At 30.5% G+C, this 57,671-nt stretch carries 55 protein-coding genes and 8 tRNA genes (2 of these 63 running past the window's edge); 37 read left to right on the top strand and 26 right to left on the bottom strand.

The genetic code is table 11. The features are described from left to right. Both bshC and H3Z83_RS02650 read right to left on the bottom strand, forming a co-directional pair. A protein-coding gene (gene bshC / locus H3Z83_RS02645; protein ID WP_182123931.1) for a bacillithiol biosynthesis cysteine-adding enzyme BshC crosses the window boundary here: on the bottom strand, positions 1-905 show its 5' portion. Its footprint begins 688 nt before the window's first position; the window shows 905 of its 1,593 coding nt (coding positions 1-905); the start codon lies at positions 903-905; its stop codon lies beyond the left edge, outside the window. Beyond that, positions 906-1,571: a class I SAM-dependent methyltransferase gene (locus H3Z83_RS02650; RefSeq protein ID WP_182123932.1), complete on the bottom strand. Its 666-nt coding sequence runs from the start codon at positions 1,569-1,571 to the stop codon at positions 906-908. 121 nt (positions 1,572-1,692) lie between these two features. On the opposite strand from H3Z83_RS02650, the gene H3Z83_RS02655 reads away from it, so the two are divergent. From H3Z83_RS02655 to H3Z83_RS02675, 5 genes are read left to right on the top strand one after another with little or no spacing between them, the layout of a single operon-like run. Beyond that, positions 1,693-3,627 (top strand): BatA domain-containing protein, encoded by a 1,935-nt coding sequence (locus tag H3Z83_RS02655; protein WP_182123933.1) that lies wholly within the window; start codon positions 1,693-1,695, stop codon positions 3,625-3,627. Further along, complete coding sequence (locus tag H3Z83_RS02660; RefSeq protein ID WP_182123934.1) at positions 3,624-4,883, top strand: dihydroorotase; 1,260 nt, start codon at positions 3,624-3,626, stop codon at positions 4,881-4,883. The genes H3Z83_RS02655 and H3Z83_RS02660 overlap by 4 nt, the downstream gene beginning before the upstream one ends. A gap of 2 nt (positions 4,884-4,885) precedes the next feature. Beyond that, on the top strand, positions 4,886-5,212 hold the full coding sequence (locus H3Z83_RS02665) for a hypothetical protein (protein WP_182123935.1): 327 nt from the start codon (positions 4,886-4,888) through the stop codon (positions 5,210-5,212). Positions 5,213-5,216: 4 nt separating this feature from the next. Next, positions 5,217-5,861 carry an alpha/beta hydrolase gene (locus tag H3Z83_RS02670; protein WP_182123936.1) on the top strand — a complete coding sequence of 215 codons (645 nt, stop codon included), beginning with the start codon at positions 5,217-5,219 and terminating at the stop codon, positions 5,859-5,861. Positions 5,862-5,916: 55 nt separating this feature from the next. Beyond that, the gene (locus H3Z83_RS02675) at positions 5,917-6,852 is read left to right on the top strand and encodes a sterol desaturase family protein (protein ID WP_182123937.1); all 936 of its coding nucleotides are present in this window, start codon (positions 5,917-5,919) and stop codon (positions 6,850-6,852) included. Between the two features lie 33 nt (positions 6,853-6,885). Here H3Z83_RS02675 and bcp read toward each other — a convergent pair whose 3' ends face one another. Then, positions 6,886-7,338 carry a thioredoxin-dependent thiol peroxidase gene (gene bcp, locus H3Z83_RS02680; protein ID WP_182123938.1) on the bottom strand — a complete coding sequence of 151 codons (453 nt, stop codon included), beginning with the start codon at positions 7,336-7,338 and terminating at the stop codon, positions 6,886-6,888. 34 nt (positions 7,339-7,372) lie between these two features. Here bcp and H3Z83_RS02685 point away from each other — a divergent pair, with 34 nt between their 5' ends. Beyond that, a complete protein-coding gene (locus H3Z83_RS02685; protein WP_182123939.1) occupies positions 7,373-8,023 on the top strand; it encodes an endonuclease III domain-containing protein in 651 nt (216 codons plus the stop codon). A gap of 247 nt (positions 8,024-8,270) precedes the next feature. Here the strand turns inward: H3Z83_RS02685 and H3Z83_RS02690 are convergent, their stop codons facing one another. Further along, complete coding sequence (locus H3Z83_RS02690) at positions 8,271-8,855, bottom strand: RNA polymerase sigma factor (protein WP_182124372.1); 585 nt, start codon at positions 8,853-8,855, stop codon at positions 8,271-8,273. A gap of 240 nt (positions 8,856-9,095) precedes the next feature. Between H3Z83_RS02690 and uvrA the strand changes: the two genes are divergently transcribed. Next, complete coding sequence (gene uvrA / locus H3Z83_RS02695) at positions 9,096-11,882, top strand: excinuclease ABC subunit UvrA (RefSeq protein ID WP_182123940.1); 2,787 nt, start codon at positions 9,096-9,098, stop codon at positions 11,880-11,882. Positions 11,883-11,955: 73 nt separating this feature from the next. On the opposite strand, the gene H3Z83_RS02700 is transcribed toward uvrA, so the two are convergent. Genes H3Z83_RS02700 through H3Z83_RS02710 form a run of 3 tightly spaced genes read right to left on the bottom strand, consistent with a single transcriptional unit; the run spans position 11,956 to position 15,130 of the window. Beyond that, a complete protein-coding gene (locus H3Z83_RS02700; RefSeq protein WP_182123941.1) occupies positions 11,956-12,576 on the bottom strand; it encodes an HmuY family protein in 621 nt (206 codons plus the stop codon). A 17-nt stretch (positions 12,577-12,593) separates the two neighbouring features. Continuing rightward, the gene (locus H3Z83_RS02705; RefSeq protein ID WP_182123942.1) at positions 12,594-13,058 is read right to left on the bottom strand and encodes a DoxX family membrane protein; all 465 of its coding nucleotides are present in this window, start codon (positions 13,056-13,058) and stop codon (positions 12,594-12,596) included. Positions 13,059-13,075: 17 nt separating this feature from the next. After that, positions 13,076-15,130: a TonB-dependent receptor plug domain-containing protein gene (locus tag H3Z83_RS02710; protein WP_182123943.1), complete on the bottom strand. Its 2,055-nt coding sequence runs from the start codon at positions 15,128-15,130 to the stop codon at positions 13,076-13,078. Between the two features lie 98 nt (positions 15,131-15,228). On the opposite strand from H3Z83_RS02710, the gene H3Z83_RS02715 reads away from it, so the two are divergent. The 6 genes from H3Z83_RS02715 to H3Z83_RS02740 all read left to right on the top strand — a co-directional run bounded on the left by H3Z83_RS02715 (position 15,229) and on the right by H3Z83_RS02740 (position 21,157). Next, on the top strand, positions 15,229-16,137 hold the full coding sequence (locus H3Z83_RS02715) for a DUF6607 family protein (protein WP_182123944.1): 909 nt from the start codon (positions 15,229-15,231) through the stop codon (positions 16,135-16,137). Between the two features lie 192 nt (positions 16,138-16,329). Beyond that, on the top strand, positions 16,330-16,545 hold the full coding sequence (locus H3Z83_RS02720; RefSeq protein WP_182123945.1) for a hypothetical protein: 216 nt from the start codon (positions 16,330-16,332) through the stop codon (positions 16,543-16,545). A 31-nt stretch (positions 16,546-16,576) separates the two neighbouring features. Continuing rightward, on the top strand, positions 16,577-17,650 hold the full coding sequence (locus H3Z83_RS02725; protein WP_182123946.1) for a hypothetical protein: 1,074 nt from the start codon (positions 16,577-16,579) through the stop codon (positions 17,648-17,650). Positions 17,651-17,725: 75 nt separating this feature from the next. Beyond that, a complete protein-coding gene (locus H3Z83_RS02730; RefSeq protein WP_182123947.1) occupies positions 17,726-19,717 on the top strand; it encodes a sensor histidine kinase in 1,992 nt (663 codons plus the stop codon). A gap of 1 nt (position 19,718) precedes the next feature. Beyond that, positions 19,719-20,468 carry a LytR/AlgR family response regulator transcription factor gene (locus H3Z83_RS02735; RefSeq protein ID WP_182123948.1) on the top strand — a complete coding sequence of 250 codons (750 nt, stop codon included), beginning with the start codon at positions 19,719-19,721 and terminating at the stop codon, positions 20,466-20,468. 131 nt (positions 20,469-20,599) lie between these two features. Beyond that, complete coding sequence (locus H3Z83_RS02740) at positions 20,600-21,157, top strand: YqgE/AlgH family protein (RefSeq protein WP_182123949.1); 558 nt, start codon at positions 20,600-20,602, stop codon at positions 21,155-21,157. Here H3Z83_RS02740 and H3Z83_RS02745 read toward each other — a convergent pair. Together H3Z83_RS02745 and H3Z83_RS02750 are read right to left on the bottom strand one after the other, a co-directional pair. Then, complete coding sequence (locus H3Z83_RS02745; protein ID WP_182123950.1) at positions 21,154-21,984, bottom strand: aminotransferase class IV; 831 nt, start codon at positions 21,982-21,984, stop codon at positions 21,154-21,156. The genes H3Z83_RS02740 and H3Z83_RS02745 overlap by 4 nt on opposite strands. A 96-nt stretch (positions 21,985-22,080) precedes the next feature. Then, a complete protein-coding gene (locus tag H3Z83_RS02750; protein ID WP_182123951.1) occupies positions 22,081-22,464 on the bottom strand; it encodes an START-like domain-containing protein in 384 nt (127 codons plus the stop codon). Positions 22,465-22,568: 104 nt separating this feature from the next. On the opposite strand from H3Z83_RS02750, the gene H3Z83_RS02755 reads away from it, so the two are divergent. Next, positions 22,569-22,642 (top strand) — tRNA-Met (locus tag H3Z83_RS02755). A gap of 37 nt (positions 22,643-22,679) precedes the next feature. On the opposite strand, the gene H3Z83_RS02760 is transcribed toward H3Z83_RS02755, so the two are convergent. Together H3Z83_RS02760 and H3Z83_RS02765 are read right to left on the bottom strand one after the other, a co-directional pair. Further along, positions 22,680-23,111 (bottom strand): GNAT family N-acetyltransferase, encoded by a 432-nt coding sequence (locus tag H3Z83_RS02760; RefSeq protein ID WP_182123952.1) that lies wholly within the window; start codon positions 23,109-23,111, stop codon positions 22,680-22,682. Next, entirely contained in the window at positions 23,108-24,001 is an 894-nt protein-coding gene (locus H3Z83_RS02765; protein WP_182123953.1) for an MBL fold metallo-hydrolase, read from the bottom strand. The genes H3Z83_RS02760 and H3Z83_RS02765 overlap by 4 nt, the downstream gene beginning before the upstream one ends. A 107-nt stretch (positions 24,002-24,108) precedes the next feature. Here H3Z83_RS02765 and H3Z83_RS02770 point away from each other — a divergent pair, with 107 nt between their 5' ends. The 4 genes from H3Z83_RS02770 (at position 24,109) to H3Z83_RS02785 (ending at position 24,959) form a co-directional block, all read left to right on the top strand. Beyond that, positions 24,109-24,555 carry a GNAT family N-acetyltransferase gene (locus tag H3Z83_RS02770; protein ID WP_182123954.1) on the top strand — a complete coding sequence of 149 codons (447 nt, stop codon included), beginning with the start codon at positions 24,109-24,111 and terminating at the stop codon, positions 24,553-24,555. Between the two features lie 100 nt (positions 24,556-24,655). After that, positions 24,656-24,728 (top strand) — tRNA-Gly (locus tag H3Z83_RS02775). 43 nt (positions 24,729-24,771) lie between these two features. After that, positions 24,772-24,844, top strand: a tRNA-Gly gene (locus tag H3Z83_RS02780). Between the two features lie 42 nt (positions 24,845-24,886). Beyond that, positions 24,887-24,959, top strand: a tRNA-Gly gene (locus H3Z83_RS02785). A 42-nt stretch (positions 24,960-25,001) separates the two neighbouring features. On the opposite strand, the gene H3Z83_RS02790 is transcribed toward H3Z83_RS02785, so the two are convergent. Continuing rightward, on the bottom strand, positions 25,002-25,646 hold the full coding sequence (locus tag H3Z83_RS02790) for a rhomboid family intramembrane serine protease (RefSeq protein ID WP_182123955.1): 645 nt from the start codon (positions 25,644-25,646) through the stop codon (positions 25,002-25,004). An 89-nt stretch (positions 25,647-25,735) separates the two neighbouring features. On the opposite strand from H3Z83_RS02790, the gene H3Z83_RS02795 reads away from it, so the two are divergent. Next, the gene (locus tag H3Z83_RS02795) at positions 25,736-26,647 is read left to right on the top strand and encodes a lysophospholipid acyltransferase family protein (protein WP_182123956.1); all 912 of its coding nucleotides are present in this window, start codon (positions 25,736-25,738) and stop codon (positions 26,645-26,647) included. Positions 26,648-26,705: 58 nt separating this feature from the next. Here H3Z83_RS02795 and H3Z83_RS02800 read toward each other — a convergent pair. The 3 genes from H3Z83_RS02800 to H3Z83_RS02810 form a co-directional block, all read right to left on the bottom strand. After that, a tRNA-His gene (locus tag H3Z83_RS02800) sits at positions 26,706-26,781 on the bottom strand. A gap of 55 nt (positions 26,782-26,836) precedes the next feature. Continuing rightward, positions 26,837-27,553, bottom strand: a complete 717-nt coding sequence (gene bshB1 / locus H3Z83_RS02805; protein WP_182123957.1) for a bacillithiol biosynthesis deacetylase BshB1 — start codon at positions 27,551-27,553, stop codon at positions 26,837-26,839. Positions 27,554-27,590: 37 nt separating this feature from the next. Beyond that, positions 27,591-29,000 carry an MATE family efflux transporter gene (locus H3Z83_RS02810; protein WP_182123958.1) on the bottom strand — a complete coding sequence of 470 codons (1,410 nt, stop codon included), beginning with the start codon at positions 28,998-29,000 and terminating at the stop codon, positions 27,591-27,593. Between the two features lie 166 nt (positions 29,001-29,166). Here H3Z83_RS02810 and H3Z83_RS02815 point away from each other — a divergent pair, with 166 nt between their 5' ends. The 3 genes from H3Z83_RS02815 to H3Z83_RS02825 are packed head-to-tail and all read left to right on the top strand — an operon-like array spanning position 29,167 to position 30,901. Beyond that, positions 29,167-29,922, top strand: coding sequence for a Rossmann-like and DUF2520 domain-containing protein (locus H3Z83_RS02815; RefSeq protein ID WP_182124373.1), 756 nt, complete (start codon positions 29,167-29,169; stop codon positions 29,920-29,922). After that, complete coding sequence (locus tag H3Z83_RS02820) at positions 29,906-30,427, top strand: KdsC family phosphatase (protein ID WP_182123959.1); 522 nt, start codon at positions 29,906-29,908, stop codon at positions 30,425-30,427. Before H3Z83_RS02815 ends, H3Z83_RS02820 begins: the two co-directional genes overlap by 17 nt. 48 nt (positions 30,428-30,475) lie before the next feature. Continuing rightward, a complete protein-coding gene (locus H3Z83_RS02825; RefSeq protein ID WP_182123960.1) occupies positions 30,476-30,901 on the top strand; it encodes a DUF2147 domain-containing protein in 426 nt (141 codons plus the stop codon). 465 nt (positions 30,902-31,366) lie between these two features. Here H3Z83_RS02825 and H3Z83_RS02830 read toward each other — a convergent pair whose 3' ends face one another. The 6 genes from H3Z83_RS02830 to H3Z83_RS02855 all read right to left on the bottom strand — a co-directional run bounded on the left by H3Z83_RS02830 (position 31,367) and on the right by H3Z83_RS02855 (position 34,959). Further along, positions 31,367-31,792: a hypothetical protein gene (locus H3Z83_RS02830; RefSeq protein ID WP_182123961.1), complete on the bottom strand. Its 426-nt coding sequence runs from the start codon at positions 31,790-31,792 to the stop codon at positions 31,367-31,369. Between the two features lie 80 nt (positions 31,793-31,872). Further along, a complete protein-coding gene (locus tag H3Z83_RS02835) occupies positions 31,873-32,286 on the bottom strand; it encodes a hypothetical protein (RefSeq protein ID WP_182123962.1) in 414 nt (137 codons plus the stop codon). Positions 32,287-32,531: 245 nt separating this feature from the next. After that, positions 32,532-32,605 (bottom strand) — tRNA-Arg (locus H3Z83_RS02840). A gap of 29 nt (positions 32,606-32,634) precedes the next feature. Beyond that, positions 32,635-32,709 (bottom strand) — tRNA-Pro (locus tag H3Z83_RS02845). A 16-nt stretch (positions 32,710-32,725) separates the two neighbouring features. Continuing rightward, positions 32,726-32,809, bottom strand: a tRNA-Ser gene (locus H3Z83_RS02850). A gap of 98 nt (positions 32,810-32,907) precedes the next feature. Then, positions 32,908-34,959, bottom strand: coding sequence for an HD family phosphohydrolase (locus tag H3Z83_RS02855; protein ID WP_182123963.1), 2,052 nt, complete (start codon positions 34,957-34,959; stop codon positions 32,908-32,910). Between the two features lie 104 nt (positions 34,960-35,063). Here H3Z83_RS02855 and H3Z83_RS02860 point away from each other — a divergent pair, with 104 nt between their 5' ends. Together H3Z83_RS02860 and H3Z83_RS02865 are read left to right on the top strand one after the other, a co-directional pair. Then, on the top strand, positions 35,064-36,239 hold the full coding sequence (locus H3Z83_RS02860; RefSeq protein WP_182123964.1) for an acetyl-CoA C-acyltransferase: 1,176 nt from the start codon (positions 35,064-35,066) through the stop codon (positions 36,237-36,239). Between the two features lie 18 nt (positions 36,240-36,257). Then, positions 36,258-37,028, top strand: a complete 771-nt coding sequence (locus H3Z83_RS02865; protein WP_182123965.1) for a C40 family peptidase — start codon at positions 36,258-36,260, stop codon at positions 37,026-37,028. Between the two features lie 69 nt (positions 37,029-37,097). On the opposite strand, the gene H3Z83_RS02870 is transcribed toward H3Z83_RS02865, so the two are convergent. Beyond that, complete coding sequence (locus H3Z83_RS02870) at positions 37,098-38,330, bottom strand: tetratricopeptide repeat protein (protein WP_182123966.1); 1,233 nt, start codon at positions 38,328-38,330, stop codon at positions 37,098-37,100. Between the two features lie 18 nt (positions 38,331-38,348). Beyond that, positions 38,349-40,850 carry a DNA gyrase subunit A gene (gene gyrA, locus H3Z83_RS02875; RefSeq protein WP_182123967.1) on the bottom strand — a complete coding sequence of 834 codons (2,502 nt, stop codon included), beginning with the start codon at positions 40,848-40,850 and terminating at the stop codon, positions 38,349-38,351. Positions 40,851-41,147: 297 nt separating this feature from the next. Between gyrA and H3Z83_RS02880 the strand changes: the two genes are divergently transcribed. After that, on the top strand, positions 41,148-43,703 hold the full coding sequence (locus H3Z83_RS02880; RefSeq protein WP_182123968.1) for an ATP-dependent Clp protease ATP-binding subunit: 2,556 nt from the start codon (positions 41,148-41,150) through the stop codon (positions 43,701-43,703). A gap of 204 nt (positions 43,704-43,907) precedes the next feature. Then, a complete protein-coding gene (locus tag H3Z83_RS02885) occupies positions 43,908-45,296 on the top strand; it encodes a TlpA family protein disulfide reductase (protein ID WP_182123969.1) in 1,389 nt (462 codons plus the stop codon). Between the two features lie 66 nt (positions 45,297-45,362). Here H3Z83_RS02885 and H3Z83_RS02890 read toward each other — a convergent pair whose 3' ends face one another. Continuing rightward, a complete protein-coding gene (locus H3Z83_RS02890; RefSeq protein WP_182123970.1) occupies positions 45,363-46,163 on the bottom strand; it encodes a TIGR00266 family protein in 801 nt (266 codons plus the stop codon). 42 nt (positions 46,164-46,205) lie between these two features. Beyond that, positions 46,206-46,661 (bottom strand): DUF4442 domain-containing protein, encoded by a 456-nt coding sequence (locus H3Z83_RS02895; protein WP_182123971.1) that lies wholly within the window; start codon positions 46,659-46,661, stop codon positions 46,206-46,208. A 154-nt stretch (positions 46,662-46,815) separates the two neighbouring features. Here H3Z83_RS02895 and H3Z83_RS02900 point away from each other — a divergent pair, with 154 nt between their 5' ends. From H3Z83_RS02900 to H3Z83_RS02950, 11 genes are all read left to right on the top strand, one after another. Then, entirely contained in the window at positions 46,816-47,244 is a 429-nt protein-coding gene (locus H3Z83_RS02900; protein WP_182123972.1) for a DUF4870 domain-containing protein, read from the top strand. A gap of 18 nt (positions 47,245-47,262) precedes the next feature. After that, on the top strand, positions 47,263-47,607 hold the full coding sequence (locus H3Z83_RS02905; RefSeq protein WP_182123973.1) for a PadR family transcriptional regulator: 345 nt from the start codon (positions 47,263-47,265) through the stop codon (positions 47,605-47,607). Then, positions 47,600-49,573: a PspC domain-containing protein gene (locus H3Z83_RS02910; RefSeq protein ID WP_182123974.1), complete on the top strand. Its 1,974-nt coding sequence runs from the start codon at positions 47,600-47,602 to the stop codon at positions 49,571-49,573. The genes H3Z83_RS02905 and H3Z83_RS02910 overlap by 8 nt, the downstream gene beginning before the upstream one ends. 16 nt (positions 49,574-49,589) lie before the next feature. Next, positions 49,590-50,096, top strand: coding sequence for a nuclear transport factor 2 family protein (locus H3Z83_RS02915; protein ID WP_246337450.1), 507 nt, complete (start codon positions 49,590-49,592; stop codon positions 50,094-50,096). A 237-nt stretch (positions 50,097-50,333) separates the two neighbouring features. Further along, positions 50,334-50,585 carry a hypothetical protein gene (locus tag H3Z83_RS02920; protein WP_182123975.1) on the top strand — a complete coding sequence of 84 codons (252 nt, stop codon included), beginning with the start codon at positions 50,334-50,336 and terminating at the stop codon, positions 50,583-50,585. A gap of 162 nt (positions 50,586-50,747) precedes the next feature. Beyond that, the gene (locus H3Z83_RS02925; protein ID WP_182123976.1) at positions 50,748-51,413 is read left to right on the top strand and encodes a M15 family metallopeptidase; all 666 of its coding nucleotides are present in this window, start codon (positions 50,748-50,750) and stop codon (positions 51,411-51,413) included. A gap of 77 nt (positions 51,414-51,490) precedes the next feature. Then, complete coding sequence (locus H3Z83_RS02930) at positions 51,491-52,159, top strand: hypothetical protein (RefSeq protein WP_182123977.1); 669 nt, start codon at positions 51,491-51,493, stop codon at positions 52,157-52,159. Positions 52,160-52,311: 152 nt separating this feature from the next. Then, positions 52,312-53,307: a pyruvate dehydrogenase (acetyl-transferring) E1 component subunit alpha gene (pdhA, locus tag H3Z83_RS02935; RefSeq protein ID WP_182123978.1), complete on the top strand. Its 996-nt coding sequence runs from the start codon at positions 52,312-52,314 to the stop codon at positions 53,305-53,307. A gap of 2 nt (positions 53,308-53,309) precedes the next feature. Next, positions 53,310-54,935, top strand: a complete 1,626-nt coding sequence (locus H3Z83_RS02940) for a pyruvate dehydrogenase complex dihydrolipoamide acetyltransferase (protein WP_182123979.1) — start codon at positions 53,310-53,312, stop codon at positions 54,933-54,935. Positions 54,936-55,045: 110 nt separating this feature from the next. Further along, positions 55,046-55,741, top strand: a complete 696-nt coding sequence (locus H3Z83_RS02945; protein WP_182123980.1) for a hypothetical protein — start codon at positions 55,046-55,048, stop codon at positions 55,739-55,741. A 15-nt stretch (positions 55,742-55,756) separates the two neighbouring features. After that, a complete protein-coding gene (locus tag H3Z83_RS02950; protein WP_182123981.1) occupies positions 55,757-56,617 on the top strand; it encodes a hypothetical protein in 861 nt (286 codons plus the stop codon). 52 nt (positions 56,618-56,669) lie between these two features. Here H3Z83_RS02950 and H3Z83_RS02955 read toward each other — a convergent pair whose 3' ends face one another. Then, a protein-coding gene (locus H3Z83_RS02955) for a nuclear transport factor 2 family protein (RefSeq protein WP_182123982.1) crosses the window boundary here: on the bottom strand, positions 56,670-57,671 show its 3' portion. The gene runs 243 nt beyond the window's last position; only the last 1,002 of its 1,245 coding nucleotides appear in the window; the start codon falls outside the window, past its right edge; the stop codon is at positions 56,670-56,672.

Below are 57,671 nucleotides of genomic sequence, written 5' to 3' on the forward strand. Positions count from 1 at the left end.
TTCGTTTCGTTAACTTTATACAGTCCATCTTCAAAAACTATACGTTCACGAATTTCATCAGTTAAGTAAAATAAGTTGATTTCTCTCGGATTTACTTGAACCTTATAACTCTTTTCTAGCTCCGAAATTGTTTCTGTTACCTTCTGATGAGAAATTTGTTCAGTTAACTCTCTTTCAACATAAGGAACAAACTCTTGCTTTAACGCTGTATCATCAGCATCAATAATTATCAGACCATACTCACCAAATAATTCATTAGCAATATATCGTGTTGCACCAGCTAAAGTATCGTGCTTTAAATACCCGTCTTTAAAAAGCTCACTTAAATACTGTGCATTTTTAGAAGTCCCTAAATGATTTGATAACACTTCTAAAACTTCATTTAAACCTTCAGTAGAAAAACGCCCTACTCCACCCGTTTGGTCAGAATTCCATTGAACTTTCTTCCCTTTAAAATTAAAGTAATTAATCTCTTCAAAATCGTGATCTTCAGTAGCCATCCAATAAATAGGAACAAAATTCTCAGTTGGATTCTGAACTCTTAATTCTTCACACAAATTAATTACCGAAAGTATTTTATATAAAAAATATAACGGACCAGTAAACAAGTTTAATTGATGTCCTGTGGTAATTGTAAACGTGTTGTCTAAACTTAAATCGTTTATATTTTTCTCAGTTTCTTCTGAAGTTTTAACTTGATTGTATTGTTTTTTTAAAACATCAACCAAAGTTTTTCTAGATTCAATTTTAAATGAATCTCTTTTAATTGCTATTTGTTTCTTTAACCCTTCTATAGATGGATAGTTACCATAAAAAGGTATTGTATTTTCATTTTTCTCTAAATAATCAATCATTGTTTTAGAGAAAAAACCTGTTGTTTTAAAAGGGATGTTTGTTACTTTCATTTACTTACTTTTTCTTTGAAACAATGTATAAACATAAGGTCTTTCTCCTCCGTAAGGGTTTATAAAAGTGTGATTAAAATCTTCTTTTAAAACAAAATCATCTCCTAATCTTTCTTGCAACATATCGGTATTATAACGTTGTAATTCTAAACCGCAACATTTTTCAGCTCCATCTAAAGCAAAAACTGCAATAATCACAAACCCATTTGGACTCACTACTTTTTTAACCAAATTAAAGTAAGCATCTTGCTCTTCTTTCTTTAAAAAGAAATGCAATACTGCTCTATCGTTCCAAATTGCAACATTATCTAGTTTTTTTAACTCGGTTGAGCTGGTTAAATCATCTATAAGAAAACTCACTTTAGAAGCCTCCTCTCCTAACCGTTCTCTCAAATCACTTAATGCTTTCTCGGAAAAGTCGTTTGCTATTATATTAGAATATCCTTTTGCTAACAATTCATCAACTAACATTGATGAGCCAACACCAACATTTAAAATCTTAGCGTTTTTATCTATTCCTGTTTTATGTATTAAGTCTAATGTTTCTTTTGAACTTTCTTCATACCACCCTAACTTCTCGGTAGTATTTTTGGTATAAGCGGTATTCCAGTGTGTTTTTAAGTTATTCTCATCTGGAATTTTACAATCACTCTCTTTTGTAGTCATAGCTCAAAAATAGTAAAATTTGATGCTTTGTCGAAAACAAAACAATATTCTAACAGATTTTTAACTTCATTCTTTTTTAAACCATCAAATTGGCTATTTTTACATTTAGTAAAACGAATCTATGCAATTTAAACATCCTGAAATTTTATATTTCTTAGCATTTTTATTGATCCCAATTTTGGTGCATTTATTTCAATTGCAACGATTTGTTAAAGTTCCGTTTACCAATGTTGCTTTTTTACAAAAGTTAGTTTTACAAACCCGAAAAAGTTCTCGTATAAAAAAATGGTTAATCTTAGCTACTCGACTTTTACTTTTAACAGCTATCATATTAGCCTTTTCTCAACCATATTTTAGCAATCATAAAGTTGAAGAAAGACAACATTTTTTTATTTACTTAGATAACTCATTAAGCCTAAATACTAATGGAGAAAAAGGAAATCTACTCCAAGTAGCTTCTCAAGAAATTATTGAAAACTTATCAGACAAAGCAAATTATTCTTTACTAACTAATGATAACTTTTATAAAAACAAAACTGCCTCTGACTTAAAAGACATTTTACTAAAAACTACAATCACAGCAAAGAATTCAAACATCGAAGATATTCTTTTAAAGATTTCAAGCGAAAACAACACTAACCAACCCTCTTCAAAAAACATCTTAATTTCTGATTTTCAAAACATAAAAAAAGAAGATTTAAATAATTTAGATTCAAATACTCAACTAGTAAAACTAAATCCAGAACAGAAAAGTAATATTTCGATAGATAGCGTTTTTATTAAAGAGAATGGTTCTTCTAATTATGAAGTAAATATCTTAATCAAAAATCAAGGAGCTGCAAAAAACAACATTCCTATTGCTATTTACAATCAAAAAAAATTAATAAATAAACAAACGTTTTCTGTCAAGCAAAATCAAACTGAAACTGTTGTTTTTTCAATAGTGAAAACTCCAACATTTCTTGGAAGCGTAGACATCAACATAAACGACACTTTTAGTTTCGACAATTCGTTTTACTTTTCGATAAATACAGCAACAAAAATTAATGTCTTAAGTATTGGCGAATCTTTAAATTTTCTTGAAAGAATTTACACTAAAAAAGAATTTAACTTTATTAATTCAACTCCTAAAAATGTTAACTACAACCAAATTCCTAAACAGAATTTAATTGTTTTAAATGAAATTGAGGACATTCCAGAAACCTTAATTAATAGTTTAGTTGATTATGCTAAAAAAGGAGGTAACATTATTGTTATTCCACATAAAAATGCTGCTATTAAATCTTACAATAGTTTTTTTAAGAAAGCTACTATTGGACGTTTACTTTCTAAGAAAAAAGACAGTTTAAAAATTACTGAGATTAACTATAATCATCCATTATTAAAGAATGTTTTTGATAAAAAGGTTCGTAATTTCCAATATCCTTTTGTAAAAAGCTCTTTCATTACTTCTTTTAATAATGTGAGTACAATTGTTTCTTTTGAAAATAAACAAGGTTTCATCAAACAAAGAAAATTAGCAAATTCATCATTTTATTGGGTAGCCGCTCCTCTAAACAAAGAGAATAGCAACTTTACAAACTCTCCTTTAATTGTACCTATATTTTACAATATTGGAAAACAAAGCTTACAGCTTTCGAAACTTTATTATACTGTTGGTCAGCAAAACACAATTGACATCGATACCCAGATACAAAAAGATGAAATTTTAACTATTACAAATAACGAAACCTCTTTTATTCCTTTACAACAAACATTTCAAAATAAGGTTAGTATCACAACATCCAATCAACCTTTAAAAGCTGGTTTTTATCAAGTAAAACAAGATGATGAAATTTTAAAAAACATCGCTTTTAATTATTCTAAGAATGAAAGCTCATTAAACTTTTTAGATGTTTCTAACCTTGATAACACAAGTATTTCAACATCAGTAAAAAACACTTTAGAAAGTATAAATAACGAAAATAAAATTCAATGGCTTTGGAAATGGTTTTTAGCATTAGCCATTGTATCTTTGCTTTTAGAAATTTTGATTTTAAAATTCTTTAAACCATGATAACGCTTATAAAATCAGCAACAATCATAGACGCTTCAAGTCCTTTTCATCAACAAACCAAAGACATTTTAATTAACGACGGATCAATTACTAAAATTGATGATAATATCTCTAAAAAAGATGGTTATCAAGTTGTAGAGCTTGACAACTTACACGTTTCTACTGGTTGGTTTGATTCTAGTGTTTCTTTTGGTGAACCAGGTTACGAAGAAAGAGAAACAATTAAACATGGTTTAGAAGTTGCAGCTAAAAGTGGATTTACAGCTGTTGCTGTAAACCCGAATACAAATCCTGTAATTGATAACAAATCTTCTGTTGAATTTTTAATTAATAAAGCAAACGGATTTGCAACCAATCTATATCCTATCGGGACTTTAACACAACAAAATAAAGGTATTGAAATGGCTGAATTGTATGATATGCAACAATCTGGCGCTATAGCTTTCGGTGACTATAACAAACCTATAGCAAATGATAATTTGTTAAAAATTGCATTGTTATATACTCAGAATTTTGATGGCTTAGCGTTAAGCTTTCCTAAAAATAATTCAATTGCTGGTGATGGTGTTGCTAACGAAGGAAAAAACAGTACACTTTTAGGCTTAAAAGGCATTCCTGCTTTAGCCGAGGAAATTCAAATTTCTCGTGATTTATTTTTACTAGAGTATACTGGCGGTAAATTGCACATCCCTACAATTACAACCGAAAAATCAGTTAAATTAATTAAAGAAGCTAAAAAGAAAGGTTTAGATGTTACTTGTAGCGTTGCTGTTCATAATTTAGTTTTAACAGATGATGAATTGCATGGTTTTGATGGAAATAAAAAAGTGAATCCTCCTTTAAGAACATCGAAAGACATTAAAGCTTTACTGAAAGGTTTAAAAGATGGAACTATTGATATCATTACATCTGACCATAACCCAATTGATATTGAACATAAAAAAGTAGAATTTTCTACAGCAAAAGACGGTACTATCGGTTTAGAAAGCGCTTTTGGGGCTTTAAATTCTGTTTTAGATATAGAAACAATTGTAAATTGTTTATCCAATAACCCTAAAGAGCGTTTTGGAATAGAGAAAATATCAATTCAAGAAAATCAAAAAGCTGATTTGTCAATTTTCTCTCCAGATGGGGATTACACTTTTTCGGAAGAAAATATTATTTCAACATCGAAAAATAGTATCTTTTTAAATAAAAAGTTAAAAGGAAAAGTGTATGGAATTTACAATAACAATCAACTTATTTTAAACTCTTAATTATGGGGAATCAAACAGTAAATGAAGGAAAAACAAATGCAATAATTTGTCATTTTTGGGTTATTGGACTAATAATTGCTTTTGTATTAAATATGAATAAGAAAAACTCATTTGCAAATTTTTATATTAGACAAATGATCGGTTTAAATATTCTTTCTTTTTTAAACACTTGGGTTGTTTATAAATATCTAGGAAGTTTTGCTGGCTGGATTGTTGGTGTAATTTTATTTGTTCTTTGGGTTATTAGTTTTATGGCTGTTTTGAAAGGAGAAAAAAAACTAGTTCCAATTTTTGGAGAACAATTTCAAGATTGGTTTAAAGGAATTTAAGTACATGAGTTTACATTATATAGTTAGAGAACCGAAGAAAGGAATTACCAACCCACCTTTGTTAATTTTACTACACGGATATGGTAGTAATGAACAAGATTTATTTTCATTCGCTGAAGAATTACCTGATGAATTATTAATAGTTAGCGCACAAGCACCTTACGATATAGGGTATGGTGGTTATGCATGGTACGCTATTAATATTGATGCGAATAATGAAAAATTTTCTGATTTAGTACAAGCAAGAGAATCTATAAATAGTATCGCTTTATTTATTGATGAAATAAAAACTAAGTACAATACAAACCTTGATAGAACATTTTTACTTGGTTTTAGTCAAGGAGCTATTTTAAGTTACGCTTTAAGCTTTTTATATCCTAATAAAGTGAATCACGTAGTTGCTTTAAGTGGATATATAAATGATGAATTATTACCTAAAGAAATTTCAAAAAATATTACTACTGATTATTATATCTCTCACGGAACAGTAGATCAAGTACTGCCCGTTGATTGGGCTAGAAAAGCTTCTCCTTTTTTAGATAAGCATAATTTAGTAAATAAATACTCTGAATATCCTGTAGGACACGGAGTTGCGCCTCAAAATTTTTATAGTTTTAAGAGCTGGATTCTTGAAAGGTTAAAATCTTAAATCATCGAATACCTGTTCTAAATATCAGTTATCTTTGCAGACTAAAAATTAATTAATGGATATTTTTACTCATCAAAACGCATATAAATGGTTCATTCCTGTTTGTGCTCTTGCTATTGGTGTTGAAATGTATTTTAGCTACAAAAGAAAAACTAAAAATTATGAGTTTAAAGATTTTTCTACCAATGCGTATTTTGCTTTAACAAATATTCTTTTAGATACGTTAATGTATGGAATTTCATTTATTGTAATGGATTTCTTCTACGAGTATCGATTTATTAATTGGGAACACACAGGGGTTTTATATTGGTTAATCGCATTTATTGGTCAAGATTTCTTGTATTACATCCATCATTATGTAGATCATCATTCACGATTTTTCTGGGCAGTACACGTAACTCACCACAATTCGGAATATTATAATATTTCTACAGGTTTCCGTTCTCCTGTATTTCAACCTTTATATCGATTTATGTTTTTAGTTCCTTTAATTTTGATAGGAATAGCTCCGCTACATATTATGTTTGCATATGCAATGAATCAAAATTACGGAACATTATGTCATACTAATTTTATTAAAAAGAATACTAAAAAAGGAGTTGCTGGTTTCTTTTTAAATATTTGGGAGTACATTTTTGTAACACCTTCTCATCACAGAGTGCATCATGCTTCTAACACAAAATATTTAGATAAAAACATGGGAATGTTTTTAATTATTTGGGATAGAATGTTTGGTACTTTTCAAGCTGAAGAAACTACCGAAGAATATGAAGAACTGAAATTTGGTTTAACAAAGCCTTTAGAAGATAAGGGACCAATCAATATTTTATTTCATGAATGGAAAGAAATATTTAAAGATTTTTTCGATAGAAAAAAACATCTTCCTTTGGGTACACGTTTAAAATATATTTTTATGCCTCCTGGTTGGTCTCACGATGGGAGTTCACAAACGAGTAAACAACTACAAGAAGAGTTAAAAAAACAGAATTAATAAAAAAAGCCAAGTAATTTACTTGGCTTTTTTTTATCCTAAAATTTGCTCAGCATGTGCTTTTGTTTTCACTTTAGTAATTACATTTTCAATAATACCATTCTCATCAATTACAAAAGTAGTACGATGAATTCCGTCATACTCACGTCCCATAAATTTTTTAGGCCCCCAAACCCCAAAAGCATTAATAACTTCTTTACTCTCATCCGCTAACAAAGGAAAAGGTAATTCGTGTTTATTAATCCAATTTTGTTGACGCTTAGCTGAATCTGCACTCGATCCTAGTACGTTGTATCCCTTTGCTAAAAAAGTTTGATAATTATCTCTTAAATCACATGCTTCAGCCGTACAACCTGGTGTGCTTGCTTTTGGGTAAAAGAATAACACTAGTTTTTTCCCTTTATAATCAGAAAGTTTTATAACATTTCCTTTTTCATCAACAGATTCGAAATTGGGTGCTTTATCTCCTATTTTTAATGTAGTCATAATTTGTATTTTTGTCGATATAAAGATATTGAAAATGACTAAGGCAGACAAAGTACAATTTGTTATAAATACATTAGGAGAATTATATCCGGAAATACCTATCCCATTAGACCATAAGGATCCATACACTCTTTTAATCGCTGTTTTATTATCTGCGCAATGTACCGATGTTCGTGTAAACCAAATTACACCTTTGTTATTTGCTAAAGCTGATAATCCTTATGATATGGTAAAAATGACCGTAGAAGAAATTAAGGAAATTATCAGACCTTGTGGATTATCACCAATGAAATCGAAAGGAATTTATGGTTTATCTAAAATTTTAATTGAAAAACATAACGGAAAAGTTCCTCAGAGCTTTGAATACTTAGAAGAGTTACCTGCTGTAGGACATAAAACTGCAAGTGTTGTAATGAGTCAAGCTTTCGATGTCCCTGCCTTTCCTGTAGATACTCACATCCATCGATTAATGTTTCGTTGGAATTTATCTAACGGAAAAAGTGTGAATCAAACAGAAAAAGATGCAAAACGTTTATTCCCAAGAGAATTGTGGAATGATTTACACTTGCAAATTATTTGGTATGGTAGAGAATATTCTCCTGCTAGAGGATGGAAGTTAGAAAACGATATTATTACTAAAACTATTGGTAGAAAATCTGTTCTTAACGAATATTACAAAAATTAAGTCCATAAAAAAAGCTCCAACATTAGTTGAAGCTTTTTCCACTCTTAATTCAAATTCAATTCAATGAGATAGTTTGATTTGGTTTTAACTACTTTTAGCGATTTAGAAAAATTAATCAAAAATTGAACTGTTTCTTGTTTAGGTTTCATTTTAAAATCCGAAGATCTTTCAGAGTAAAGTTGTATCATATATCCCCTTTTATTAGTTTATTTTCAAGTATTTAACGATACAATTTTACTAATATTGTCTAATTTACTAAAATAATTTTATTTTTTTCAATTATTTTTCTCAAATTAATTAAAGCATAACGCATTCTTCCTAAAGCTGTGTTAATACTAACCCCCGTGTTTTCAGAGATTTCATTAAAACTCATGTCGTTATAAATACGCATTTTTAAAACTTCTTTTTGCTCTTCTGGCAATTCTTCTACTAATTCTTTAACATCAGCTAAAATTTGCTCTTTAATAATTTTATTTTCTGCGTTTAAAGATCCATCACTTAAAACTGAAAAAATATCAAAATCATCAGTATTATTAAATTTTGGCATTCTGTTACTCTTTCTAAAAAAATCAATAATTAAATTATGAGCAATTCTCATAACCCAGGGTAAAAACTTACCTTCTTCATTATAACTTCCTTTTTTTAGTGTGCGAATTACTTTTATAAAAGTATCTTGAAAAATATCTTCTGTAGTATCTCTGTTTTGTACTTTGCTGTAGATAAAGCTGTACAATCTTTGTTGGTGACGTTTAATCAATAATTCTATTGCTAATTCTTTTCCATTCAGATAGTCTTTTACTAAAACACTATCGCTTATAACATCTTTATGCATCATAATTACTTTTTTTTAGAATCCGTTAAGACTCTTTCGTTAAGGGGTATATTTATTAAAAAGTAATTATTTTGCTATAGGCTATTAATTATTGATTAGTAACTAGTTACAAATATTCAATTTTTTATTTACAATTACAAACAATCAATAAAGTTTATCTTAAAAAACTAAAAAAACAATTATATAATCTTTAAAAAGATTTCTAAAAGTGGTATTTTTAGCGTTTATATTTTTGAGTAAATGAAGACAGATATTTCTACCGTTAACCCTAAGGAAAACATTATTATAAAAGGAGCCAAACTGCACAATTTAAAAGACATTGACGTAGTGATTCCTCGAAATAAATTAGTAGTTATTACTGGGCTTTCTGGCTCAGGAAAATCTTCATTAGCATTTGACACGCTGTATGCTGAAGGGCAAAGACGCTATGTTGAAAGTTTATCTTCGTACGCACGTCAGTTTCTTGGAAAGTTACACAAACCAAAAGTTGATTATATTAAAGGGATTGCGCCTGCAATTGCTATCGAACAAAAGGTAAATTCAACAAATCCACGTTCAACAGTAGGTACCTCAACCGAAATTTACGATTATATAAAACTCTTATATGCTCGCATTGGTAAAACCATTTCCCCAATCTCTGGAAATGAAGTGAAAAAACACACCGTTTCTGATGTATTAAACTTTGTAAAAACATTTGAAGAAAGAACCAAATTATTATTACTTGCCCCTATCACTATTAACGAAAACCGTGATATTAAAACTGTTTTACAGGTTTTAACTCAGCAAGGTTACGCTCGTTTAAAATACAACAATAAGGTTTATCGAATTGACGAATTTGATATTAAAGATTATAAAAACGACGAAATATTTTTAGTTATTGATAGAATCGTTATTAAAAACGACGAAGATTTTTATAATAGATTAGGAGACGCCATTCAAACTGCTTTTTTTGAAGGAAAAGGCTTTTGCTATATCGAAAATATAGCAACTTCAACAGTTACTCCTTTTAGTAATAAATTTGAACTAGACGGAATTTCTTTTTTAGAACCAAACACTCATCTATTCAGCTTTAATAATCCATACGGAGCATGTCCTACATGCGAAGGTTATGGTAGTGTTATTGGTATAGATGAAGATTTAGTGATTCCAAATACAGGACTGTCTATTTACGAGAATGCAATTTTTCCTTTTAAAACAGATAGCTACTTACATTATAAAGAAGATTTAATTCTGGGTGCCGAAGCATTCGGCATTCCAATTCACAGACCCTGGTTTGAACTTTCTGATGAACAAAAAGAGCTTGTTTGGAATGGAACTAAAAAATTTAAAGGAATACATCATCTATTTAAAACTTTAGAAGAGAAGAGTTACAAAATTCAAAACCGCGTGATGCTTTCTCGCTATCGTGGAAAAACTACCTGTACAGATTGTAGCGGTAAGCGTTTACGAAAAGAAGCTAATTACGTTCAGGTTTATGGGAAAACTATTTCTGAATTAGTTACCCTTCCGCTAGATGAATTAGCTGTTTTATTCAACAATATTGAATTGAATAAGTATGAAGAAAAAATTGGGAAACGTTTATTGACAGAAATTAATAATCGCTTACAATTTTTAACCGATGTTGGTTTGAATTATTTAACTTTAAATAGAACTTCAAACACTTTATCAGGAGGAGAAAGTCAACGCATAAACTTAGCAACTTCATTGGGTAGCTCTTTAGTAGGCTCTATGTATATTTTAGATGAACCGAGTATTGGTTTGCATCCAAAAGATACTGAACGTTTAATTAAAGTTTTAAAAGATCTTCGTGATTTAGGAAACACCGTTATTGTAGTTGAACATGATGAAGATATTATGAAAGAAGCTGATTATATTATAGATATCGGTCCTGAAGCAGGAACTTATGGTGGTCATGTAGTTGCTGAAGGAACTTTTAATGAAATTTTACAATCAGAATCTTTAACAGCAAAATATTTATCTGAAGAGCTAAAAATTGAAGTTCCTGCTTCTCGTAGAAATTCTAAGAATTCAATTGATATTATTGGAGCACGAGAAAACAATTTAAAAAATATTGATGTTTCTTTTCCGCTAAATAACTTGACGGTTATTACAGGGGTTTCTGGAAGTGGAAAAAGTACCTTGGTTAAAAAAATTCTATATCCAGCAATGCAAAAAAAGCTAGTTGGTTATGGAAACAAAATTGGTCAATACACAGATATTAAAGGAAGTTATGATAATTTAAAACATGTTGAGTTTATCGATCAAAATCCTATAGGTCGTTCTTCAAGGTCTAACCCTGTTACTTATATAAAGGCTTATGATGATATTCGAAAATTATTATCTGAGCAAAAATTATCTAAAATAAGAAACTATCAGCCAAAACATTTTTCATTTAATGTAGAAGGAGGTCGTTGCGAAGTTTGTAAAGGTGAAGGTGAAGTTACTATCGAAATGCAATTTATGGCAGATGTACATTTGCAATGCGATACTTGTAACGGGAAACGCTTTAAGAAAGAAGTTTTAGAAGTAAATTTTGAAGAAAAAACAATTGATGATATTCTAAATCTTACTATTGATGATGCTGTAGCTTTTTTCACAGAGAACAACCAACCTAAAATTGCTAGAAAACTAAAACCTTTACAAGATGTTGGATTAGGATATGTTCAATTAGGGCAATCATCATCTACTCTATCTGGTGGAGAAGCACAACGTATAAAGCTTGCCTCATTTTTAGTAAAAGGAAATACAAAAGATAAAGCCTTATTTATTTTTGATGAACCTACTACAGGCTTACATTTTCATGATATTAAAAAGCTATTAGCTTCTTTTAATGCTTTAATAGAAAAAGGGCATTCTATTGTGGTTATTGAGCACAATATTGAACTTATAAAATGTGCTGACTACATTATTGATTTAGGAACTGAAGGAGGAAAAAATGGAGGAAACCTAATTTTTACTGGTACACCAGAAGAAATGGTTAAGAATAAAAAATCTTACACTGCTAGTTATTTAAAAGACAAAATATAAAACTGCCCAACCTTTTATGGATAGACAGCCTTAACGTAACAAAAACTAACAAAATTCAATAGCCTTTTTTAGCTTACTGAAAACTTTTATCTCCTACTCTTGGGTTGTACACATAATCAAAAGTATAATAACGTGGTTCACTTGAAGTTGTAATTGTGTTAGGGTTATCTTTATAATAACTTTTTATTTCCATTTTAGCGTAATTCCCATCAATAGTTTTAACAACTAAAATAGTCCCTGCATTTGCAGTTACAATTCTATTTCCATAAGTATACCAATCATCTCCTCCATCAGATGTAATTGCGTATACACCGTTTGCATCTTGTTTAAATTTGTCTTCAGTCGGCGTTTCTTTTACATCTTTAAATGGACTTTTTATTACAGCTAAAGATGCATTACCAGTTCTTTCTGGTTCATCTGTTAAACCATATTTATTACCTCCATTAATAATAACTCTAAGTCCTCTAAAAGCAATATCCCAATTATCATCTGTTACTTGTTTTCCTTCTTTAAAACTAAACTTCGTAAACTCTCCTGAAATTGGTTGACCATGACCTGCTTGTTCCTGTGGTGCATGTAAATTTGATATTGTTTTAGCTTCAATAGGCTCTATAACAAGACTATCGTTTTCTGAACACGATATAACGATAAAAGTTAATACTACTAATAATAAAATTGATTTTAAGTTTTTCATTTTTGGTTGATTTATAATTATTTATTTAAAAATTGTAATTGTTCTGGTTGAAATAAAACTGCTTTCATCTTTCGAATTACTACGATTAAAAACCATACGTTTATTAATAATAATCCTAAGGTTTGAAGTAACTCACTGGTTTCATCAAACTCTAAAAACAGGTGAAAGAAAAAGATGTTTACTACTATTGGAAAAGCCATTATTGCTCCTAATAATGTAAATACTTGACTAATTAATAATACACCACATAAAATTTGCATTGCTCCTAAAAACTGCCACATATAACCGGTTTGTTTCATTCCGTTTATGTACAGTATTTTTTGAAGGGTTTCTGTTTTTTCTGGTTGTTGAAATTTTTGAGCTTTCGCTACCACTTGATTTGGAGACGGATTTTCTTTTGAAAATTTTCCTATCCCGCCATAGATTAACATACCACCTAAAACTAAACTTAGTACTAGGTTGATGATTTTTTCTATTGTCATAATTGATTGATTTATAGTTAAAAATTAAATTGAATTCTACTGTAAATTATTCTTCCTAAACGAAGTACACTGTCATTATTCGGAAAATTATTTGAATTTTCTACTCCTTCTTCGTTGAATAAATTATCTACCCCAACTTGAAGTGTAATAAAGTCTTTAAAGCTCTTATCAATAGTTAAATTGATTTGAAGATTATCTGAAACAAACTTGTCGTAATTATCTATAATTCCTTGGCTGTTGTTTGTGTCAAACAATGCATATTTACTTCTATAAATTCCTCTAATATTAGCTGAGAAATTATGCTCAAAATTTTCGTAAAATAATTTTAGATTGGCTGTGTGTTTAGATCTGTTTGCTAAACCGAAATAGTTATTTAGGGTTAACTTTTCTGAAGAAGATGAAGATGTTCTTCTAATAAATATCTCTCCGTTTTTAATTTTTGATTCCTGCTCTTTATCACCAGTATCTAGAAACTGATATCCACCTAGAATTTTTAAATTATGGTTTAGCTTATAACTAACATCTAACTCGACACCTTGGGTATATACTTCAGAAATATTCCTGTAAGAAAACACTCTGGTATTATTTGGCAAATTAAGTTCATTTGGATTCAGTTCTGTATCAAACGTATCTATCAATTCAGATATATCATTTCTAAAGAGATTAATATCTAATTTTAAGTTGTTTATCGGCTTAATTTGAAAACCAAAATTATATCCAATAGATGTTTCTGGTTTTAACTCTCTTTCAATACGTTCTAATCCGGTTGCATTTGGATATAAATCATGAATTGCTTGCGTACCTAAAACGATATATCCTCCTACACCATTTCTAAAGTTTAAGTACAACTGGCGAAAATCTGGAGCTTTAAAACCTGTTCCGACAGAAGTTTTAACAGCTAACCAATTATTTATTTTATATCGAGCTGATAATTTTGGTGAAAAAGCAGATTTATACTTATCAGGATTATCAAACCTTGCACCTAATACTACATTAAGTCTATTAAGCGGATTAAAATCGTATTGAGCAAAAGCATAATAAGCTATAAACTTCTTTTTATCATCAAACTCACTTCTTAGCAGTGCATCAAAATTTACTCCTACTCCTGTTATTAAATTACTATTCTTAAGTTTAAGTTTACTCTTTATTTCTGGTCGATTAAGACTTCTATCGAAAACTGTTACTTCATTATTAAAAACACTTTCGGCTTTATACTGTGTACCGTAAAATGAATAATCTATAGACCAAGAATTATTTATTCTATGATTCCAATTTGTACTAAAATTCCAATCTCTTTGAGTATTATTTCCAAAAGCACTTTTTTGATTTTGAGTATATAAACGTTGAGAAATGTTTCCTTTTAAGTTTTCAGAGAAGTCATATAACACCTTCAAATTTCCTGTAAAATTCTGATGTGGATACGTTGTTATATTTTCTGTTTCTGGAGATAAATCAAAACCTCCACTAGAGTTTAAGTTTACATCGGCAACAACTCCTAATTTATCTTTTTTAGAAGTAATTCCTGCATTAATGTCTAATTCATTCTTAGCTCCAAATCTGGTTAACAATTGAAAATTACCTTTAAGCTGGTTTTCTTTTGGAGTTTCTGTTATAATATTAACTACTCCTCCAATCGCTTCAGATCCGTACAACGAAGAAGACGGACCTTTTACTACTTCAATTTGTTTAATGCTATTTACTGTTAGTCGGTTTAAATCAATATTACCTGAAGTTCTACCTACAATTGGTACTCCATCTATCATAATCAACGTATAATCTGCAGATACACCTTGAAGCTGTAACCCTTCTGAGTTACCAAAATCAGTCACCATTACTATACCTGTTTGTTCTAGTAATATATCTCGTAACCTAACCGAACCTGATTTTTGTAATTGCTTTTTTGTTATTAAGGTTACTGGCATTGGTACTAGAGATAACTGCCTCTTAGTTCTAGTAGCAGTAACTATTACTTCATCTAACTTTTCATCTTTTTTTACTTGTTCTTTTTTTTGTGAAAAAACAATATTAGAAATCATTATTAATGGTAAAAGCCATTTTCTGTTTAGAATCATTCTTAATAATTTTGATGCAAATATATATTTTATTTTTATTCAATCTAAATAAACTTTATATATTTGTCGAAAATTTTTAATTCAAACAAATTCATAAAATGAAGAAAATAATCTTACTAATTACAGCTTTAACCTTAGCATCAAATGGTTGGAGTCAAAAAACAAAAAAGGAACAAGATATTAAAGCTATAAAAGCAATGAGTGGTTGTTTTAATGTTGGTTTTAATTTTACCGAAACCTTTAATTATTCAAAAGACTCAACCTATACTCCTTCTAAAACAAAACATGAAAAAGCTTTAGAATGGGTAGAAGTTGTAACTGATAAATCGAATAAAATTCAGTTACAACACATATTAATTGTTGGTAAAAAAGATAAACCACATATTGTAAAACACTGGAGACAAGATTGGGTTTATGAAAATCAAAATTTATATGAATTCAATAAAAACAAAAACTGGAAATTCACACAATTACCTCAAAACGAAGTAAAAGGGCAATGGGCACAGAAAGTGTATCAAGTAGATGATAGTCCGAGATACGAAGGGAGTGCTACTTGGGTTCATGTTGACGGAAAAAGTTATTGGGAAAATAAAACTGATGCCCCTTTAGCTAGAAGAGAACATACTCAAAGAAAAGATTATAATGTTTTAGTTAGAAGAAATCGTCATGAAATCACTTCTAAAGGTTGGATTCACAATCAAGATAACGACAAAGTAATTAGAAAAGATAACGAAGAAGATTTCTTACTAGCACAAGAAAAAGGATTTAACACTTATGAAAAAGTTGAAGACACTAAATGTGAGGCAGCAATTAAATACTGGAAAGAAAACAAAGGCTTCTGGAAACGAGTTAGAAATAGATGGGAAAATACTTTTAAAAAGGATAAAGATATTTCATTGAAAAAATCAATAGATAATAAGCCTTTATTTATGCACATTTTTAAACTTGGTAAAGATGCTAGTAAAAAAGAAATTGATGAAGTACTAAATAAATTCTTAAAATCTTAATTGTTAGTTTTTGTTGTTTACTAAACCCTTTATTTTCATAATAAGAAAATAAAGGGTTTTCTCTTTTTACAACGAATTCTAATTTATTCCCAACGAATTCTAATTAACTTCAAATTACACTTCACTTCTCCTCTAATTTTGACCATATAAAACCTCTTAAAGGTAATTAGAAAACTAAAAGAACAAACAATTATGTGGTCAAATAACAATTATTCATCAGTATTAAAAATGTACTTAAACAAGTACACGAGTTTAAAACTACAAGTAAATAACAACGGGTTAATCGCTTCTGTAGAAAAAGAAGAAAATGGTTTATGGGTTAACGATAGAAATCTACCAAACATCCTAAATAAACTATCTAATGATTTTAACCTTGAAAAAAATGTAACCATCATTTTACAACAATAACTATAAACAATAACCTTAAAATAAAAAACCTATGAAACAACACATTTTAAAAGTAGGAACAGTAATGGGATTACTGCTACTTATCGGAATCTTTACTAGTTGTGAAGAAACTAAAACGAACAAAACACTAGAAGTGGGAAACATTGCTAAAAAAGAAGAGATCACAGTAAAAACAAATTTAAAACCAAGAAAACCAATTGTGTTTATTGCTGGATACAATAAAAAGGACAGCGATTTTTACGACAGTGCTAGAGTATATTTTAAAGAAAAAAACTATCAAATAATAAATGACACCTACTCTATCGAAGAAATTATTACGTGGATGAATAATAACGCTAGCGAAAACCCTTACGGAGAAATACATATTGTAAATCATAACAATCCGTGGAAAGAAATGAATTTAGAAACTACTGTTAATGGAGAAAAAACAAGTTCAGAAAATTTACTAAAAGCTAATCTTCCTAAAGTAAAAAAAGGAATAAACGCCAACAGTAAAATCATTTTTCATGCAAACGGATTAGGTGATAAAAAAGAGCTTTTAAACAGTTTTAAACAAATTTTTGCTACTGATGAGGTTCCGCAAATAAAAGCTTCTCCATATTTTAATGTTTTTGGTGGTGAATTTACAAAGCACTTTTTAGCAAAACCGTATTATGTATTCTACCCTACAGCACATTCTCCTGGAAAAGTAGATTTATCAAAAGAGATTGCTAAGAAATATCCAGAAGAAAAAGAGATAAGCTGGTTTGATGCTTTAACGAATGAGAAAGAGCGTTATGTTGGTGAGCCATACACAAAACAGTTCACCGTTCCTGTAAAATGGGAATTAGATTATACGAATTCTGATAATGAAATTCCAACGTTTGCAATGCAAGAAGAAATCATGGATTTTATTGCAATTAATGTTGATTTAATGAAAGACATTGATAAAATGGATATTCCAGTAGAAAAATTTAGATGGTCTTATAGAATAAAGAATGAAAAGCTAATTATTAAAGGAAAAGCATCTGTTTTATGCGTATTAAAGCCCATTACAAAACCTTATGGCAACCTAGAACATATAAAACCAGATACCAATAATAAGCGTTTATATGCAATGAAGTAATGGAATGCTATTTGATAATTATAAAAAGTAACTGTTTAATTTGAGCAGTTACTTTTTTACTGTAAGTTTGTTAATATGAAGTTGTTTAAAAATCTCTTTTTAATACCCTTATTACTAGTAGTAATAAATAGCACTGCGCAAAACGGAGGTCTTAAAAATTACACTTTAAAAGATGGTTTACCTAGTTTAAAAATAACAAATATTACACAAGATAAAACAGGGTATTTATGGTTTTCATCCAATAAAGGTATTTCTCGTTTTGATGGAAATGAGTTTGTAAATTTTTCTACAAAAAATGGTTTAATTTCTAATAATGTTTTTGTTAGTTCTAATAAAAAAAATCAATTATTAGTTGGAACCAATAAAGGTATAAGTATAAAAAAGCAAAATAGTTTCACAAACTTTGACGGAAAACAAATCAATTGTATTTTAAATACGAACAATCATCCTTTTCTTGGAACATCTAAAGGAATTTATCGAGTTCGAGAAGATTTCCTATCGCCACTTCGCACAAACTTTCAAATAGATTTAAATACCATTAACGATTTAAAATTTGATGGTAAATTCTACTGGATAGCTACAAATAAAGGGTTATGGAAACTAGATGAATTAATGAATCCTAAAACTTTAAAAAGAATCGCTTTAGGAAACTTTACTTCTATTTTACTAAGCAAAAAAAAGCACCTAACAACAACTTACAATAACGGTTTAAAAGTAATTGAAAATAATACTGTAACTGACATCCTTATAAACGCAAAAAAAGTAACTAGTATTAAATTAATCAACAATCAGTTTTGGATTACTTCTAAAGAAGATGGTATAGAAATTTTAGACACCAATTTTAACTTTATAAAAAGCATTAATAAATACAATACGCTAAAAACAAATCAAATAAACGCTGTTTTTCAAGATCTTCAAAAAAACATTTGGATTGCAACAAATAATAAAGGTTTGTATAAAATTAGAGGAAACAATAATGCTACTTTAAAACCTATTATCACCTTTCAAAATATAGACGTTGTATACAAATCGCTTGATAGTATTAATATTAACAACTACCCTAAAACATTACAGCTTAAACCAAACAAAAATCATTTATCTTTTAGTTTTAAGGCTATAAATATTAACAAACCAAAAGAAGTAGAATATCGCTATAAATTAAACAATGAATTTAGTCCATGGACTAAAAATAACTCAGTAAACTTTGCCAATTTAAATTCTGGAAACTATACTTTTACAGCACAATCTAAAATAGGAAAAATGAAAAGTGACCCTATTCATTTTCAGTTTTTTATTGATAAGCCTATTTATGAAAAAGAATGGTTTAGATGGAGTATTATTGGTGGATTACTTGTTCTACTTGGCGGTGTTACCTACTCATATATAAAAAAAGTAAAAGCTAAAAACAAAGCTAAAATTGAAAAACTACAATTAGAAAATCATTTGTTATCGCTTGAACAAAAAGCGTTGCAATTACAAATGAATCCGCATTTTATTTTTAATGTATTAAACGGAATAAAAGCTTTAGGTAATTCTAGAAATTCAATAGAATTGAATTCAACAATAAGCAAGTTCGCAACCCTTTTACGAGGAATACTTCATAACTCTAGGCAAGAAGAAATTAGTTTAACTGAAGAAATAACAACGCTGAAAAATTATTTAGAGCTAGAACAACAAATGAATTCAAATCCGTTTGAATATCAAGTTAACACAGATTTAAATATTGATCCTGACGAGATTTTAATTCCGCCAATGCTAATTCAACCCTTTATTGAGAACAGTATTAAACATGGTATTAAATCGATTAAAGATGGAAAGATTGTCATTAATTTTTCTATTAAAAACGATTTTCTACAATGTAGTATTACAGACAATGGTATAGGGTTAAACCAATCTAAACTCAATAAAAAAGCTAGCGATCATAATTCAATAGCTGTAGAAGTTACTAAGGAGCGTATTAAAAGCTTATCAAATAAAAATCTATTTACAATAAACGAAATCATTGAAAACAAAACTGTAATTGGCACAAAAGTATTTTTTAGAATCCCTTTAAAAACTGATTTTTAACATGAACAAACTAACAGCGATTATTGTTGAGGATATGCCTTCTGCTTTAGAAATGTTATATAACGACTTAACTACATTTCATTCAGAAATTGAAGTTATAGGTACTGCTAAAAGTGTTGTTGAAGCTTCCAAATTTTTAAGAAAACAACAGCCCGATATTTTATTTTTAGATATCATGTTAGGAGATGGTACTGGTTTTGATGTTTTAGAAATCTACCCAGATTTACAATCGAAAGTAATTTTTGTAACAGCTAGCGACGAATTCGCAATAAAGGCTTTTAAGTTTGCTGCTATCGATTATGTTTTAAAACCATATTCAAACAAAGATTTAACGAATGCTATAAACAAAGCTAAAAGTCAAATTAAACCAGATAAAGAACAATTAACGGTATTACAACAGTCAATTAATAGCCCAAATCAGCGCCCAAAGAAGATTTCTTTAAATACTTCTGATAAAATTGTTGTGGTTAATTTAGACGATATCGTCAGGTGTAAATCAGATAATAATTACACTGAATTTTTCATGAATGACGGACAAAAAATATTAGTAGGTAAAACGCTGAAATATTTTGCTGACATGTTAAAAGAGCTTGAATTCACAAGAGTTCATCAAAGTCATTTAGTTAATTTACAATACATTAAAGAATTTGTTAAATCTGATGGTGGTTATTTAGTTTTAAAAAATAAAACAACAATACCTGTTTCTGTTCGTAAAAAAAATGAAGTTCTTCAATTATTAGAAAAATTTTAATCACACTTTTAAATTCATTAAAAACTCCTGAAAAAAGTAAAGGTTTTTTCCTATTTATCTTATTATTACACTTCTTTTGTTAAATATTTACTAAAATTTTTACTACCTTAGTATTTACTAACAAGATTTTTATGGTTGCACTAAAACCTGAAAAAGGGAGATTATTAATCGCAGAACCTGCAATTTTAAATGACAACTCATTTAAGAGAGCTATTATTTTGCTTACTGAACATTCTAAAAGAAGTTCGGTTGGATTTATATTGAATCGCCCTTTAAAACATGTTTTAAGCGATTTAATTCCTGAAATCGATTGTGACTTTACAGTTTACCAAGGAGGGCCTGTAGAACAGGATAATTTGTATTTTGTTCATAAAGTGCCACATCTAATTCCTAACAGTATAGAAGTTGCTAATGGTATTTATTGGGGAGGTAATTTTGAGTTGCTAAAGAACCTATTAAATAACGGAAAACTTAAACCTACTGACATTCGGTTTTTCTTAGGATATTCTGGATGGGAAACCAATCAACTAGAAGATGAATTACACACTAGCTCTTGGTTTGTTTCTGAAAATGATTATGAGAATATCTTTTTAACAAATGATGAAACTTTCTGGAAAGATAAGCTGCTACAAAAAGGTGGTAAGTACAAGATTTGGGCTAATGCTCCAAGTGATATTCAAATGAATTAGCTTGTTACCATTAAGATATTCAAATTACTTTTTATTTTTTTCGTTATCTCAGAAGTAAACGTTTTTTTACGATAGTTTGTTACTGACTGAATTCCAATAATTGCATTGGTAATAAACACCTCATCTGCTTTTTGAATTTCGAAAGGAGAAATAACAGTCTCTTCGATAGTATAATCAGGATTCTTCTCTAAAATTTCTATTACCTTTTTTCTAACAACTCCTTTAATACAACCTTCGGTTAAAGCTGGAGTTTTAACTACATTATCTTTAATAATAAAAATGTTTCCATTTGTAGCCTCCACTACTCCTTTTCTTTCATTTAACAATACACAGTTATCTAAATCGTTCTCTTCTGCAAAAATTGCTGACAAGGTATTCAGCATTCTATTGTTTGTTTTTACAGTAGACAATAATCCTGAGTAATTATAAAAGTCTTTAAACAAATCAATCTTGTAAGTAGATTTTTCTTGATACTCTAATGATGAAACTTCAATTAAATAATCGATATCGTTAGATTTTGGATTATATAATCCGCCATCTTTTCTGTATACATTTAAACGAGCTCTAAAACTTCCTGAATCAGAAATAGATTTGGTAGTTTTTAAAATTTCTTCTTGTAAAAATTCCAATGTAAACTCCATCGGGATTTTCATACGAAGCATTCTCATAGATGCCATTAATCTAAAATAATGGTCTTCAAAAAAAACCACTTTTCCATTTACAACCTTTATGGTTTCAAAAATAGCATCACCGTATTTGAATGCTCTATTTTCGTTTGACAATTGTAACTCTTGGTTAGAAATTATTGCTCCGTTAAAATTTATCATTTATCAAAAAATTTGATTGCAAAATTACAATTTAGGTAATTAGTAGCCATAAAAAAACTCGACTAAATGTCGAGTTTTATTTTATCTTTATAAGTCTTAAGCACCTATATTATGCTTTAGCTGTTCTATTTGGTTTTCCCATAACATTTTTGCTTCTTCTACCTCATCTTCATCATCAGCAAAATCGGTAACCATTATAGATACATCTTTGGTTAATGAATCTACTTCTATTCTAAATTCAAAATAGCTTTCATCTCCCTCGCTTTCAGTCCATTTAAACTTTATACGTTCGTTTGTTTTTTTAGCAACTATTTTTGCTTCTTCATCAGAGTCGTCCCAAGTAAAAGTCATTACTTTTCCACGAGAATTAACTTTATCTGCAAACCACTCTTGTAAACCAGAAGGAGTTGCTAAATACTGATATAACATATTTGGTGAAGCATGCACCGGAAACTCTAATTCGTACTTAACTTTAGTCATTTCATTTTTTGTTGAGTTGCAATATATATATTTATTTTTTCAAAAAAAAATTCAAAAATTTCATTGTAAAAAAACAAAAAGTTTCTATATTTGCACCCGCATTCGGCGAGGTAGCTCAGTTGGTTAGAGCGCAGGATTCATAACCCTGAGGTCGGCAGTTCAAATCTGCTCTTCGCTACAAAACTCAAACTCAATAAGTTTGAGTTTTTTTTTGCTTAAATCTTAGTATACATTTTATAATGTGGACCAACTTTTTCAACAATAAATTCAGCTCCTATTTTAGCAAAACTTAGTTTTTCGTAGAATAAAACAGCTTCCTTTCGTGCATTACACCACAAAAAATCAATTTGTTTTTCTTTTAAAATAGCAACTGCCTTATTAATTATATGTTTTCCTAATCCTTTTCCTCTTGCTTTTGTTGTAGTAGCCATTCCCCTTAATTGATATTGGCTCCCCTTTAAAGATTCAATATCATTTTTCATAAATGTTGCAATACCAACTAATTCTTCTTCATAATAACCCCCTAAATGAAAAGTTTCTTTATCAAAATCTCCATCAAATTTATAAGGTAAATCAATATTCTTTCGCAATACCTCTAGCCTTATTTTGTAAGTATCTGCTGCGGTTATCTCTTTTACTGTTATCACTCTTTACTTTTTAAACTCTTATAAATAGTTGTTCTCATTTCTTTTGCCGAAATAAACCAACCTCCATATTCTTTTTTATACTCTTTTGTTATACTGCTATCGTTAGTAACCTCTTCTAAAGTTTTTCCAGCATCTATAGCTTTTTGAACTCTATCTCGTAAAGTAACTAACATTTTTTTATAAACCTTTAGCTCTTCTTTATTAGATAAACTTCTATGCCCTGGTATAATTTTAGTTTCATTGTCAGCAATCATTAAAACTTTATCTATCGATGCTATATACCCATCGATACTACCTCCACTATCTAAATCAATAAATGGAAATTTTCCTTGAAAATAAGTATCCCCCATATGTATCACATTACTTTTTGTAAAATAAATATGTGAATCTCCATCAGTATGTGCATTATGAACGTGTGAAACTAAAACATCTTCATTATTTATATGAAACATCATATCGTCTGTAAAAGTTATTACTGGCAAAGCTTCTTTCGATGAAGCTTTCTTTTTTCTTCCTCTTACAACTTGATTTGTACTCATTCTTTTACGAACGTTTTCATGAGATATAATTAAAAAACCTTCTTTTTTCATATTCTCATTTCCTCCTGTATGGTCTCCGTGCCAATGTGTATTAATCAAATAACTTAAAGGTTTATCTGTAATCTCTTTAATCTTATCGATTATCTTTTTGCTTAATGGAGCAAATTGATCATCAATCATAAAAACTCCATCATCACCTACAAACACCCCTATATTTCCTCCTTGACCTTGAAGCATATATATATTATCCGCTACTTTTTGAGATCTAATTTTAACTTCTCTATTTTGAGCTTCCATAATTAAATTAGTTACAAAGAATAAACTTATCGTTAGTAATATTTTAATTTTCATGATATTAGTTTTAAGTTTTGTTCGTCGATTTTCACACTATAAAATTACACTTTGTAAGTTACTATTTTACAATTTCAATTTTATATCTTTATGCTAAAATATTTTAAATGAGCATTAATTTTAGAGCAATAAATAAAGACGAAATACTCTCTATTCTTCCACTCTTACATAAAGCCAACACTACAACACCTCATGACATATTAAAAGAAAGAGTTTTAGAAATGGCTACTTATAACAATTATGAATGTGTTGGCGTATTTGATAATGATAAATTAATTGGTATTTCAGGGCTTTGGTATAGCGTTCGGCATTATTCTGGAAGAAGCGTAGAACCAGATCATGTAATTATTGACGATGCATATCGTGGTAAAAACATTGGAAAACAGTTTTTTAGCTGGATTTATGAATACACCAAATCTAAAGGTTATGAAGCAATTGAATTAAACACTTATACAGGCAACAGAAAGTCTCATAAATTTTATTATAATGAAGGATTTGAAATCTATGGTTTTCATTTTGTGAAAGTTATAAGAGATGATCAAAAATTTTATTAATTTTATTGCAAATTCTATTGCAAATTCTATAAACTATTTTATATTTGCAACCGCTTTAAATAAGAGTTAACACCTTAATTATAGCAAAAATCTTTACCATGCGAGAGTAGCTCAGTTGGTAGAGCGTCAGCCTTCCAAGCTGAATGTCGCCAGTTCGAACCTGGTCTCTCGCTCAAGTCTTTAGAAGATAGACTTTAAAAATCTTTATTTACCAATGCGAGAGTAGCTCAGTTGGTAGAGCGTCAGCCTTCCAAGCTGAATGTCGCCAGTTCGAACCTGGTCTCTCGCTCAAGTCTTTAGAAGATAGACTTTAAAATCTTTATTTACCAATGCGAGAGTAGCTCAGTTGGTAGAGCGTCAGCCTTCCAAGCTGAATGTCGCCAGTTCGAACCTGGTCTCTCGCTCAAAAAAAACCGAAACATTTGTTTCGGTTTTTTTTATTTCTATTAATTAAGTTTCAATTTATCTCCAAAGAAAAATAAACCTACAATTATCGCTCCTATAATTCCTATCATTAAAGAATTATTACTAATAACACTTGGTCTTAATAGCAAGGTTAATACATACCCTCCAATTGCTCCACCTAAATGAGCTGAATGACCAACATTACCTAACTGCTTTTTCATTCCATAAATAGAATACAATAAATACCCAATTCCGAAAATATATCCTGGTAAAGGAATTGGAATCGGTAACATTATTAATTCCATATCTGGATATAACATAATTGCCGAAAAAACAATTCCAGAAACCGCACCTGAGGCACCTACAGCACTATAATACGCTTCTCTTTTATGCTGATATAGAGAATACATACTTCCTGCAATCAAACTTCCGAAATAGATTAATATAAAATTGACTGTCCCAAAACTTGACACTACTACTTTACCAAACAAATACAATGCATACATATTGAACCCTAAATGAATCCAATCTACATGCAAAAAACCTGAAGTTAACATTCGTAATTTATCTCCATTCAATATTCTTTGGACCTGAAATTTATAGCGATCAAAAAAAACAACATCGTTAAAACCTTTGTAAGAAACTAAAACATTGGCCACTATAATTATTAAAATAATCTGACTCATAACTTTTTAAATATCCACAAACATAAACAAAAGTTAATAAAGTAAATCATTGATAATTTAATACGATATTTGCATTTTAAATTTAAAATATGAAGTTTTTAACTTTCGCAATTGTTTATCCTATTATTTGGTTAATCTCAAGATTACCAATGAGAGTTTTATATATTTTTTCTGATTTTTTCTTCTTTATCCTCTATTATATTGTTGGTTATAGAAAAAAAGTAGTTGAGAAAAACTTGACGATGGTTTTTCCAGAAAAGAACAGTCAAGAAATTAAAAAATTACAGAAAAAATTCTTCAAGCATTTTGTTGACTTAATTTTTGAAAGTATTAAATCTTTTACCATTTCAGAAAAAGAAATACTTAAGCGTTATACCTATAAAAACCCTGAACTAATAAACAATCTTTCTAAACAAGGAAAAAGCATAGCTTTAGTTGGTGCACACCAAGCAAACTGGGAATGGTCAATCACCCTACCTCTTGTTTTAGATATTCCGGTTTTTGGTGCTTACACTAAACTAAAAAATAAGTATTTTGAAAAGAAAGTAAAAGAGTCAAGAACAAAATTTGGAGTTATTGGCTATAAAACTACCGAAACTGTAAAAGGTATTCACAAAAACTACATAAACAAAATACAAGGCTTATACATCTTATTAAGCGACCAATCTCCAAGATTAGGAAAAACACATTATTGGTCTAAATTTTTAGGTGTTAAAGTCCCTATACACACTGGAGCCGAAATGTTAGCTAAAAAATACGATTTAGCTGTTGTTAACTATGCCGTAAAGAAAATTAAAAGAGGTTATTTTGAAACTGAATTTGAATTAATAACCGACAGCCCTAAAGAATTTGATAATTATCTAATAACTGATAAATACCTAGAAATAACAGAAAGAAATATTAAAGCACAACCTGAATGTTATTTATGGACTCATAACCGCTTTAAGCATAGAAATAAATACGACCAATGGTTGGAGATGAGAAAAAATTCTCGAAAATAAAATTGATAATTATTTATACAAAAAAAGCTTTCTCAAATTGAGAAAGCTTTTTGCTTTTGGGTGAATGATGGGATTCGAACCCACGACCCTCGGTACCACAAACCGATGCTCTAACCAACTGAGCTACAATCACCATTTTAATTGCGAGTGCAAATATAAGATAGATTTTAATATTTGCAAAATATTTTTTTAAATTAATTTACTTAAATTTTCAACTGCCACATAACGTTCTGAGGTAAAGCCTTCTGCAAAATCAACATTTATTAACCTTCCTAAGTCTCTTGCTCTATACTCTATGCTATCGGTAAAATTTTTACTTGTAATTGGTGTTTCTGGCTCGTTACTCTTAGGATCAAAAAACTGCGAAGAGTATGCAAAAACCGAAGCTATTTTTTTATCCATAAAACCAGTTACATCAACCACAAAATCTGGTTCAATATTTTTCCATTGAATATAATGATATACTTGCTTAGGTCTCCATTTTTCTTGTTGAATTCCATCTAATTCAGTCTCAATTTTCATTAAACCACTTAAAAAACAAGCATTAGATACCACATTACTCCCTTTTGGATGATCAATATGTCGATCGTCAATCGCATTACACAACACAATTTCTGGTTGGTATTTACGTATCATTTTTATGATTTCTAATTGATGTTCTTTATCATTCACAAAGAACCCGTCAGCAAAACCTAAATTTTCTCGAACCGAAACTCCTAAAATTTCGGCAGCCTTTGCCGCTTCTTTATCTCTTAATTCAGCAGAACCTCGCGTACCAAGTTCTCCACGAGTTAAATCAACAATACCTACTTTTTTTCCTAAGGAAATTTCTTTTGCAATGGTAGCTGCACAACCTAATTCAACATCATCTGGATGCGCACCAAAAGCTAATATATCTAGTTTCATAAATCGTATATAATAACAGCTAATTTACTAATTCTATTTAGACCTTAACTGTTTTCCATTTTCCTTTTTTAAACAACCAAATCCCAATAACAGCAATTAATATTTCTGCTAATGTAATAGCCGAAAATACTCCTACAGGACCATAATCTAAAGTTATTGCCATTATATAAGCAAACGGCAACTGAAACAACCAAAAACAAATAAAATTAATATATGTTGGTGTTTTGGTGTCTCCTGAACCATTAAACGATTGTATTACTACCATTCCGTATGCATAAGCAATATAACCTGCTGCTATAATTTGTAAACACAATGCTCCGTTTTTAACCACTTCTGTATTTTCTGAAAACCAGTTTAAAAATGTTGGCGCTAAAAAAAGATAAACTACAGAAACTAACCCCATAAAATAAGCACAATACTTACTTGTAATCCATACAGATTTTTCAGCTCTATCTGGTTGATTTGCTCCTAAATTCTGCCCTACTAAAGTAGCTGCAGCATTACTCATACCCCATGCTGGCATTAAGGTAAACATCATAATACGAATAGCAATGGTATACCCAGCTAACACTTCACTACCAAATTCTGACATGATACGCATTAAAAATACCCAACTGGATGTACCAATTAAAAACTGACCAATACCACCTAAAGAAACTTTAATTAGATTAATCATTACAGATACTTTAATTACTAAATCTTTAACTGCTATTTTTATTTTTCCTGCGCCAAAAAACAACACTAATAATTGCAATACTACTGCAGTACCTCTACCAATTGTAGTTGCTATAGCAGCTCCTTCTACTCCATACGCAGGAATTGGTCCTAAACCGAAGATAAAAATTGGATCTAAAACAATATTCAAACCGTTTGATAAAATCAACGTCCACATAGCAATTGAAGCATTTCCTGCTCCTCTAAAAATTGCATTGATTAAGAATAATAACATTACAGTTATATTCCCTCCCAATAACACTCTTGTATATCCATAACCCTCAGCAATTAAATCTGGCTCTCCACCCATTAATTGCAATATTTCTTTCGGGTATAAAATTCCCACTATACTTATTAAAATAGAAATAAATACACCTAGAAATATAACTTGTACCGCAGTTTCATTGGCTCCTTTTGCATCTTTTTCTCCTGTTCTACGAGCCACTAAAGCAGTTGCCGCCATACTTAATCCGATAGCTACAGCATACACTAACGTTAGTACAGATTCTGTTAAACCTACAGTAGCTACAGCATTTACACTTACTCTAGATACATAAATAATATCCACCAGAGCGAATATTGATTCCATTAACATTTCTAAAATCATAGGAATTGCTAACATAAAAACAGCTTTATGTATGCTACCTTGTGTAAAATCTTGTTGTTTACCTAAAACGGCGTCTTTAAAAAGGGAAAATATATTTTGTTTTGAAGTTTGATTATTTTCAGTCATTATAAATTATTTAATACAATAAATTACCCGAGAAAAATCTCAGGCTAATTGGGAGTTGCAAAGAGTACAACTAATATGGAAGTGGACTTAAACAATCATAAGATTACAAATATGCAAAAAATATTTTTAATGAATTTCTATGACAGAAAATCAATATCTTCGTACTATGATTAAGATTGCCATTATTGGAGGCGGCAATGTAGCTAGCCATTTAACTAAAACTTTTCATGAAACTAAAGAAGTTTCATTAGTGCAGGTATACGCTAGAAACATTGCACAGATTGAGCATTTAAAACATCATACTTCTATTACCAATAGTCTAGAACTATTAATAGATGCTGATGTATATATTTTGGCTGTTTCTGATGATGCAATTCCTGAAGTTTCCTCTAAAATTAATGGAAACCATTTGGTAGTTCATACTTCTGGGAGTGCTTCTTTAGAATCTCTTCAAAACAAAGGACGAAAAGGAGTATTTTATTTACTCCAGAGTTTCTCAAAAGGTAAAACTGTAAATTTTAACGAAATCCCTTTTTGTTTAGAAGCTGAAAATAAAAAGGATCTTAAATTATTAGAAACTTTAGCAAAATCAATTGGATCAAAAATATACCATATCGATTCTAAACAACGAAAAAGTTTACACGCAGCTGCTGTTTTTGTAAACAACTTCACGAATCATATGTATAAAATTGGTGCTGACATTTGCAAAGAACACCAAGTTCCTTTTGAAGTATTGCAACCTTTAATTCAAGAAACTGCATTAAAAATAAAAGAACTCACACCAGAAGCTGCACAAACAGGTCCTGCAAAAAGAAATGATCAAGAAACAATCCAAAATCATTTAAAACTGCTTAACAAAAAGCAACAAGAAATTTACCTACTTATTACAAAATCAATCCAAAACAATGGAGAAAAGTTATAAAGAAATACTACCTCAAATAGATACTTTTATTTTTGATGTAGACGGAGTTTTAACCAACGGAATTGTAACCGTTTTTCCTGATGGTCAACTGGTACGTCAAATGAATATTAAGGACAGCTATGCTTTAAGAGCTGCAGTAAAAGCTGGGTTTAGAATATGTATTATATCTGGTGGTAAAAACGAAGGTGTTCGTACGCGTTTAAGCAACCTCGGTATTGACGACATTTATTTAGGTGCTCACGATAAAATTAAACAATATAACGAGTTCGTTGAAAAATACAATCTTAATCCAGAAAATATCGCATATATGGGTGATGATATTCCTGACTACCCTGTAATGAAACTAGTTGGAATGCCTTGCTGCCCTAATGATGCTGCTAGAGAAATACAACAAGTATCTATATATATTTCTGATAAAACTGGTGGTAATGGTTGCGCTCGTGATATTTTAGAGCAAGTATTGCGCGTACAAGGAAAATGGGACAGCAACTTTGATGCACAATAAGATTAATTGGAATAATTTTTGAACCTCAATTTTATTAAACTCTAAACAATGAAAAAAATATTTTACACCCTTTTATTAATTATCATATCAACCTCTATCAATGCACAAACTATTTTTGGAAAATGGGAAAACCGCGATGAAGAAACCAATAAAGTTGATTCTGTAATTGAAGTTTACCAAAAAGAAGGTAAAGCTTACGCTAAAATTATTGAAATTACTGATAAAAACAGACAAGATGCCTTATGTGATAAGTGTAGCGGAAAACGCAAAAACAACCCTATTTTAGGGATGAATATTTTAACGGGATTAAAAAAAGATGGTGATGAATGGTCTGGTGGAAAAATTTTAGACCCCAAAAACGGAAAAGAATACAAGTGTTATATTAAACTTGACAATAGCAACAAGTTAAAAATTCGAGGATATATTGGTTTTGCTGCCTTTGGTAGAACTGCTTATTGGTATAGAAAGAAATAACTTTTTATTCCTCATTCATATTTAAACTCGGCTTTTTAGTCGAGTTTTTTTTATTCTGTTAAGTGCTATTACAAATAACACACGTATTTTATGATTATTCATAATTATTATTTTTAAATTAATTCTAATAAAAAACTACCTCACAAATTAATGTAAAGTAGTCTACTTTATTTTTATTTAATACCCACTCCTTTGTTCTCTAATTCTGGATCAACAGAAATGAAATATTACATAAATTTAGTGTGCCCCTAATTTATTCACTCTAATTTTTTAATTAAAAAACTTAATATAATCGTAAATAGTACTGGAATCCCTACTATTAAAGGAGTTTTATGCCAGCGTATATCTAAATTTAAAAAACCTTCTGAACACCCTTTTAAAAATAGAGTTAAAGCAAAAATACATAGATAAAGTAAAAATAGAATATAAATATAATTAATTATTGAATGAAGTATTTTTTTCATTTTACAAATACTGCTTTATTAAATCACTAGGTACACAATGACTAGGGTTAGCAAATTTATATTTCCATCTTTTATTAGGTACATAATCTTCAAGGTCTATTTCATCAAAATAACTAACAAAAAGATTAGAATCAAAATCAATATAAAATAAGAAAACATCTTCTAAATTGTATTTCTCTATATCACCCTTTTTTAACTCTATCAAATCAACTTTAATAGCATTTAAAAAATCTTCTATATTAGATTTATCTACATTAAGAATATTATCTCTAAATACAGATTCCCATTCATTTGGGTCATAAATAGGATCATATTTTTTATGGTTTAATATCCAATAAGCAATAGGCATTAAATAAAAATTGAGCTTATCATTAAATTTAATACAACCAAACAAATAATCTTGTTCTATTTTCTTTTCTATATCCATATTAATTATTCTCTTTTTAGGTACATTATAAACTTACTTAGCACCAGATAAAAACTACCAGAAACAGTGAAACAAATACACTACCAAGGTATTTTATCCCAATAACAATTAGTACAACTATACAAACTATCTGGTACAGGTTTATTTATTAACAATTTATTATACCAAGAATATTCAGTGTTAAATTCAACTAAAAAACACCTTCCAAAAAATTCTTTTTCAAAATATTCTTCATTTTTCTTAGCAAGAAAACCAGACAAACTATGCCCACCTTCTTTGATCTCTCCTTTTTTATTAACATATTCATACATAAGTTTATTAGAAGTCTTAAAGCCATTGTGGTAACTTAGTATTCTTCCTATTGTATATAGTTTTTTTTTGACCTTATCTTCTTCAATTTCTTTTCTGATTAAAAACCTATTAAAAAAAAAGGTTATAGCTAAAAAAATTAACACTAATAAAATAACAGTTGTTCTATCTATTTTAATTCTCATTAATATAAAAGTATTTTATTTTTACAATAAGCACCAATAATGAAATACATATTTAATGAATATAATTTACATTTCAAAAATTGATACCTCTAAGTAAAAAGTGATACCTTTTAATACTCCTAAAAGGCATATTTTTATTAAATCATAATGACAAATTGTAATATAAAGAGCAATTAAAACAAGTTATAAACCTTACGAAATATAAGAAAACAAAAAAGCCTCACTAATTAAAGTGAAGCTTTAAGTGAGCCCTGGAGGATTCGAACCTCCGACCGCCTCCTTAGAAGGGAGGTGCTCTATCCAGCTGAGCTAAGAGCCCGTAGTTTTTATGTTTCTACGAAAACAGTGTCGGGGTGGCAGGATTCGAACCTGCGACCTCCGCGTCCCAAACGCGGCGCGATAACCGGGCTACGCTACACCCCGAATGGTTATCTTATTGCGGAGAGACAGGGACTCGAACCCTGGCGACAGTTACCCGTCGACAGATTAGCAATCTGCTCCATTACCACTCTGGCACCTCTCCTTGCAAACAAAAACTCATCAAACAATGAATTAAAAATTGCGAGTGCAAATCTATAACTATTTATATGTTTTCACAAGCTTTTTTTATAAAATTTTTAGCTAATCTGGGTACTCTACTCGTAAGTGATAGATATTCATCAACTTACTTTTAATAATTTTTTTAATTTTTTCTATTTCTCTAAAAGTTATATCCGAATTTCGGAACTGATTATCGCTTTTTTGCTTTTCTACTATTCGATCTATCAACTCATCAATTGATTGCGCTGTTGGGTTTTTTAAACTCTTTGAAGCAGCTTCTGCGGCATCACACATCATTAAAATAGCTGTTTCTTTTGAAAAAGGAATAGGTCCTTGATATTGAAACTTCTTTTTATCAACTTCTTCCCCTTCTACACTATTCTCTTTTTCTTTTTTATAAAAATAATACGTTACACTTGTTCCGTGGTGCGTTCTAATAAAATCAATAATTCTATCTGGCAACTTGTGCTTCTTCGCTATTTCAATACCATTAATTACATGATCTAAAATTATTCGAGCGCTATCTTGAGGTAATAAATCATTATGAGGGTTTACTCCTGTAGATTGATTTTCGGTAAAATACATTGGATTCACCATTTTACCTATATCATGATACAACGCTCCTGTACGAACCAACATAGAGTTTGCCCCTATCTCATTAGCTGCAGCCTCTGCTAAATTTGCTACTTGCATGGAATGCTGAAAAGTCCCTGGTGCTTTTTCATTTAAATCTCTTAATAATTTAGAGTTAGTGTTTGACAATTCTAACAAAGTTACATCAGACACTAACCCGAAAATCTTCTCATAGAAATAAATAAAGAATACCGATAAGAAAGATAACATTCCGTTAGCTGCGAATAGCCCAAAATATAACCAGTTAATTTTATCCGCATTCCCCTCTTTTAAAATAGAAAATGCAAAATAGGTTATCATATAAATCAACGTAATTTGACCAATTGACATGAATAAACTAGCTCGTTTATATAATTCTGACACTGTTAATATTGTTACTATTCCTGCAATAATATTTAAGTAGATAAATTCAAAACTATTTGGAACAATAAAACCTAATAACAAAACTGTTAATACATGCGTAAACAATCCTAAGCGAGCATCGAAAAAAGCTTTCAAAACAATCGGCAAAATACTTAATGGCACAACATATAAGTACTCAGAATTATACTTAACAACCATTGTTTGCACAAAAATCATTAAGAAAATATTGAAAAATATAAAAGTTACCTTGTTATTATCATTAAAGATTTCAAATCTATATTTCTCCAAGAAAAGCAGCAGCATTAATAAGGCCAAGGCTACCAAAATAGTGTACCCGAAAATAATCCAATTTCTATTTGACTTTGTCCAGGTTTGAGAGCTAGATGCAACTTCGTAAGATTTTAAAACATTTAATTTTTTCCCTTCAACAATATCTCCTTTAGAAATGATTAATTCACCTTTAGAAACTTTACCTTTTGCATAAGAAATAGCCTTTAAAACCTCATTAAGTTCTTTCTCGCTATATTTAATATCGTAAGTTACATTTGGTTTTAAAGTTTCAGACAAACCACTTAAAACTATACGTTGTTGATCAGAAGTAAGATCTTCAACTTTTTTATTTACAAAATTTAAGATTTGATTAGATTGGATTAATCTTGAGAAAGAAACATCATTAATCGAATTTCCTTTTCGTAAGATTACAACATCAGTTTTATTTGCTTTAAAGATACTGGCATCATCAATAAATCCGAATCTATATATATCATTAATAATATTATCTCCTTGACTTTTTAAAAATTTAATATTTGTCGCTGATAAAGAATCTAAAGCTTCAATTTTAGTATTAAAATCTGTTAGCACCTGATTTTTAATCGCTGTATCTACAACAAAATACTTTTTTATATTAGCTTCAACTTCTGCTTTCTCTTCAGCTACTTCTTCTTCAGTTTTTTGAACAGCAAAATCAAATGGTGCATATAAATTATCATATTGCCATGGTTTTCCTTGACCAAAATCATATTTAAACTGCCCTCCTTTAGGGAATAAGTACACAATTGAAACAACAGTTATTAGGAACAATAATACTTTGTAGATTATTGCATTATTTTTATACAATTTATTAATAAAATCGTTCATTTTTCACATTTAAAAATGTAAATATAACCTTTATCTATTATTTGAGTACTTGTTATAAAATGGTTATTTTCGCAATACAAATTTTAATACAATACACTCAATATATGAAAGAAGTAGTTATAGTATCGGTTGCAAGAACTCCAATAGGTAGTTTTTTAGGAACTTTATCAACTACACCTGCACCAAAATTAGGTGCTGTAGCAATTAAAGGAGCCTTAGATAAAATTAACTTAAAACCAGAAATGGTTGAAGAAGTTTATATGGGAAATGTAGTTTCTGCTGGTTTAGGTCAAGCACCTGCTCGTCAAGCAGCTATTTTCGCTGGAATTCCTGATACTGTACCTTGCACTACTGTAAATAAAGTATGTTCATCGGGTATGAAATCTATCATGCTAGCTGCTCAGGCAATTGCTTTAGGAGATGCTGAAATTGTTGTAGCTGGAGGTATGGAAAATATGAGTATGATTCCTCATTATCAACATGCGAGATCTGCGACTAAGTTTGGTCCTGTTAAAATGGAGGATGGAATGCAAAGAGATGGATTAGTTGATGCTTACGAAAAAGTAGCTATGGGTGTTTGTGCTGATGAATGTGCCACTGAATATGAGTTTTCTAGAGAAGATCAAGATGCTTTTGCTATCGAATCTTACAATCGTTCTGCTAAAGCTTGGAGCGAAGGTAAATTTGCAGATGAAGTTGTTCCTGTTGAGATACCTCAACGTCGTGGAGAACCAATTATTTTTTCTGAAGATGAAGAATATAAAAATGTAAAAATGGAAAAGATTCCTGCTTTACGTGCTGCTTTTACAAAAGAAGGAACTGTTACCGCTGCAAATGCTTCAACGATTAATGATGGTGGAGCTGCTTTGGTATTAATGTCTGCTGACAAAGCTGCTGAATTAGGAATTACTCCATTAGCAAAAATCAAAGGATATGCTGATGCTGCTCATGAGCCAAAATGGTTCACTACAGCGCCAGCTAAAGCTTTACCTAAAGCATTAGCCAAAGCGGGAGTATCAATTGACGATGTTGACTATTTTGAACTAAATGAAGCATTTTCTGTTGTAGGTTTAGCAAACATGAAAATATTAGGGTTATCTCCTGAAAATGTAAATGTAAATGGGGGTGCTGTTTCTTTAGGACACCCATTAGGGGTTTCTGGAGCAAGAATCATTATTGCTTTAACATCAATATTAAAACAAAATAACGCTAAAATTGGAGCTGCTGGTATTTGTAACGGTGGTGGTGGTGCTAGCGCAATGGTAATTGAAAGAGTTTAATCTTTAATAAATCTATCAATGCCTTTCGGAATTTGTAATCTAAGTATTGTTCCTTTACGACTTGAACCAACTGATACATCAGAGATGGTCAATCAGGTTGTTTTTGGTGAGCATTTTGAAGTTTTAGAAAAGACTAAAAAATGGAGTAAAATTCGTTTAGCTTTCGATAACTACGAAGGTTTTATCGACAATAAACAGTACGAGGATATTTCTGAGAAAGATTATCAAGGTTTATCACTAGAAACTAAAAATTATGCTGGTGAGTTAATTGATTTTATTACTGACAATAATAACAACTTAACTACAATTCCTTTAGGAGCTAAACTTCCTTTTTTGAAAGGAAATAGTATTCAGATTAACAATACTTCGTATTTATATGAAGGAAAAGTATGTAATCAACAATTACCTAAATCAACAATTGTAGAAACAGCTTTTCTATTTTTAAATGTTCCTTATTTATGGGGAGGTAAATCTCCTTTTGGCATTGATTGTTCTGGATTTACACAAACCGTATATAAATTATGTGGCTACAATCTTTTACGCGATGCAAAAGAACAAGCTACTCAAGGTGAAGTGTTAAGTTTTATTGAAGAAAGTGAACCTGGTGATTTAGCTTTTTTTGATAATGAAGAAGGAGTAATTACCCATGTAGGTATTATTATGAATGACTATAATATTATCCATGCACATGGAAAAGTTCGTATAGACAAACTAGATCATAGCGGTATTTACAATGTTGACACAAATCAACACTCTCATAAACTTAGAGTAATTAAACGATTTATTTAACTAAAATAAACGCAAAGCATAAAAAAAACCGAAACAAATGTTTCGGTTTTTTTATAACTAAACTAAAGACTATTTCATCGACTTATACAAATCTCTATATTCTTTAGCTTTATCTTCCATTTCTAAAACTTCATATAGATTCATTAAAGTTTTAACAGTATCAATATTCCTATTTAAACCATCTGCTTTTTCTAAAAATGGTAAAGCTTCTTTATAAACTTCTTTTTGCTTTAAAGCCAATTCATCATACTTTTTAAAGTTAGATAAATTCTTATTCATTTCCTCTACAATTGCTTTATCCTTATCTAAAACAACCACTGCTAAATTCATATAAGCATCTCCATAATCTGGTTTTAATTCAGTTGCTTTTTGATAATATTTTTTAGCATCCTCCATTCTCCCTTGATTAAAGTTAACCACTCCTAAATTATAGTATAAAGTAGGATTCTCTGGATCTAATGCGATTGCTTCACTCATTAACTCACCAAATTTATCCATTTTCTCAAGCTTAATATACATATCAGCTTCATTTAATAATAGATTTAAATCTTTAGGATTCGCTTTTCTTGCTTCAGCTAAAGCAGCAATAGCTTCATCAGTTTTTCCCTGCTCTTTTAATATTAAAGCTATATTCTTAACAATTGTAGCTGTCTTAGATTCTGATGATTTAGTTTCAGGCTTTAAATAATTACCAGTTTTAACCATTAAATCTCGTTGTTGTTTTGACCCAAGATTCTCAACCTTACCTGTAGCTTTATTCGTTGCCACATATTGAGTTTCAACACCTGTATAACCAATTCTTCTTAATTCTTTATAATATTTGATTGCAGCATCATACTCTTTTGCTTGAGTTGCAGCAATAGCAGCATTATATGCAAAAGAGGTATCCTTAGGACTTAACATATATGTCAAATAAAAGTTATCAGCAGCATTTTTATAATCTTTTTTATTATTATATAAATCAACTGCTTTATTTGACACTTCTTGTATCATTTGATTCAAAATAGGAGCAGCCTCTCCTGAATACTTCTTTTCTTTCATTGCCAATAAAGCATTCAAAGCTTCCGCTGCATTCTTATAGTCTTTTTTAGCTGATAAAGCTTTTCCTTTTAAAAAGTAAAATTTTGATTTGTATTTATCATCACCCATCATCACAGCACCTTCAACAGAATTTAAAGTGTTAATAGCTGAAGTAAAATCTTGCTTCTTTATTGCTTTTTCTGCTGTTTTTAATTCCGATTTTTGAGCCATTAATCCTAATGACACAAATCCTAATGAAAGAGCTAATATTTGTTTTTTCATTTTTAGTATGATTTTTATTTATTGTTGTTCTTGATTTTCGTTAGTACCATTTTCAATTTCCGTGCCATTTTCATTTTCTTCTTCTTCATGCATTACTTTTGCTACAGCAGCAATACTATCGCTATCCTTAATATTAATCAATCGAACACCTTGTGTAGCACGTCCCATTACACGCAAATCTTCAACTGCCATACGAATTGTTAATCCTGATTTATTTATAATCATTAAATCATTTGAATCGTCAACATTTTTAATAGCTACTAACTTTCCTGTTTTTTCTGAAATATTTAAAGTCTTAACCCCTTTTCCTCCACGGTTCGTTACACGATAATCTTCTAATTTAGAACGCTTACCATATCCTTTCTCAGACACCACTAAAATATTGCTATCCATATCATTAACAGCAACCATACCAACTACTTCGTCCTTGTCATGTGAAAGAGTAATACCTCTAACTCCTGATGCAGTTCTACCCATAGGACGAGTTTTAGCTTCTTCAAAACGAATAGATTTACCAGACTTTAATGCTAGCATCACTTGGCTATCTCCAGTAGTTAATTTTGCCTCTAAAAGCTCATCCCCTTCTTTGATAGTAATCGCGTTAATTCCGTTTGTTCTTGGACGAGAATATTGTTCTAAAGAAGTTTTTTTAACCTGACCTTTTTTAGTAGCCATGATTACATAATGACTATTGATATAATCTTCGTCTTTTAAATCTTGAGTAACTAAGAATGCTTTTACTTTATCATCTGGTTCGATATTGATTAAGTTTTGCATTGCTCTACCTTTCGTATTCTTACCTCCTTCTGGAATTTCATATACACGCATCCAAAATACTTTTCCTTTTTGTGTAAAGAACATCATATATTGGTGGTTTGTACCAATAAATAAATGCTCTAAGAAATCTTCGTTACGAGTAGTTGCTCCTTTTTGACCACGTCCTCCTCTATTCTGAACTTTATATTCATCTAAATTAGTACGTTTTACATATCCTGCATGAGAAATAGTAACTACTACTTTATGATTTGGAATCATATCTTCGATTCTCATATCTCCACCTGCATATTCAATATCAGAACGGCGCTCATCACCATATCTATCTCTAATATGAATTAACTCATCAGTAATAATTTGATAACGCCTTGATTCGTTAGATAAAATATCTTTTAAATCAGCAATCGTTTTCATTATCTCATCAAACTCAGCACGTAACTTATCTTGCTCTAATCCTGTTAACTGACGTAAACGCATTTCAACGATCGCTTTTGCTTGAATTTCAGTTAATTCAAAACGCTCAATTAATTTCTCTCTTGCCTCATCTGCATTATTTGAACCACGGATAATTGCAATTACTTCATCAATATTATCTGATGCAATAATTAGCCCTTCTAAAATATGCGCTCTCGCTTCTGCTTTCTTTAATTCAAATTCTGTTCTACGAACAACAACTTCATGTCTATGCTCAACGAAATAGTGAATTAATTGCTTTAAGTTTAATTGCTCTGGACGTCCATTTACTAATGCAATATTATTTACACTAAAAGACGTTTGAAGCTGTGTATACTTAAATAACTTATTTAAAACAATATTAGGAATAGCGTCACGCTTTAAAACGTATACAATACGCATTCCTTTTCTATCGGACTCATCACGAATATTCGCAATCCCTTCTAACTTTTTATCATTTACTAACTCTGCAGTTTTCTTAATCATTTCTGCTTTGTTAACCTGATAAGGAATTTCAGTTACGATAATACATTCACGTCCCTTAACTTCTTCAATAGTAGCTTTAGCACGCATCACAATACGTCCACGCCCCGTATGGAAAGCGTCACGCACACCATCGTATCCATAAATCGTACCTCCAGTAGGGAAATCAGGTGCTTTAATGTGTTGCATTAACTCATCAATCTCAATATCTCTATTTTCGATATAAGCAATAGTACCATTTACAACTTCTGTTAAGTTGTGAGGCGCCATATTTGTTGCCATACCTACTGCAATACCAGATGCTCCGTTTACTAATAAATTAGGAATACGAGTTGGTAAAACTGTTGGCTCTTGTAAAGTATCATCAAAGTTTAATTTATGATCTACAGTATCTTTTTCTATATCAGCTAACATATCTTCTGATATCTTCTGCATTCTAACCTCCGTATAACGCATTGCTGCTGGAGAATCACCATCAACAGAACCAAAGTTACCTTGACCATCTACCATCATATAACGCACACTCCAATCTTGAGCCATACGAACCATAGAGTCATAAACCGAAGTATCTCCATGTGGGTGATACTTACCTAATACTTCTCCAACAATTCTTGCTGACTTTTTATATGCTCCTGTAGCTTTAATACCTAACTCATGCATTCCAAATAAAACCCTTCTGTGTACTGGTTTTAAACCATCTCTCACATCTGGTAATGCTCTTGATACAATTACCGACATCGAATAATCGATGTACGCGGATTTCATTTGCTCTTCAATGTTGATAGGAATCAACTTTTCGCCATCTGCCATATATATTTTTTTAAAATATTAGTACTCATTTTCGTCAAAAAAGTGAATTTTACACACGATAAAACTCACTTTTAAAATGCGCTTAAAAAAGCCGCATTTTCTAAAACATTGCAAGATACTATAATACCTATTTATACACAAAAAATATCCACACTCTTTTACCTCTACTTATTAACAATTTCAATGCTTTTTTAAACATTATTTCATCGTCAGAATGTCAGTTAAAAACTATTGGCATCTTTTTTGTAATTTTTAAGAAAAAAACTTACTAACTTTACACATATACAAATTTATTTTATGGACGATAATTTTTCACCACAAGTTAGAGATGTAATCACTTTTAGTAAAGAAGAAGCCCTACGTTTAGGTCACGACTTTATTGGAACTGAACATCTACTGTTAGGTTTGATACGTAAAGGAGACGGAAAAGCCATCGAGATATTAACTACTTTTGATGTAGATTTAGATTTGGTGCGCAATAAATTAGAAAAATTAAATCCGACAACTCCCTCAATAGCAAGCGTAGAAAAAAAGAGCTTGCACCTTACAAGACAAGCAGAGAAAGCTATAAAAACAACGTTTTTAGAAGCTAAACTATATCAGAGTGACTCGATAGATACTGCTCATTTACTATTATGCATTTTGCGTAATGAAAATGACCCTACAACTAAGTTACTCCAAAAATATGATGTAGATTATGAGCAAGCTAAAGCATTGTATAAACAACTTCATATAGAAGACAACTATAATTCTCCAACTGCTGAAACTCCATCAGAAGGTGAATTTCCTGAAGAAAAGTCAAATCCTTACGGGCAACAAAACCCTAAAGGAAAACAAGCTAAAAAATCTAAGACACCTGTTTTAGATAATTTTGGTCGTGATTTAACTGCTTTAGCAGAATCAGGAAAGTTAGATCCAGTTGTTGGACGAATTAAAGAGATTGAACGTGTTTCTCAGATTCTAAGTAGAAGAAAGAAAAACAATCCAATGTTAATTGGAGAACCAGGTGTTGGTAAATCTGCCATCGCAGAAGGTTTAGCATTACGAATTGTTAACAGAAAAGTTTCAAGAATTTTATTTGACAAACGCATCGTTTCTCTTGATTTGGCAAGTTTAGTTGCTGGAACAAAATACCGTGGACAATTCGAAGAAAGAATGAAGGCGTTAATGAATGAACTTGAAAAGAATGAAGATATCATTTTGTTTATCGATGAAATTCATACCATAGTTGGTGCCGGAGGAGCAACAGGCTCTTTAGATGCATCAAACATGTTAAAACCAGCTTTAGCTAGAGGAGAAATTCAATGCATTGGAGCCACAACACTAGATGAGTACAGAACAAATATCGAAAAAGATGGAGCACTAGAACGTCGTTTTCAGAAAGTAATTGTTGACCCAACAACAGTAGAAGAAACAATTCAAATCTTACACAATATTAAAGGTAAATACGAAGCACACCACCATGTTACTTTTACCGATGAAGCTATTGAATCATGTGTAAAACTAACGAATCGCTATATGACGGATCGTTTTTTACCAGACAAAGCTATTGACGCTTTAGATGAAGCTGGCTCACGTATACACATAACAAACATTGTGGTACCTCAACAAATTTTAGAATTAGAGGCTAAATTAGAAGAAATACGCGAACACAAAACAAGAGCTGTAAGCGGTCAAAAATACGAGGAGGCTGCAAAGCTTCGTGATGATGAAAAAAACATTGAAACAGCATTAGAATCAGCTCAAAACCAATGGGAGGAAGATTCTAAATTACACAGAGAAATTGTTACCGAAGACAATGTAGCTGAAGTCGTTTCTATGATGACAGGAATTCCTGTAAACAGAGTTGCAGAAGCTGAAAGTAATCGTTTAGCTGATCTTCCTAAGTTAATTAAAGGAAAAGTTATTGGTCAAGATGAAGCTGTCACTAAAGTTGTTAAAGCAATTCAACGTAATCGTGTAGGATTAAAAGACCCTAACAAACCAATTGGTTCCTTTATATTTTTAGGATCAACAGGAGTTGGAAAAACGCAATTAGCAAAAGTACTGGCTCGTGAATTATTTGACTCTGACGATTCTTTGATCAGAATTGACATGAGTGAGTATATGGAGAAGTTTGCCATCTCTCGTTTGATTGGTGCGCCTCCAGGATATGTTGGATACGAAGAAGGTGGACAATTAACTGAAAAAGTTAGAAGAAAACCATACTCTGTAATACTTTTAGATGAGATTGAAAAAGCACATCCTGATGTATTTAATATGATGTTGCAAATTTTAGATGACGGACATATTACTGATAGTCTTGGTCGTAAAATTGATTTTAGAAATTCTATTATTATAATGACATCAAACATTGGTGCTCGAAAAGTAAAAGAATTTGGAGCTGGTGTTGGTTTTGGAACTTCTTCTAAGAAAGATCAAGAAGATGCACATGCTAAGAGTATTATTGAAGGTGCCTTAAAAAAGTCATTTGCTCCTGAGTTTTTAAATCGTATTGACGATGTGATTATCTTTAATTCATTAGAACGTGAGGACATTCATAAAATTATCGATATTGAACTAGATAAACTGTTAAATCGTATTGCTGACTTAGGCTATAAACTAAATTTAAGCGAAAAAGCAAAGGATTATATTGCTGACAAAGGTTTTGATAAACAGTACGGAGCTAGACCTTTAAAAAGAGCTATTCAGAAATATATTGAAGATGCCTTAGCTGAAGAAATCGTTAACTCTAAGCTAGACGAAGGAGACACTATCTTTATGGATTTAGATGAGAAAACTAAAAAACTTCTCATAAAGATTGAAAAAGGAGAAAAACCTGAAGAAACAAGAACAGAAATAGATGACCAATAAAACAAAATCCTAAGCTGAGTAGCTTAGGATTTTTTATTCTCTTCTCATACTTATTTTATTAATTATTCAAACATCTCAATCAGTTAATTATTTCAGTTATTGTGATTTAAAAAACACCAATAATCATTTTTTCTGTTAAAATCTTTGATAAAAAAGCTAAAAAAGCTAACTTCGGCGCTTTAAACACCTTAAATTTTTGAAAGAATGAAAAGACTAATACTTTTAGCCCTCATAGGAGTTACTATAGTTTCATGTAATAAAGAAAAGCCTGTAAAAGATTATTTAATCTTATCTGGTAAAATTGACAACTTCAAAAAAAGAGACATTACTTTAACTGGTTTTAATTTTGACAAAAAAATTAAATTCGATAGAAAAACAGGATCATTCAAAGACACTATTAGAATAGATGGTAGTGGTGGATATTACACCTTAAAAGTAAATAAAAAACAAATAAATCTATACCTTTCTGATACGGTAAACACTGGTTTAGTTTTCGATTATAAAAAACCAGAGCTTATCAATTTTGAAGGAACAAATGCTAACATCAATAGTTATTTTCTTAAAAAGCAAAAAAGCTGGAAAAAGCACATAACAAGTGCCAACAAGTTTTTCTCTTTCGAAGAAGAAGAGTTTTTAGATAAATTAGAAGCTTACAAAGATGATTTAACTGAATTATCAATATCTAATAATTTACCTACTAACTTTTTAAAAGCTGAAGTTAAAAATATAGATTATGAATACTTAAGAAATATTTCAAACTACGAAAAGTTTCACAGTATCTTAACTGGAAATAATGATTTTAAAACATCTGAAGATTTTCCTGATGCTTTTGAAAACTTCAATTTTAGTAACGGAGAAGATTATGTAAATTCTTTTTCTTACCGTACAATGCTAAATGAGCAATTAGATAGAATTGCTAGAGAAAAAAATAAAGACGGGGAAGATTTTTATCTTACTTACTTAGAAACTATCCAAACAGAAGTTAACGATACTTTGGCTAAAAATGATTTATTACACAAGAGCGCTGTTAAGAGTATTACTTATACGGATAACTTAAAAGAGTTCTACAATAAATTCAAAGCATACTCTACCAATAAAGAGCACAAAGAAGAAATTGCTAAAAGCTATAATGTTTTAAAAACAGTAGCTAAAGGACAACCAGCACCAAAGTTTGTTGATTTTGAAAATTATAACGGAGGTACTACTTCATTAGATGATTTATTAAACAAAGGAAAGTACTTATACATTGATGTATGGGCTACATGGTGTGGTTTCTGTAAAAAAGAAATTCCTTTATTAAAAAGATTAGAAGAGGAATATCACGGAAAAAACATTGAGTTTGTAAGTATTAGTGTTGATGATAAAAATCAACATGATAAATGGAAACAAACGATTATAGATAGAGAAATGACCGGAATCCAATTATTTAGTGGTAAAAAGCAAGCTGAGTTAGAATGGGCTCAGAAATTCTTAATAAAAGGATTACCTAAGTTTATCATTATCGATCCTCAAGGAAATATTGTAAATCCTAATGCACCTGCTCCATCTCAAGGAGAAAGATTAATTAGTATTTTTGATGAATTAGGAGTTTAAAAAACATTCTATATAAAATAAAAAAAACCGCTGATTAGCGGTTTTTTTTATTTTATATAAGATTTATTAGAATCTATTATCTCCATCCAAGATATCACCTAAACCACCTAAAACACTTCCTTCACCTCTACTCCCTCCTCCTGTTTGTGGAGCCATAGCTAATACTCTACCTGCTAATCTACTAAATGGTAACGATTGTACATACACAGTACCCGGACCTTGTAATTTTGCAAAAAACAAACCTTCCCCACCAAAAACAGTATTCTTAATTCCACCAACAAATTCAATATCGTAATCAACATCTTTAGTAAAACCAACAATACACCCAGTATCTACCTTTAAAACCTCACCTGGTTGCAACACTTTTTTTGCCATTGTACCACCTGCATGAATAAAACCAATACCATCTCCTTCCATCTTCTGCATAATAAAACCTTCTCCGCCAAATAAACCTCTTCCTAATCGCTTAGAAAACTCTATTCCAATAGACACTCCTTTAGCCGCACATAAAAAAGCATCTTTCTGGCAAATAAATTTCCCTCCAAACTCAGATAAATCTATTGGCACAATTTTCCCTGGATATGGAGAAGCAAACGATACTTGCTTTTTTCCTTGTCCTGCATTAGTAAAAACAGTCATAAACAAACTCTCTCCTGTAAGAATTCTTTTACCAGCTGAGAAAATTTTTCCTAACAAACCTTTTTCTTGATTTGAGCCATCTCCGAAAATAGTATTCATTTTTATTTCTGAGTTCATCATCATAAAACTCCCTGACTCTGCTACTACTCCTTCTTGTGGATCTAATTCAATCTCAACATATTGCATTTCTTCGCCAAAAATGCGATAATCTATTTCGTGTGCATTCATAATAATTAGTTTTTATTATTGGACTCTATTAACAAGGTTTTGTTACAATTTCACCTTCAAACTCCACTCAAACTCAAATTTAGATACCGAAACACCCTCTTCATTTATTCCTTCTGAAGTAACTAAAACTGTTTGCCCTTCTCCTGTTACAACCGATTTTTGAATTGCGTCTTTTATCGCCAATCCATCATTACATTTAAATTGAATTCCTCCTGTTGCCTTTTTAGTAAAGGTGGCATTCATGTTTGTAACCAACATCGAAACCTTTCTTTCAGATTTATCTATAGCTTGCATTACCAAAATTCCTGTTGACAATTCTGCTGCCATACCCTGAACTGCCCAAAACATACTTTTAAAGGGGTTTTGATTTATCCATTTATGCTTCACTTTTACTAAGGATTTTTCATCAGAAATCGATTTTACCCGTATTCCACAGAAATATGCAGATGGTAATTTAAATAAGGTGAAAAAATTAATTTTTCGAGGTGTAAACTTCATTTATTCAGTATTTACAGGCAATTTACAGCTTTTTATTGAATAATTACTTCAATTTACAAATGTTAAAAAGTGTTAAATTTAGTACTATGTATTGCATAATACCTTTTTAAAGACATATATTTGCATAGTCAAGTATTATATAATTCATATTATTATGCAACAAAACAACGAAAACACCAATGCTTTTTTAATACACATATCAGCATTTGCAGGATATTTATTTCCACTAGGAAGTATTATTACACCATTAATATTATGGCAAACTTTAAAAGAAAGAAGTTTGTTTTTAGACGATCACGGAAAAGAAGCTGTAAACTTTAACATCAGTTTTGGATTGTATATTTTTATACTAAGCGCATCTTTCTTTTCATTTTTCTTTGGGAATTTTATTGATGTTTTTAACGGTGTAAATATTGATTTTGGTGAACATCACTCATTCAATGGCTTATTCGGATTCTTAGGAATCGCCTCATTTGTAAGTGTCGTATCACTAATAAAAATTGCCTTAATTATTATAGCAGCAATGAAAGCCAATAAAGGAGAGGTATATAAATATCCTTTTACAATTAATTTTATAAAATAACCTTATAAACCGCATTACATGAAGATAGAAAACACAAAAGCACAGATGCGTAAAGGTGTTTTAGAATATTGCATCTTATCAATTTTACAAAATGGTGATGCATACACTTCTGAAATACTTTCAACATTAAAAAGTGCAGAAATGATTGTGGTTGAAGGAACTATTTATCCGTTACTTACCCGTTTAAAAAACGCAGGATTGTTAACGTATAGATGGGAAGAATCAACCTCTGGACCACCAAGAAAATACTATGTATTAACTGAAAACGGTGGAATGTTTTTGAAAGAATTAGACAAAACATGGAATAATTTAGTAAACGCAGTAAACCAAGTAACAAGCACAAAATCAACTAAAGATGAATAAGACAATAAATATAAACTTAGGCGGATTCTTCTTCCATATAGATGAAATTGCTTATCAAAAACTAAAACGTTATTTAGACGCCATATCGCGTTCTTTAAGCGATGATCCGCAGGGAAAAAACGAAATAATTTCTGATATAGAATCTCGTATTAGCGAATTATTATCGGAAAGAATTACAGATGCTCGTCAAGTAATAAACGAAAACGACATTGAAGAGGTAATTGCTATTATGGGGCAACCAGAAGATTATGCAGAAGCTGAAGAAGGTTATGCTAGTAGTGGCTCACACACCAGCTACAGAAACAATAACGCTAAAAAATTATTTAGAGATCGTGATGATCGCTTTTTAGCAGGTGTCGCTTCAGGATTAGGTCATTATTTTAATATAGATGTAATCTGGGTTCGATTAGCTTTCTTAATCTTGACTTTAGCAGGATTCGGGTTTGGAGTTATAGGATATATTATCATGTGGATTCTACTTCCTGAAGCGAGAACTACCTCAGAAAAATTACAGATGGAAGGTGAAGCTGTAAATATTGACAACATCGAAAAAAAAATTCGTAACGAGTTTGACAATATCTCAACAAAGGTAAAGGAAGGCGCCCATGAATTATCAGATAAAATATCTAGTGCAGATTACCAGAAATTACGTAACCAAACTAAATCTGGAGCACAAGATTTTGCAGATACTTTAGGAAAAATTTTACTAACCGTTTTTAAGGTATTCGGTAAATTCATGGGCGTACTTTTAATTTTTATTGCCGGTATTACACTTGTATCCTTATTATTAGGAATATTTTCTATAGGAAGTTTAGAGTTTTTAAATGTAGATAATGATCTTGTACATTATCCACCTTTTTTCTACGATGCTACACTACCTAAATGGTTATTATCTATTTTCCTTTTTATTTTAATCGGAATACCATTTGTAGTCTTATTTATTTTAGGATTAAGAATTTTATCTCCTAATGTAAAAAAACTAGGTACTACAGCTATTTTAACCTTGTTAGGAGTTTGGTTAGTTTCATTATTGGCTATTGGTTTTTCAGGGATTGAATATGCAACATCTCATGCCTATAACGGAGCAAATGTAAGTAAACACAGCATTACATATGCTAAAGAAGAACCTCTAAAAATTAGAGTTATTAATGATGATAATATTTATTACAACCATAATTTACGCAACAGAAACAACTCGATAAATGTAGCTATTGATGATACTGAAATGAAGTATTCTAATGATGTAAATATTGATGTTCGTAAAAGCGAAACAGAAAATGCATACATCGAAATCAAAAAAACATCAGAAGGTAGAGGTCGAAAAAGAGCTAACGATAATGCTGAAGCTATAAAGTACAATTTCAAATCTGCTAATAACACCATAGTTTTCGATGCTTTCTTTTTAAGTGAATACAAGAATATGTGGAAAGATGAAGAAATTAAAGCTACTTTATTTATTCCAGAAGGTACTACTGTTTATTTTGAAGGTTCAACACGAAGATTTTTAAATGATGTTAAAAACACTCAAGATATTTACGATCGTGATATGGCGAATCATCATTTTAAAATGACATCAAAAGGTTTTGAATGTACAGATTGTGATGAAAATGAAGAAGATAACAACAAAGAGAATGAATGGAATTCTAATAACGATGAAGACGTAAGTTTTTTATTCGATAGTACTATTAATGATTTAAAAGCTGAGTTTATTATTAGTAAAAAAACCACAAAAAACGAATTAGAAAAATTAGTAAAGTGGTTTAAAAACAAAAAGAATATTGATATTGAAATTTCGAATGCTAAATACAATATAGATAAAGAAATCGAAAAAGTCTTATTAAAAATAAATTGTAACGACGGTTATACTGGCGAGTTAAAAATTTCTAACAACACCTTAAATAACATATCTAAAGGGTTTAGAAGAATTTACAATGAAGATGACAAACTAGCTTTTAAAATCTGGTAATTAAAACAGAAAAACTATGAACTCAATTTTCGATTTCTTTTTTAAAGGAAACTTCTTTATAAAAGTACTAACATTTTTATACACCCTATTGCTATCATGGGTTATGAACGGACAAGTACAAGAAATCCCTAATTACAAAGCTGCTGACATTGATTTATACAATCAAATTGTAAAAATGGATAGTATTTACTTTACCGCATATAACACTTGCGATATGAAAACTCAAGCAGATATCTTTCACGAAGATATAGAGTTTTTTCACGACAAAGGAGGTTTAACCACTTCTAAAAAAGAGTTGTTAGAATCTTTAGAAAAAAATATTTGTGGTAAAGTTACCCGTACTTTAATAAAAGGGAGTATTGAAGTATATCCGATTAAAAATTATGGAGCTGTTGAAATTGGTTATCATAAATTTTATAACAATCGAGAACCCGAAGCGAAGTCAACTCCAAGTAAATTTATAGCTATTTGGAAACAAGAAAACAACCAATGGAAAATGACAAAAGTTATTAGCCTACATTAAAATATAGTTTACACTAAAAACATTAGTTCATTAGTTAGCTAACTCTAATGACACTAATACTTGGTTTTATTAGTTTACAAGCCAAAGCTACATGCTTTGGCTTGTTTCTTTTGATAAAAATTTAGTTTTATTCTTAACCTAAATTCTGCTACCTTTCGCTTACGTTAGATATAAATTACTAAAACGAATTCATATCCTTAAAAAAGCTGTGTATAATCAAAAAGACCTAAAAGATCAATGTATTTGAAAGGATATAACATTAAGTATGGAAATGATAATGAACAAACCCAGACCGTACCCAAGTGGGATTTTGGAGGGGACAAACCATGGACAAATAGTATCTGGAATAAAATAATAAAATCTTTGGAAGAACTAGATCATTCTAACTATCCGTTAATTATTTCAGATTTAGATAATGTGAACGAAAAAGAATTAATATTGGAAAATAAAAATGAATTGGAAGAATGGATGAAAAACGCTTTTAAATAACTGAATAAATAAACTACACGCAACAATGGCTATAAGTAATTGTCTGTTCTTGCGGAATTTCCAGCTTAGCATGTATTTATAAAGTTAAGTGTTAACCCAAGCAACTACTCATAACCTAGACCGTTAGCGAAATATTAAAATCCAATTCATTATTTTTACCCAATGAAATGGATTCTTTATTTACTCTTACTTTTTTCTTTTACGATACAATCTCAAACCTTACCTAAAGGTTTTTCGTACGTAAATGCTATTGAACCAACCATACAAAAAGAGCTTCGTTATTGTACAAATAATAACTTTATTGGTACTTCAATAAACGGTTACGAGGAAAGTAAGCTTATTACAACTACTCAAACTGCAAAAGCTTTAAAAAAAGTACAAAACGAGTTACTAAAAAAAGGATTCAGTCTTAAGATATTTGATGCTTACCGACCGCAAACAGCAGTAAATCATTTTGTAAAATGGGCACGAGTTATTAATGACACTTTAATGAAACAACAATACTATCCTAATGTAAATAAACGAAACCTATTTAAAGAAGGATATATTGCTTCTAAATCAGGACATTCGAGAGGTAGCACTGTAGATTTAACGATTATCGATTTAAAAACTAACAAAGAATTAGACATGGGAAGTCCTTACGATTTCTTCGGAACACCCTCTCATATTACTTATCAAAACATAACCAAACAACAAAAAGAAAATAGACAACTATTACAAAACACAATGCTAAAACATGGCTTTAGACCCTACCCTAACGAATGGTGGCATTTTACTTTAAGAAACGAACCTTTTCCTAAAACTTATTTCGATTTCCCTGTTAAATAACTAAAAAGGTAAGTTTTAACTCTTTGTTTAGACAAACAAAGAATATCGGCATTATATTTGCTCAGATGTATTTTGAAATGAAGAAAACTACAAGACACTTTTTATTAATTCTTACATGCTTCTTAAGCTCTGTTACTTTTGCTCAGCTAGATGGTTCATTGGGCGGAGACAAAGAAGGAGCTTCTACTTTAGGTAAAATTTCAGCTCCAGCAACTGAAGTAAAAAAACCTAAAAGTCTTGATTTTAAAAACAATGACGGTTTTAAAAAAGCTTACGATAAACAACAAAAAGAATACAAAAAGAAGTTAGCTGAAAAAAAACTAGAAAACAAAGGTATTATTACCCCAGCTTTAAGAAGGAAAATGACTTTGCAAAAGAAAGCAGAACAATACAATATCGGTATACCGATGATTGATAAAGAACTTGGAAGCTTCAAAACAAAATCAAACAATTTAAAAATTAGAGCATTCGATTTCGGAACTGTAGATGGTGATGTTATAAGCGTTTATAAAAATGGCACTTTGGTTATAGATGGTTATAAGTTGTCTGGAAACGCAAGAGTATTAACAGTTCCGCTAGATTTAGGGTTTAACCAAATAGAAATAGTAGCTGTTAACGAAGGATATTACAGACCTAATACAGGTTCTTTTACTTTATTCGACGACAACGATGATGTTGTAATTTCTGACATGTGGAACCTTGCCAAGGGAGCCAAAGTTAAAGCCATGGTTATTAAAGAAAAGTAATAACAAAATTCACCTTCTATTCTTTCAAAAAAAGGTTATAGTAACTTTTATCAAGAACCTTTTTTAAATTACCAAAAACTACTTATTTTTGCGTTTACGTTTATATGTATTTTATAAACCAACAAACAATAAAAATAAACAACTAGTATATAATGAATAAAATCACCAAAGAAACCTATATCAACTGGTATAGAGACATGCTATTTTGGAGAAAGTTTGAAGATAAATTGGCAGCAGTTTATATTCAACAAAAAGTAAGAGGTTTTTTACACTTATATAACGGTCAAGAGGCTGTTTTAGCGGGTTCATTACACGCAATGGATTTGACTAAAGATAAAATGATTACTGCCTACCGTAACCACGTACAACCAATTGGTATGGGTGAAGATCCTAAACGTGTTATGGCTGAATTATATGGTAAAGTAACCGGTACTTCTAATGGTATGGGTGGTTCTATGCATATTTTTTCTAAAGAGCACCGTTTTTATGGTGGTCATGGTATCGTTGGTGGTCAAATTCCTTTAGGTGCTGGATTAGCTTTTGGTGATAAATACAAAGGTAACGATGCAGTTACACTTTGTTATTTTGGTGATGGAGCTGCACGTCAAGGTTCATTACACGAAACTTTTAACATGGCTATGAACTGGAAGTTACCTGTAATTTTCATCGTTGAAAATAACGGATATGCTATGGGTACTTCTGTTGAAAGAACTGCAAACCATACAGATATTTGGAAGCTTGGATTAGGATATGAAATGCCTTGTGGACCAGTTGATGGAATGAACCCTATTAAAGTTGCCGAAGCGGTTGATGAAGCGATTCAAAGAGCACGTCGTGGTGAAGGACCAACTTTCTTAGAAATGAAAACATATCGTTATAGAGGTCACTCAATGTCTGATGCACAACATTACCGTACGAAAGATGAAGTTGAAGAGTACAGAAAAATAGACCCTATTACGCAAGTTTTAGATATCATCAAAGAAAACAACTACGCTACTGATGAAGAAATTGAAGCTATTAATAAAGAAGTAAAAGCTTCTGTAAAAGAATGTGAGCAATTTGCTGAAGATTCTCCATATCCAGAAACGAATCAGTTATTCGATATGGTATACGAACAAGAAGATTATCCATTTATAAAATCTAAGTAACAATGGCTACAATTATAAACATGCCTCGCTTAAGCGATACGATGGAAGAAGGAGTGGTAGCTTCTTGGTTAAAAAATGTTGGAGACAAAGTTGAAGAAGGAGATATTTTAGCTGAAATTGAAACAGATAAAGCTACTATGGAGTTTGAATCTTTTCATGAAGGTGTTTTATTACACATCGGTGTTCAAGAAGGAGAAACTTCTCCTGTTGATACTCTTTTAGCTATTATTGGTGAAGAAGGAGAAGATATTTCTGCTTTATTAAATGGCGACACTTCTAATGCTAGCACAGAAGTTAAAGAAGAAACTAAAACTGAAGTTATTTCTAACGAACAAGCTTCAGAAGTAGCAATGCCAGAAGGTGCTATTGTAGTTACTATGCCTAGACTTAGTGATACAATGGAAGAAGGTACTGTAGCATCTTGGTTAAAAAATGTAGGAGATAAAGTTGAAGAAGGAGATATTTTAGCTGAAATTGAAACAGATAAAGCTACCATGGAATTTGAATCTTTTAACGAAGGTACTTTATTACATATAGGAGTAGAAGAAGGTAAAACTGCACCAGTAGATAGCTTATTAGCGATTATTGGTATAGAAGGAACTGATGTAGCTGCTGTACTTGCAGCACAAGCTTCAGGAAATACCAGTTCTTCTCCAAAAACAGAGGAAAAGAAAGAAACTTCTAAAGTTGAAGAAAAAACAGTTGAAACAATTTCAACTGCAGAAGCTACAACAAAATCTAACGGAGGAAGAATTTTTGCTTCTCCATTAGCTAAAAAAATAGCAAAAGACAAAGGTTTTAATCTTGCAGATATTAAAGGGTCTGGAGAAAACGGACGTATTGTTAAAAAAGATGTAGAAAACTATACTCCAGCTGCTAAGGTTGAAGTAGCTACTTCTACAAGCTCTACTCCAGCTGCAGTAACTAACTTTGCAATTGCAGGAGAAGAAAACACATCAGAAGTTAAGAACTCTCAAATGCGTAAAGCAATTGCTAAAGCATTAGGAAACTCTAAATTCTCAGCTCCTCATTTCTACTTAAATATCGAAGTAGATATGGACAATGCAATGGCTTCTCGTAAAACCATAAACGCAATTCCTGACACTAAAATATCTTTTAACGATATGGTTGTGAAGGCTTGTGCTATGGCTTTAAAAAAGCATCCAAACGTAAATACTAGCTGGACAGATAATACAACATTATTCCACAGTCATATTCATGTTGGAGTTGCTGTAGCTGTTGATGAAGGTTTAGTTGTACCAGTTGTAAAACATACCGATGCCTTAAGCTTAACACAAATCGGAGCTTCTGTTCGCGATTTAGCAGGTAAAGCTAGAAATAAGAAAATTACTCCTGCGGAAATGCAAGGAAGTACATTTACGGTTTCTAACTTAGGGATGTTTGGTATTGAAAGTTTTACCTCAATTATCAACCAACCAAATTCAGCAATTTTATCTGTTGGAGCAATTGTACAAAAACCAGTTGTTAAAAACGGAGAGATCGTAGTTGGCAACACAATGAAGTTAACTTTAGCGTGTGACCACAGAACTGTTGATGGTGCTGTAGGAGCTCAGTTTTTACAAACTCTAAAAACTTATATTGAAAACCCTGTTACTATGTTAGCATAAGGTTTTAATATAAAATCATAAAATAAGAAACTCACCGTTGGTGAGTTTTTTTTTGTTTTAAACAGTAATGTTTTATTTTCTTTTCGACCAACAAACAATAAATTAAAAATATGAAACAAATTACTACTTTCTTTAAACTACTACTCTTTGTTTGTGTTTTACAAAGCTGTGTTGAAAATGACATTATTAATGATACTGTAGATGAATCATTGTCGATTAATAATCCTATCGAAAAACTAACCATAAATGAAACTTATCAATACACAACAAAATACACTGACAATGTAGGCACAACACAAACACCTACTATTATCTGGTCAAGTTCAAATCAAAATATTATTTCAGTAACCAATACTGGTTTAATAGAAGCAATCGCTACTGGAGAAGCAATTATTACTGCTAAAACAACATCTGCTACAGGTAAAGAAATAAAAGTTGAAAATAAAGTAATTACAACCACAGAAATTGTTGACAACAATGGTCCTTTAGAAAAATCTGGTACAATAAGAACAACAAGTAGTTACGCTTTAAACGGTACTTTTACTTTAAAAGAGATTCCAAACACTAACGATCTGGAACTAAGCATTAATGCCGACTACAATGCTTCAACAGCTTTACCTGGTTTATACTTATACTTAACCAACAACCCAAGTACAAATGGCGGAGCCAAAGAAATACAAAAAGTAGCTGTTTTTAACGGAGCTCATAAATACATTATTACAGACACTGGTATAAATGAATTCAAATACCTTTTGTACTGGTGTAAACCATTTAGTGTTAAAGTAGGTGAAGGAGAAATTAAATAAATACTTAAAATAGAAATGAAAAAATATATAATAATATTAATTATTGGTTTAACTTGTTCTAATAGTTTATTTGCTCAATGGTCTAAAGGAAAAGGAAAAGGATACTATAAATTATCTGCTTGGTATTTAAAGTCTGACCAACATTATACAAATACAGGAGCTACAGATCCAAATGTAACAAGAACTCAATTCAACACTAACATATATGCTGAATATGGAATTTCTAATAAGTTCGATATAATAGCTTATACTCCATTCTTCGCTAGAACAGCTCAAAACAACCAAATATCTGGCACTAATAATAGTACTATACAAGAAGGAGAATCTTTTAATTCATTTGGAGACATTGATCTAGGAGCTCGTTACGCTTTTTACAAAAAAGGAAAATGGGCAGCAGACGTAAAACTTTTATTAGGATTACCAACTGGAGATGCTAATGGAGGAGGTGATGGAAGTTTTCAAACTGGAGATGGTGAATTCAACCAATATTTATCTACTTCTTTGGGCTATTCAACTTCTATTAATGACCTACCTTTTTATACTAAATCTCATATTGGGTATAACAATAGATCTAAAGGTTTTTCTGATGAATTTAGAGGAGGTTTAGAAGCTGGAATAAATTTATTTAATAATAAGTTTTGGTTAATAAGTAGATTAAATCTTGTAAAATCATTTAAAAACGGATCATTATCAGCTACAAACAATAATGGAAGTATTTTTGCAAACAATGTAGAATACACCAGCTTTGGATTTGAAGGAGCGTATTATATAACAAAAAAACTAGGAGTCTCTGCTAGTTTTGATTCTGCCTTTTCTGGAAAAGTAATAGCTGCCAACCCTTCTTTTTCTGGAGGAATATTTTTAGATATAAAATAAATAACACTCAAGAAAAAGATTAGCCTGAAAATATTTTCAGGCTGATCTTTTTTTATTTCTTCTCTAAAATTTCAATAATTTTTAATGACACTGGTTTTGATGATTGATAATTTTGCCCCGTAACTAAACGACCATCAGTTTCTACAATAAACTTTCCTCGCTCCGTGAAATTAAAATCCCCTCCACGCTCTTCAATTGTTTTTTTAATTAAGAATGGAAATGTTTTAAAATATGGCTTGTTTGGATTTTCATAATCATCAGGATAACCACTTACTCTTTTTCCATCGACTAAATACTTCCCTTTACTAATTTTTAAATTCACAATTCCAGCAGTACCATGACAAACTGAAGAGATTACTCCATTCTGTTTTTCATAAATACTCATCGCTATATTTTGAATTTCTTTGTTTTCAGGAACGCCAAACATAGCAGCTCCTCCTCCAATAAACTGAATAGCTCCATAATTAGATGTAACCACCTCGGATGGTTTTAGCGTATTTTTAAGCTTGTTCATAAAACTAACATCATATAAATAACCTTTAATTTCTTTATCTGATGTATTAATATACGCTAATGAAATAGCTCCTCCTTTAGGACTTACAAAATCTACAGTATATCCTGCTTTCTTAAAAACATCGTACGCATTAACAATTTCTGAAAAACTGTTTCCTGTAGGTAACTTTGTCTTTCCATAAAAATGAGCATTCGATACGACAAACAGTATATCTTTCTTTTTAGGATTATCTACTCGTGTCGCTGTCTTACTAATTATCTTCCAATCATTATTTGTTTTCTTTAATAAAAACAGATCAATATATACCCATTTTCTATTAGGTCCAGCAATTTCAACTTTTGCAGTTGCTATATCTTTAACTATCTCAATAGATAATATTTTTGCTAAACGTCCATTAAACTGCCCTTTTTTTCCATTTTTAAAGAAACCCGCGTACTCTTCCGGCGTATAAACTTTAAAACCATTTTTCCCAGTAAGATAAAGAGTTGCATTGTTTGTAAATGCACTTTTAATTAATTCTTGTTTATTATACGAACTTCC

The organism is Tenacibaculum pelagium, from assembly GCF_014062345.1.
Lineage (GTDB): Bacteria > Bacteroidota > Bacteroidia > Flavobacteriales > Flavobacteriaceae > Polaribacter > Polaribacter pelagius.

What these genes read in the sequence shown, in the direction of transcription:
- H3Z83_RS02650 (WP_182123932.1), bottom strand. Translation starts at nt 1,571, where the DNA reads ATGACTACAAAAGAGAGTGATTGTAAAATTCCAGATGAGAATAACTTA.
- H3Z83_RS02655 (WP_182123933.1), top strand. Translation starts at nt 1,693, where the DNA reads ATGCAATTTAAACATCCTGAAATTTTATATTTCTTAGCATTTTTATTG.
- H3Z83_RS02660 (WP_182123934.1), top strand. Translation starts at nt 3,624, where the DNA reads ATGATAACGCTTATAAAATCAGCAACAATCATAGACGCTTCAAGTCCT.
- H3Z83_RS02665 (WP_182123935.1), top strand. Translation starts at nt 4,886, where the DNA reads ATGGGGAATCAAACAGTAAATGAAGGAAAAACAAATGCAATAATTTGT.
- H3Z83_RS02670 (WP_182123936.1), top strand. Translation starts at nt 5,217, where the DNA reads ATGAGTTTACATTATATAGTTAGAGAACCGAAGAAAGGAATTACCAAC.
- H3Z83_RS02675 (WP_182123937.1), top strand. Translation starts at nt 5,917, where the DNA reads ATGGATATTTTTACTCATCAAAACGCATATAAATGGTTCATTCCTGTT.
- bcp (WP_182123938.1), bottom strand. Translation starts at nt 7,338, where the DNA reads ATGACTACATTAAAAATAGGAGATAAAGCACCCAATTTCGAATCTGTT.
- H3Z83_RS02685 (WP_182123939.1), top strand. Translation starts at nt 7,373, where the DNA reads ATGACTAAGGCAGACAAAGTACAATTTGTTATAAATACATTAGGAGAA.
- H3Z83_RS02690 (WP_182124372.1), bottom strand. Translation starts at nt 8,855, where the DNA reads ATGCATAAAGATGTTATAAGCGATAGTGTTTTAGTAAAAGACTATCTG.
- uvrA (WP_182123940.1), top strand. Translation starts at nt 9,096, where the DNA reads ATGAAGACAGATATTTCTACCGTTAACCCTAAGGAAAACATTATTATA.
- H3Z83_RS02700 (WP_182123941.1), bottom strand. Translation starts at nt 12,576, where the DNA reads ATGAAAAACTTAAAATCAATTTTATTATTAGTAGTATTAACTTTTATC.
- H3Z83_RS02705 (WP_182123942.1), bottom strand. Translation starts at nt 13,058, where the DNA reads ATGACAATAGAAAAAATCATCAACCTAGTACTAAGTTTAGTTTTAGGT.
- H3Z83_RS02710 (WP_182123943.1), bottom strand. Translation starts at nt 15,130, where the DNA reads ATGATTCTAAACAGAAAATGGCTTTTACCATTAATAATGATTTCTAAT.
- H3Z83_RS02715 (WP_182123944.1), top strand. Translation starts at nt 15,229, where the DNA reads ATGAAGAAAATAATCTTACTAATTACAGCTTTAACCTTAGCATCAAAT.
- H3Z83_RS02720 (WP_182123945.1), top strand. Translation starts at nt 16,330, where the DNA reads ATGTGGTCAAATAACAATTATTCATCAGTATTAAAAATGTACTTAAAC.
- H3Z83_RS02725 (WP_182123946.1), top strand. Translation starts at nt 16,577, where the DNA reads ATGAAACAACACATTTTAAAAGTAGGAACAGTAATGGGATTACTGCTA.
- H3Z83_RS02730 (WP_182123947.1), top strand. Translation starts at nt 17,726, where the DNA reads ATGAAGTTGTTTAAAAATCTCTTTTTAATACCCTTATTACTAGTAGTA.
- H3Z83_RS02735 (WP_182123948.1), top strand. Translation starts at nt 19,719, where the DNA reads ATGAACAAACTAACAGCGATTATTGTTGAGGATATGCCTTCTGCTTTA.
- H3Z83_RS02740 (WP_182123949.1), top strand. Translation starts at nt 20,600, where the DNA reads ATGGTTGCACTAAAACCTGAAAAAGGGAGATTATTAATCGCAGAACCT.
- H3Z83_RS02745 (WP_182123950.1), bottom strand. Translation starts at nt 21,984, where the DNA reads ATGATAAATTTTAACGGAGCAATAATTTCTAACCAAGAGTTACAATTG.
- H3Z83_RS02750 (WP_182123951.1), bottom strand. Translation starts at nt 22,464, where the DNA reads ATGACTAAAGTTAAGTACGAATTAGAGTTTCCGGTGCATGCTTCACCA.
- H3Z83_RS02765 (WP_182123953.1), bottom strand. Translation starts at nt 24,001, where the DNA reads ATGAAAATTAAAATATTACTAACGATAAGTTTATTCTTTGTAACTAAT.
- H3Z83_RS02770 (WP_182123954.1), top strand. Translation starts at nt 24,109, where the DNA reads ATGAGCATTAATTTTAGAGCAATAAATAAAGACGAAATACTCTCTATT.
- H3Z83_RS02790 (WP_182123955.1), bottom strand. Translation starts at nt 25,646, where the DNA reads ATGAGTCAGATTATTTTAATAATTATAGTGGCCAATGTTTTAGTTTCT.
- H3Z83_RS02795 (WP_182123956.1), top strand. Translation starts at nt 25,736, where the DNA reads ATGAAGTTTTTAACTTTCGCAATTGTTTATCCTATTATTTGGTTAATC.
- bshB1 (WP_182123957.1), bottom strand. Translation starts at nt 27,553, where the DNA reads ATGAAACTAGATATATTAGCTTTTGGTGCGCATCCAGATGATGTTGAA.
- H3Z83_RS02810 (WP_182123958.1), bottom strand. Translation starts at nt 29,000, where the DNA reads ATGACTGAAAATAATCAAACTTCAAAACAAAATATATTTTCCCTTTTT.
- H3Z83_RS02815 (WP_182124373.1), top strand. Translation starts at nt 29,167, where the DNA reads ATGATTAAGATTGCCATTATTGGAGGCGGCAATGTAGCTAGCCATTTA.
- H3Z83_RS02820 (WP_182123959.1), top strand. Translation starts at nt 29,906, where the DNA reads ATGGAGAAAAGTTATAAAGAAATACTACCTCAAATAGATACTTTTATT.
- H3Z83_RS02825 (WP_182123960.1), top strand. Translation starts at nt 30,476, where the DNA reads ATGAAAAAAATATTTTACACCCTTTTATTAATTATCATATCAACCTCT.
- H3Z83_RS02830 (WP_182123961.1), bottom strand. Translation starts at nt 31,792, where the DNA reads ATGGATATAGAAAAGAAAATAGAACAAGATTATTTGTTTGGTTGTATT.
- H3Z83_RS02835 (WP_182123962.1), bottom strand. Translation starts at nt 32,286, where the DNA reads ATGAGAATTAAAATAGATAGAACAACTGTTATTTTATTAGTGTTAATT.
- H3Z83_RS02855 (WP_182123963.1), bottom strand. Translation starts at nt 34,959, where the DNA reads ATGAACGATTTTATTAATAAATTGTATAAAAATAATGCAATAATCTAC.
- H3Z83_RS02860 (WP_182123964.1), top strand. Translation starts at nt 35,064, where the DNA reads ATGAAAGAAGTAGTTATAGTATCGGTTGCAAGAACTCCAATAGGTAGT.
- H3Z83_RS02865 (WP_182123965.1), top strand. Translation starts at nt 36,258, where the DNA reads ATGCCTTTCGGAATTTGTAATCTAAGTATTGTTCCTTTACGACTTGAA.
- H3Z83_RS02870 (WP_182123966.1), bottom strand. Translation starts at nt 38,330, where the DNA reads ATGAAAAAACAAATATTAGCTCTTTCATTAGGATTTGTGTCATTAGGA.
- gyrA (WP_182123967.1), bottom strand. Translation starts at nt 40,850, where the DNA reads ATGGCAGATGGCGAAAAGTTGATTCCTATCAACATTGAAGAGCAAATG.
- H3Z83_RS02880 (WP_182123968.1), top strand. Translation starts at nt 41,148, where the DNA reads ATGGACGATAATTTTTCACCACAAGTTAGAGATGTAATCACTTTTAGT.
- H3Z83_RS02885 (WP_182123969.1), top strand. Translation starts at nt 43,908, where the DNA reads ATGAAAAGACTAATACTTTTAGCCCTCATAGGAGTTACTATAGTTTCA.
- H3Z83_RS02890 (WP_182123970.1), bottom strand. Translation starts at nt 46,163, where the DNA reads ATGAATGCACACGAAATAGATTATCGCATTTTTGGCGAAGAAATGCAA.
- H3Z83_RS02895 (WP_182123971.1), bottom strand. Translation starts at nt 46,661, where the DNA reads ATGAAGTTTACACCTCGAAAAATTAATTTTTTCACCTTATTTAAATTA.
- H3Z83_RS02900 (WP_182123972.1), top strand. Translation starts at nt 46,816, where the DNA reads ATGCAACAAAACAACGAAAACACCAATGCTTTTTTAATACACATATCA.
- H3Z83_RS02905 (WP_182123973.1), top strand. Translation starts at nt 47,263, where the DNA reads ATGAAGATAGAAAACACAAAAGCACAGATGCGTAAAGGTGTTTTAGAA.
- H3Z83_RS02910 (WP_182123974.1), top strand. Translation starts at nt 47,600, where the DNA reads ATGAATAAGACAATAAATATAAACTTAGGCGGATTCTTCTTCCATATA.
- H3Z83_RS02915 (WP_246337450.1), top strand. Translation starts at nt 49,590, where the DNA reads ATGAACTCAATTTTCGATTTCTTTTTTAAAGGAAACTTCTTTATAAAA.
- H3Z83_RS02920 (WP_182123975.1), top strand. Translation starts at nt 50,334, where the DNA reads ATGTATTTGAAAGGATATAACATTAAGTATGGAAATGATAATGAACAA.
- H3Z83_RS02925 (WP_182123976.1), top strand. Translation starts at nt 50,748, where the DNA reads ATGAAATGGATTCTTTATTTACTCTTACTTTTTTCTTTTACGATACAA.
- H3Z83_RS02930 (WP_182123977.1), top strand. Translation starts at nt 51,491, where the DNA reads ATGAAGAAAACTACAAGACACTTTTTATTAATTCTTACATGCTTCTTA.
- pdhA (WP_182123978.1), top strand. Translation starts at nt 52,312, where the DNA reads ATGAATAAAATCACCAAAGAAACCTATATCAACTGGTATAGAGACATG.
- H3Z83_RS02940 (WP_182123979.1), top strand. Translation starts at nt 53,310, where the DNA reads ATGGCTACAATTATAAACATGCCTCGCTTAAGCGATACGATGGAAGAA.
- H3Z83_RS02945 (WP_182123980.1), top strand. Translation starts at nt 55,046, where the DNA reads ATGAAACAAATTACTACTTTCTTTAAACTACTACTCTTTGTTTGTGTT.
- H3Z83_RS02950 (WP_182123981.1), top strand. Translation starts at nt 55,757, where the DNA reads ATGAAAAAATATATAATAATATTAATTATTGGTTTAACTTGTTCTAAT.